Here is a 46,344-nt window from a genome sequence, read left to right as displayed (position 1 = left end):
CCTGGGTGCCTTCAATTACCGCTTCAACCGGCGCTTCAACTTGGCAACGATGACTGAGCGAGTGGTTCATGCCATCTGCAGCTGCGGCGCTCGGCCGGAACGCTTCTTGAGGAGTGCGGAGCCAGCTACCTAATCAAGAAAGATTTTGAGAGCAAAGCAAAAATCCCAGGGTCAGAATCCTCAAAATACGATTACATCCATACTCGATCGCGATTGGTTGCGCTCATTCTGCCTCGATCTTGGAGTTGATGATGTTGGTTGTGTGAGTATTGACCAACCGGCAATGGCTGAGCAACGCACTAAAGTGCTGCAAGCGTTCCCACAGACGACAAGTTTGATTAGTTTTGTCTGCCGCATGAATCGGGATAATGTGCGTAATCCTGCTCGCTCCGTCGCCAATGTGGAATTTCACCACACCGGGGAAGAGGTTAATACGATCGCCCGCAAAATTGTCCGGGAATTAGAAAATCGGGGGATCCGAGCCATAAATCCAGCGATGGGCTTTCCCATGGAGGCGCAGGACTATCTCGATGTCAGTAAAAATGTATGGGTTGTTTCTCACAAACCTATCGCCGTTGCTGCCGGATTGGGACACATGGGCATTCATCGCAATGTGATCCATCCCAAATTTGGTAACTTCATTCTGTTGGGCACGGTGCTAATGGATGCGGAAGTGTCAGAGTACGATCAGCCGATTGAGTACAACCCCTGTGTGGATTGTAAACTCTGTGTTGCTGCCTGTCCGGTGGGAGCGATCGCGGATGGCAGCTTCAATTTCTCGGCGTGCTATACCCACAACTATCGCGAATTTTTAGGCGGTTTTACCGATTGGGCTAAGACTGTTGCTGAAAGTAAGTCGGCTAAAGATTACGAGCGCAAAGTCGGTGAAGCTGACTCGGCAGCAATGTGGCAAAGTTTATCCTTTGGTGCCAACTACAAAGCGGCTTATTGCCTTGCTGCCTGTCCGGCAGGGGAGGATGTGATGCCTCCTTTTTTACATAATCGTAAAGAATTTTTTCAAGAGATAGTCAAACCTCTTCAAGATAAAGTTGAGACTGTGTATGTCATTCCTGGTTCAGATGCTGAGATCCATGCCGCTAAACGTTTTCCCCACAAGCAGATTAAACACGTCCGTAATAGCCTCACACCCATCTCCATTACCGGTTTTAAGTATGGATTGCCCCTCGTTCTTCAACCGAATCAAGCCAAAGGTTTCAACGCAACGTATCACTTCCTGTTAACCGGGCAAGAATTTTCCCAGTTTACGGTCACCATTGCTAATCAAGCTTGTGTAGTGCACGATGGACTGGTGGGTGACCCTGATTTGGTCGTTAAAGCTGGCAGTAAGACCTGGATCGCAGTTTTACGAAAAGAGCGTAACGTTGTCCTAGCAATTCTGACTCGCAGAATCCGTGTCAATGGCGATATTCGCCTACTCCTTAAATTTGCGAAATGCTTCCCAACCTAAGCTAACTCAAGTTCGTAAATCGTTCGCATTTCCAGCTCGTCACACGAGATCGGCATATGGGTAAGTAGATCGGAGTGGTTTAACTTTTGCTCAGTCACTTCAGCAGCCCAACACTGAGTTGGTGCGGACGAAATCAAAGTCTTCGGTTGGAATTTAATCTTGTCTGCCGCCGCGCAACTTCAACGTTCGGCAGAAAATACAAACCAAACCAGATCCAAAACCAATTATGAAAGTCGCACTCGTAACAGGAAGCTACAAAGGTCTTGGTCTTGCTATCGCGAGACGATTGGCCACGGAGAAAGAAATGACCGTCTTTATCTCTGGACGTGACTACTCCAAGGTAGAAACAACCAAAGACGAATTAGATAAGTCAGGAATTCATGTCGAGGCAGTCAGCCTCGATGTTGATTCTGACAGAGGCGTAGAATCAGCAATATCCGAAATAGGTCAGAAATACGGAAGGTTGGATGTCCTGATTAACAATGCAGGCGTCAATCCAACTTACGATCCGAGTGAGTCGAGCATCTCCACGGTCAAGGCATCTGTTTTCAGTGCAACATTCAGTACCAATGCCACGGCTGTTCTAAGAATGATACAAGCGGCGTTACCGCTTATGAAGAGCACCAACTATGGACGAATCGTCAACGTTTCCACAGAGATGGCTTCACTCCGAGGCATGGCATCGGATTACTACCCATTGGCGGTTTCCTACCGCATCTCCAAGTTGGCACTGAATGGAGTCATTACGCTTGCTGCCAAAGAATTAGCGGGGACAGATATCTTGGTGAATGCCTACTCACCAGGTTGGCTTAAAACAGATATGGGCGGCCCTGATGCCCCATTTACTGCCGATGAAGGTGCGGAGACCGCTCTTTATCTCGCTACACTACCCACAGGAGGGCCGAGTGGTAAATTTTTCGCAGAGATGCGAAAGTTTGGCGGACCTATTGAACTGCAATGGTAATAAACCGAACAAATCGATTCACCGATGCCCACCCGCGTCATGCCAGATGCGTGGTCGCTTCGCTCCCGGCAACTGTCACGCCACGGGCAGGCATCGGTGATCGCGGACGATGGGCAGATCAAGGAGCTGCGGCAACTCAACGCAACTGCGGGGTTGCTGGCCAGCTGGTTAACAACTTGCCAAGCAAAGTGAAGTGATTGGCCCAACTTTTGGGTCTGCCGCCCGGGGCGGACTGCAGACATTGCCCATCATAAGAAGGTGACCTACTCCTCTACCTCGATCGTTGCCCCGGGTGGCCGTCCCGCCAGCACCCGCCGCAGCCGCTCACGGAACCACTTCAGGGGATTACCTATATCAGCGTCTTCGAGCAGACCCCGCTTGCGCAGGCAATCTTCGTAGCTGCGCAGAACGTCGCTGCGCCGGGCCACCTCCCGGGCCACTGTGTCGGCGAATTCGGGTCTCGAGGCCAGCAGTGCGCGGAAGCTTCCGCTGGGAACCACGAACAGCGTCGTGTCCTGTGCCGCCACCATTGTTGTTGGGATAGGAACCTGGAGCAGCAGCGGCAGTTCGCCGAAGAACTCGCCAGCGCCGAAGGTGAGCAGTTTGCTGCTGACAAGCTCGGTTTCGTGGATGGCGTCCATGGCGCCGCTCAGCACAATGTGAAAGAACCGACACTCCTCCCCTTGACGGACCAAGACCGTGCCGGTGGGGAGGAAGCGGCGGGCGCCGCTTCCCACCAGCTCCCGCAGGTGACGCTCATCCATGCTCCGAACCCAGGGAAGGTCCGGCAGGGAGGTGCGGAGCGGGCGCCGTTCTTGCGCCTCTGCGTCCTTGGCAGCCCCGTGTCTGGAGCTCAGCAGCTGGACCTGCTGACGGGCTCCGGCCAGTTCGATCTTGCGCTCGCGGAGCCCCTGCTCGATCGCGTAGTTGAGGGAACTGCGGAGGCTGAGGCTGGCATGGATCGCCGAGGTCCAGGCCCAGAGCTCGAAGACCAGCCCCTGGCCCTGGAGTCCGTGGAGCAGAACCTTCGGCGGCGGATCGGCCAGCACCGAGGGCTCGGCAAGCGCCGCTTCCAGAAGCACTTCGGTCACGGCCAGAGCGTCGCTTCCGTGGGCCACGGTCACCTCCACATCCACCCGGCCGTCCGGGCTCAGGTAGCTGAGATTCTTCACCGGCGCATTGGTGATGGCCGAGTTGGGAACCACGATCTCGGCCCCCTGGAAGGTGCGGATCACAGTGGAGCGGATCGAGATCTCGCGGATGTAACCGGTGGTGTTGCCGAACTCGATCAGATCCCCCACTTTCAGCTTCCCCTCCATCAGCAGAGTGAGGCCGCTGCTGAGGTTGCGGGTGAGCTCCTGCAGCCCAAAGCCCACCCCCACACCCAGGGCTCCAAACAGCACAGCGAGCGCGCCGAAGTCGAGCCCCATACCCTGGGCTACCACCACATAGCCCAGGGCGGCAAGTCCCAGGGACACGAGGGTGCCGACCGCCTCTCGCCGCCCCTCAGGCAGGGAGAACCAGAGCAGAACACGACCTGCCAGCAGACGCTTCAACAGCCGCGCCGCCAGGCTCACAGCCACCAGAAGCAGCAGAACCTGAAAGACCCACAACAGTGAAAAACTCTGACGTCCCAGTGGAAACAATGGAGACGTGAAGAAGCTTTGGAGGCGCTCGAAATTCACCCTGGTGCTCCAAAGTCAACAGACGTTCTAGCCGGCGGGAAGCCTGAGCAGCTTCTCGATCAAACCACTGATTCAGCTCCTCAGCCCCAGTCGCGGGGCAGATGCGAAGCGGCCTTAGCGCTCCACATGCACCTGGCCCCAGGCACAGAGCATCTGGAGCACGGGAATCAGGCTGCGGCCGTAGGTACTGAAGCAGTAGCTCACCTGCGGCGGCCTGGTCGGAAACTCCTCCCGCTCCACAAGCCCATCGCGGACCAGGTCGCGCAGGTGCTGGGTCAACATCTTGTCGCTGATCTCAGGGATCCCACGGCGCAGGTCGCCATAACGCTGCGGACCCTGTCCCAGCAGCCAGAGGATCGGCAGCGTCCACTTGCCCGCCAGCACCTTGAGGGCAGCTCGAACGGAGAGGCTTGCCTTGATGGGATCGGCGCCCCTGGGTTGGATGGCGTTCATTCGAGCTGCCGAATTCGTGCCCTGGAACGCACCTGACGGTAAGTCCTTCCTTTCCAAGGCGGATCGCCATATGTTGCCCATCCATTCCCCCCGCCCCTGAGCGACCACCCCGTCCATGACGCGATTGCAAGGCAAGGTGGCCCTGGTCACGGGCGGATCCCGTGGCATCGGCCGGGCCATCGCTGAACGACTGGGACGTGATGGAGCCGATGTGGTGCTCACCTACGCCGGCAATCGTGAGAAGGCAGAGGCCGTGGCAGCTGCGATTCAAGCCTGCGGGGTGCGGGCCCTGGCACTCCAATCTGACCTCAGCCAAGTGAGCCAGACCCGGGCCCTTTTCGCCACCGTGCTTGAGCAATTCGGTCGTCTGGACATCGTCGTCAACAACGTCGGGGTGTCCGTTTTCAAACCCACGACGGAGATCGAGGAAGAGGACTACGACCGGGTGATGGGCACCAATGCCCGCGGCACCTTCTTTGCCCTCCAGGAGGCGGCCCGCCACGTGGCTGACGGTGGCCGGATCATCAATCTGGCCAGCGGTGCCACTCGCTAGGCCCTCCCCGCCGCAGGCGTCTATGCCGCCAGCAAGGCGGCGGTGGAGCAGTTCGGCATGGCCCTCTCCAAGGAGCTCGGCCCCCGCGGCATCACCGTCAATCAGATCGGCCCCGGAGTCACCGACACCGATGGCCTAGTGATGCCAGCCGATGCCCTGGCCCATCTGATTGCTGCCACTCCCTTGGGTCGCCTCGGCCAACCCGCCGATCTGGCGGATGTGGTGGCTTTCCTCGCCTCCGATGAAGCCCGCTGGGTGAACGGACAGACGCTTCAGGTGAATGGCGGCATCCTCTGAGCTTTCCCCTTGCGCACCACCCATGAATGAATCCCCCGCCAGCTCTGACAACGGCTTTCCCGTCAACGCGATCCGAGTCGGCGATGGGATTGTGCTGATCAACGTGTTTCATCTGGATCCGGATCAGGCCGAGGCCTTCGTGGCCACCCAGGTGGGCGAATACAAGCGCCTGCAAGGCGTCTTCCCGGGCAGCCTCAGCGCCAACCTGCACCTCAGCCTCGATCGCACCCGCGCCGTCAACTACGCCCACTTCAGCTCCGTCGAGGCCTATCTGGCCATGCGGTCCAGCCCTGCCTTTGCGCAGCATCTTGAGCGGCTCAAAGGACTGGTCTTGAAGGCCGAGCCCCAGCTCTACACCGTGGCGTACACCCAGAACTCAGATCAACCTGCGTCAAACGCACCCCTACCGCCCCTCGCAGATCCCTCCCTGGCGCCGCGTCTCGGCCCGGTGACGCCTCAATAAAACAGCCTCCGGGCCCCAAACTTCATAACTGATTGATCAGTCCAGCGGGTGGCAAAACTCCAGGCCTCCTTGATCGAATCGAAGTGCTTATTGGGAAGCAGGGGGCCATCGGTTCTGAGCTTTGACCGTTGGGGTTGGTTCTGTTGGGACTGTGGTGGCGATCACCATTGGGGGCTGCAGGGCGCCCAGCCCAGCCGGCGTTTCTCCTCCCAGAGCTTCAGGGCCTCAGCCCGACTGAGCTCCCGGCGTGATTTCAGCAACGGAATCTCCTGATCGGGGAGCAACTCGCCGGTGGTGATCTCCAGCCGTTGGTAGGTGCGCTCCCAGCGGGTCGGGCGAAAGCGCAGCACCTGGCGGCCGTCGCTCAGCCAGCCCTCCTTTGGTGTCAGGGGGACACGAGGTGATGGCCGGCTCATGCCTCTGTGAGTCGGGCCTCGATCAATCGGCAGCACTCCTGCACGTCGCTCGCGATCACCACCCCGGCGGCGAGCGAACAGAAGAAATCCATCCACAGCGGCGGCACCGCCAGCAGGATCAACGGCCTGCCCGCATTGAGCGCATGGGCGGCTTCTGATGCTGTGCCGGGGCCGCCGCCCCCGCAGATCACCACCACATCGGCGCTGAGCACATTGATCACGTTGCGGGCCTTGCCCATTCCCGTGAACAGGGCCAGATCTAGGTCCGCGGTGCTTTGCCTCTCTTTACCCTTCCCTTCATCGGGCAACACTCCCACCACCAGGTGCCCCTCCACCAGAGCCGCGCCGCGGCTGGCCGCCGCCATCACCCCCGCCGGGCGGCCACCGGTGAGCAGCACCCAGCCACTGGCGCTGATGCGCTGCCCCAGCTCCTCGGCCAGCGCCACAGCCTCAGCCGAGGCGCCCTCTCCGGCACCCATCACGCCCACCACCGTTCTCCGGCTGCTCATGTCACCTCCGGGCACCAGCCCCGCTGGCGCGTCATGCCTTCAGTCCAACCCTGACAGCGGCGGGTTAGGTGTTCCCGGCTGATCGGCGTCAGTCGGGCCAGTGGGTGGATACGCATGGCGTGTGAGGTCTTGGGACGGCGGTGACACTCCGACCCTGGCGACCTCACACCCCCTCGTGAGCTGAACAACTTGGTTGGACTACACAGCTAGGGTTTGGGCAACGCCTTGCAAATCTGGTCGCCATGGCAATCGAGGCCTTCCGCCAGGAGCTCATCGCCACCGCCAGCACCATCGCTTCCCCGGGCAAGGGATTGCTGGCGGCCGATGAATCCACCAGCACGATCGGCAAGCGCTTCGAGGCGATCGCCCTTGAGAACACCGAGAACCATCGCCGCGCCTACCGCTCTCTGCTGGGCACAACCAGCGGGCTGGGCGAGTACATCAGCGGCGTGATCCTCTACGAGGAAACCCTCTTCCAGGACGCCAGCGATGGCACGCCGATCCTGGAGCTTTTCCGCCGCCAGGGGATCATCCCCGGCATCAAGGTGGATCAGGGCGTGCAGCCTCTGGCGGGTGCCCTGAGCGGCGAAACCTGGTGCACGGGGCTGCAAGGCCTGCAGGAGCGCGCCGCCCGTTACTACGCCCGGGGGGCGCGCTTCGCCAAGTGGCGGGCTGTGCTGCGGATCACTTCGGCGGGGGCGCCATCGGATCTGGCGATTCAAGAGAACGCTTGGGGCCTTGCCCGCTATGCCCGCACCGTGCAGGAGGAGGGGTTGGTGCCGATTGTGGAGCCCGAGATCCTGATGGATGGCGACCACCCGATCGAGACCACTGCAGCCGTTCAGGAGCGGGTGCTGCGGCAGGTGTACGCAGCATTGGCCGAGAATGGGGTCCTGCTGGAGGGCAGCCTGTTGAAACCGTCAATGACCACCGCCGGCGCTTCCCATGGCGGTGAGCAGACGCCGCACCAGGTGGGCGAAGTCACCGTGCGCATCCTCAGCCGCACCGTGCCGGCCAGCATGCCGGGAATTCTCTTCCTCTCCGGTGGTCTTGGCGAAGAGGAGGCCAGCGTTTATCTCGATGCGATCAACCGGGCGGGCCGCCGTGCACCTTGGAACCTGGGCTTCTCCTACGGGCGTGCCCTGCAGCACTCCTGCTTGCAGAAATGGGCCGGTCGCGATGTGGTCGCCGGCCAGATGGCGCTGCTGGCGAGGGCCCGGGCCAATACGGAGGCGAGCCTGGGCGCCTACCGTCCAGGCTCGCAACCGTCCAACGACGAAAGCCTGTTCGTGGCGGGCTATGTGTATTGACTCTCCACCGCCTGGCGGACTCGGCGGCCCGTCGCCCCGCCGAAAGTTCCAGGGTCGGGTGAGGCCCCCCGGCACCCAGCACATGCCATAGCGGCTGCGGAAACCCCAGAACTCCGCCTCCAGGTACGCCCTGGCGTCGCACTTGCCCAGGTACTCCGGTCAACAAAGGCCAAGCCGTCTTCCACCAGCGCGAGATTGATGTTCACGCCACTGATCACCTCGGCCACGGTGCGGCCGTAACGATCCACTGTCTGGGGCCTGAGGGTCACGCTGGAGCCCAGCCGCAGCCGGCTCTGCAGGTACCTGCGGGCCTGGGCGCCATGGGGGGCCTGGGCCATCTCGGGGGCATCAATGCAGGCCAGCCGCACCGTGATCCGCTGCTGGCCCTGCTGCACGCGGATGGTGTCGCCGTCACCGATCGAGAGCACCGTGGCGCGAACCTCGGTACCGGCCAACGCAGACGACTGGGATAGTGCCGCCGGGGTGATCGCCACCGCCAGCAACAGAGCGGCAAGTGGGCGCAAGCTCAGGGGCATCACCCCAGTCTGAGGGCCGATGTCCTTTTCCCTTCTGGCCGCGCTCAGGGGCGCGGCTCCTGCCCCTCCAGCGCCGTGCGCAGCTCGCCGATGAACTCTTCATCCACCTCTGTGGTGGTGATTTCCTCTCCGACCAGGTCCTGGATCAGGGGGTAGAAACGCACCTCGAACCACTTCCTGAACACCGGGTAGGTGCGCTCCGCAGGCCAGGTGCCGGTGTCACGGTGCCAGAAATCCAGCTCCGCCTCAAAGATCGTCTCGTACACCTCCTCGAGGATCTCCTCGGCCTCCTCTTCCGTGTCGTAGTCGGGGATCAGATAGAGGCAGGGCTCCCGGGCTCCACCAGCGTCGATATCAAGCTCAAGCGCCAGGGCCCAGTCGAGCAACTTTTGGGCGGGGTAGATCCCCACCGCGCAGCGGTTCACCACGGCCATGGCCCACCCGGCGGCATGGCTCAAACGCTAGGTCTGGCGACCTGTGCCGGCATGACCCTGCCGAGGAAGCCAGACAACGCCTCGACGACAAGAAGGCGACCAGCATCGAAGCGCTGCTGAACATGCCCAATGAAAAGGGCGCCCCGTGTCGGGCGCCCTTGGGCCGGTTGCAGGGAACTGGTTTGAACCGCCCTGGTCGAGGCCTCTGATTCATTGATAGATCCGTTTGGCCGTGGTGTCAGTACGGCAAACCTCACTCCTGGGCCAGACCCCATCACCACTGGGGCTCGCAGAGGCTCCAGCCCTCCTGGCGCATGCATGCCCACAGCTTGAGGGCCTCATCCCGGCTGAGCTCACGGCGGTTCTTGAGCAGCGGCACCGGTTCGCCGGGGAGTAAATCTCCACTGATGATCTCAAGCCTCTGGTTCCAGCGGTCGTAGCTGGTCGGGCGGAAGCGCAGCACCTGCCGGCCATCCCTAAGCCAGCCCTCCTTTGGGGAGAGGGGTGGCTGCCTGCTGGCCCCAGCCCTCATACCCCCTCCGGGCACCAGCCCCGCTGGCGGGTCATGTCGTTGGTCCAACCTTGACAGCGATGCGTGAGGTGTTCGCCCTGGGCCAGCAGGCCATGGTGCAGCAGGCAGGTGAGCAGGGGGATGCAGTTCACCCCGGCGTGGTGGCGAAACCAGTGGCAGGTCATGCAGACCTGGCGGCTGCGGCTGGCCACCAGCACGTCCTGATCGAGATAGGGCCAGGTCTCGATGTCCTCCTGCTGGTTGCCCGAGGAGCGAGAAAGGGCTGGCAGGCGGCAGTCCATCGTTCAATGAGATCCGTACACATGTACTAGCAGAGATTGCTTCTGCTGCCTGCAATGCTCAGCACCCAGGGGCGGCGCCGGAATCCTGCAGCGATGGCTGGCGGAGCGTCTGAACCACTCGCACCGACCTGAGCCCTGGATACAACCCCGGGACCCTGCCAGGCCTCAAGGGCGCCATATAACCCAGGCTGTGCCTGGCGACACAGGATCCGCATCAGAGTCCAGAACGGATCCTGCTTGCTCTGGGCCCGCGTCAGAGCAAGCTGATTGCCAGCGGCCGACCAGCTCCAATCAGGCTTGGGACCTGGTGGTGGTTTTGGTTGCGTACTGATAACGCAATTTTAATGGTGAAAAGCTGCTCGGCGCACGGAAGTTGCTGTAGTTAAACCATAACGTGTTGGGATCAATGTGCCTCTTGTATCTGATGCATTTTATGCTGAATTGGTGTTGACTTAGTGCCTCTGAGCCCTGCGCACAGACCCTTCAGTTAATGAGTAGCAGGCCCTCAGGCCGTCACCTGCTCCCGCAGGGTGGCCAAGGCCTTCTTCTGTGCCCTGCTGACGGTCATGGCGCTGATGCCCAGCTGCAGGGCTGCCTGCCGCAGGGACAAGCCCTCCAGGATGGTGAGCCTGAGGCAGGCCGCCTGGGCTGCTGGCAGCTGCTCCACCAGGGCCAGCAGGGCCGGATCAAAACCTGGGAACTGGTCGTCTGGTTCCGGAGCGGCCAGCTGCTCCAGCGCTGTGCTGCCCGAGGGGGTCACGGCATCGAGGCTGGCATGGCTCCAGGGGGTCTCGCAGCGGGCTGACTTGGGCCTTCTCACCAGCAGCGCCTTGTCGCGGAGGTGATGGAGCAGGGCCCCGCTGATGCACTGGCGCAGGTAGGACACCGGCTGCTGCGGCGTTAGCCGCTCGCTGGCGGGTGCGGGTGCCTTGCTTGGTGATCATCACCACGGATCTGAGCGTGTCTTCTGTGACCACATCCACCTCCTGAAGGTGCCGTAGTGGAATGGCGTAATCCACCCGCCAGCCGTCGTCTCCGCCTGGTCGCTTGCGCCTGCTACGCCACCATTTCTCGGTTCTGGCAAAAGCCTCGCGACCGGTGATGGTTTCACCTGCGAGGAGAGCGCGATCTGATTCTGTCCAGCGATCGAACGGGAACGGCAGCCCAGTCTTGGCGGCGATCAGATCGTTGCCCAGCTGTTCGGCCAGCTCTCGGGCAGCTCTCGGGCAGCTTCTATGTCTTGCGGGTAAGCCAGACGGGTACTGATCCGTCGCTGACGCCAGGGCCCCTCTGCTGGAGGCACCGTGGCACGAAGCCGTAGCCGCTGACCGTTGGGGGTGAGCTCAATAGCCACCCGCAACCCAAGCTGATGGGGGGCCTTGTTGATCCGACTCAGGTAGGGGTCTGACGCCATGGGCTGATCGTGGCCCCAAAACCCCCGTCAAAAGTTGTGACTAGGTTTGTGCCTAAACCGTCCGCTAATGGGCCCTATTCAGGCTTTTTTGTGCCTAAAGCGGGAAACCCCAGAAGGACCCTGAAATCAGCAAACCGCTTCCAGTGGAAGGATTTAGAAGAGAGGCGGCACCCAGATTCGAACTGGGGATAAAGGATTTGCAATCCTCTGCCTTACCACTTGGCCATGCCGCCGCGCCGGGAGCAAACTCCCTGAACCGGATCGTATCAGCCATGGCATGCACTCCCGTCTGCTGGTCCTGAGCAACGGCCACGGGGAGGATCTGATCGCCCTGCGGGTGATCCGGGCCCTGCGCCAACGCCGACCGGACCTGGAGCTGGTGGTTCTGCCCCTGGTGGGCCAGGGGCTCGGCTTTGCCGCTGCGGAAGCCGCCGGTGAACTGGCCCTGGTCGGTCCCAGGCGCCCACTGCCCAGCGGAGGATTCAGCAACCAGAGCCTCAGGGGATTGCTCGCCGACCTCCGGGCAGGGCTGCCCCTGAACAGTTGGCGCCAGTTCCGGATCGTGCGCCGCTGGGGCCGCCGGGGCGATCCGATCCTGGCGATCGGCGATCTGCTGCCCCTGCTGCTGGCCTGGAGTGGCGGCTCTTCCTATGGCTTCATCGGCACTCCGAAAAGCGACTACACCTGGCGAAGCGGCCCAGGCAGGCACTGGCCGGATGATCGCTATCACCGCTGCAAGGGCAGCGAATGGGACCCATGGGAGTGGGCGTTGATGCGCACCGCCCGCTGCCGGCTGGTGGCCATGCGGGATGGCTTGACGGCACGGGGATTGCTCCGTCGAGGTGTGCAGGCCCTGGCACCTGGAAACCCGATGATGGATGGGTTCACGCCGCTGCCCGTGCCGTCGGCGCTGGCCCGCCAGCGCCGAGTGGTGCTGCTGGGCGGCAGTCGCCTGCCCGAAGCGCTTCGCAACGTTCAACACCTTCTCCAGGCCCTTGCCCTGCTTCGCCACCAGGGGCCCATCGTGGTGCTCTGCCCCACCGGGGCTCGACCAACAGCCGGGGAACTGGCAGCGGTCCTGCGGCTGGAGCGGTTCGTCCCCACCGCCCCGCCTGAAGGATGCGGGGCCAGCGCGGCCTGGCAACGGGGGGAGCAGATGCTGCTGATCGGGGAGGGATGCTTCCAGCGCTGGGCGCCCTGGGGGGAGGTTGGACTGGCCACGGCCGGCACCGCCACCGAACAACTGGTGGGCCTGGGCATTCCGGCCCTGTCCCTGCCGGGGCCGGGGCCCCAGTTCCAGAAGGCATTCGCCCGGCGCCAGAGCCGCCTGCTGGGTGGAGCCGTGCGGGTCTGCCCCACCTCGCAAGCCCTGGCCGAGCAGCTTGCCCGGTTGCTGGCATCCCCCTCCGAACGTCGCGCCCTCGGGCGGATCGGCCAGCGGCGCATGGGCAAGGCAGGGGGCAGCGAGCGGCTGGCCGGCCTGGTGGAGAGGAAACTGCTGGACCGGCAGCAGGGATGATGACCCTTCAGACCTGCCCGTGACCCGCCAATGCCCGCCCCCATCGATCGGGCCTACGCCACCGTTACCGGCAATCTGGCCAGCCTGCTTGGGATCAGCATCGCCTCGGCAAGGCGCCGGGTCGATCAGCAGGCCGCCCGTGAAGAGATCCGGGATGCCGGCGGGCGGGTGGCGATCGCCGAGCGGATGATCGAACAGGCGCGGGGCTCAACCCAGGCCCAGACCCGCTTACTGGATTCGCTGCTGATTGCCGAAACCGATGAGGCGAACTATCTCGACGAAGACTGAGGCGCAGCGGCGCCATGCCCTGGCGCACGCCCCTCAGTGCTCGAAGACCGAACCGAATCGGCGCCGATCCAGTTCCGAGAACACCGGGATGCAGGCGAAACAACGCCGGGCCAGCTCCAGGCGTTCCTCCCGCTCCAGAATTGCGGTCAGGCGCTCGTAGGCCGGCAGCAGAAAGCGCACATCATTGGCGGCATAGGCCAGCTGCGCTTCCCCCAGCTCCTCCACCCGGCCCCAGTCACTGCTCTGGGCCTGTTTGTCGAGTTCCACCCCCACCAACTCCTGCACCACCTCCTTGAGGCCATGCCGGGAGCTGTAGGTGCGGGCCAGGCGGCTGGCCACCTTGGTGCAGAACAACGGCGCCACGGCGATTCCGAGCCCTTCCCCCAGGGCCGCCACATCGAAGCGGGCGAAATGGAACACCTTCTCGACCGTGGTGCTCTCCATCAGTTGCTGGAGCCGCGGAGCCGCCTGCTGGCCGCGGGCGATGCGGATGCAGCAGACGTTGTCGCGAGCGTCGGCGATCTGGACCAGGCAGAGACGATCGCGGCCATGGACCAGCCCCATCGCCTCGGTATCGACCGCCAGGGCGGGAGCCGTTGAGAGCAGGGCCAGCCACTCGGAATCGAGATCGGTGTCGAAGACCGCAAAGCGGGCAGGGGCGGTTGGGGAAGCGGAGGCCATCGCACAAAACGGCAACGGCTGCCATCGTCGCCTCCGGCGCCGCCTGGGCCAGGATGAAACCATCTGCGGCCGACCGTCATGCCCGTTGCCCTGGGCTCCACCTTGCTGCTCACCCTGCTGATGACCGTGGGGCTGGTGTTTTTCCTGCGGGCAGCCAGCAAGGACCGAACGACCGTTGTGGAGGTGCATTCCCCCAGGCCCGCCCTCGACGTGCTGGAGGGTCTCAACCAATGGCTTCTGGAACGGGGCTGGCAGGCTGAAGCGGGTGATCCTGAACGGAGGCTGCTGCGGTTTCGGGGCCAGGTGGCCTCCAGCCTGCCGCTTGCCCTGCTGTTGTCACTGCTCGGTGGAGTGGGAGGTGCCTGCCTAGGCCTGGTGCTCAGGCAGCTGATCGGCGGCCAGACCTGGTGGCCCCTGTCCCTGACCCTGCTGGGCCCCGTGGCCGGATGGATCTACCGGCGACGGGCCGCTCGCCTGGAGCAGGTGGAGCTCCGCCTGATCAGCGAGGACGGGGCTCCAGACAGCAGGCTGCAGTTGCGGGCCCACCGGGATGAGTTGATCGCCCTGGAACTGGAGATGGCTCCCAGCCTCCAGCTCTCCAGTGATGGCTCCCTGCTCAGCTCACCGATCTGATCCCTGCCGTGCGCCCCTCTCCTGGCTTCCAACTGGCGTTGCTGGCCCTGCTCAGCCTCATCCTCGCCACGGCGGTGCGGGCTCCGGCGATTCCAGCGATCGACCCACTCACCGGACCGCGGGCAGCGCTCAACAAAGACTGGATCGGCCGCGCCGTCCTCCCCGAAAACACAGCGATCCTGGTGATGGCCGGCCACGCCGACTCCCAGGCGATGGCGGGTGCGGGCACCCCCGGCGAAGCCGTCGCCCGCTTCGGGGCGGCGCCGATGGATCCGCTGATCCGCGACGAACTCCACTGGAACCTGCTCACCGCCCAACGGGTGGTGAGCCTGGCTCAGCAACGAGGCCTGAACGTCAGCCTCTATGTGCCTCCGCAGCGCACCATCGCCGACGGCGACGATCCGCGCACGAACTGGAGTGTCGGCAAGGCCTTCGCCCAGGGTGGCGGCTACGCCCTTGAGATCCACTTCGACGCCTACGGCCCCGATGGCTTCGGCTCGGGCCTGATCCCCCCGCTGCATCGACCGTTCAGTCGCCTGGATGAAAGCCTTGCCGCTGCCTTCGGGGCCTATCCCGCCAACTTCAGGGAGGGGCTCGGGGCACCGCGGCGGGGGATCGCGATCCTGGAGATCGGCAAACTGGAGGGCAGCCTGGAGGCGGCCCTGCGCGATCCGACCAGCCGCGAAGTGACCCTCAACGCGATCGCCACGCGGGTTGTGGACGCCTTTGCGGCGGGCCTCAGTCCACGGCCTGATGGGGCTGGCAACGTTCCCTGAGCGCGTCATCACCCAGCCAGTTCTGGGGACGGGTGAACAGATCGGTGAGCAGGGCCTCGCGACTGCCCGGCTCCGGCTGGTAGCCGTACTCCCAGCGCACCAGGGGAGGCAGCGACATCAGAATCGACTCGGTGCGGCCATTGGTCTGCAACCCGAAGATCGTGCCACGGTCGAAAACCAGATTGAACTCCACATAGCGACCGCGGCGATAGAGCTGGAACTGGCGCTCAGGCTCGCCGTAGGGAGTGTCCTGGCGCTTCGCGACGATCGGCCCATAGCTCGGCAGAAAGCCGTGACCGCAGGCCTGGGCCAGGGAGAACAACTGCTCCCAGCTCTGCTGTTGCACACCAGCGGCGGCGGCCCGCTCCGCGGCGGGACCCTCAGGGTCCTGGCCCTTGTAGAGAGCACCGGCCGGATCCTGGTAGTCGTAGAAGATGCCGCCGATGCCACGGGTTTCACCGCGGTGCTTCAGGTAGAAGTACTCGTCGCACCAGGCCTTGTAAACCGGGTAAAAGGCCGGGTTGACGCTGTCGCAGGCAGCTTTCAAGGTGCGGTGGAAGTGAATCGCATCGCTGAGAAAGGGATAGAACGGCGTGAGGTCGGCACCGCCCCCGAACCACCAGACAGGCCCGGCCTCGAAGTAGCGGTAGTTGAGATGCACCGTCGGCACATAGGGGTTGCGCGGGTGCAGCACCATCGAGGTTCCGGTGGCGAACCAGGGGTGGCCTTCGGCGTCGGGCCGCTGACTGAGGATCGATGGGGGAAGACGCTCCCCCTTCACTTCAGAGAAATTGACGCCGCCCTGCTCGAAGACGCGCCCAGCCGTCATCACCCGGGAGCGTCCACCGCCCCCCTCCGGCCGCTCCCAGCTCTCCTCCTGGAAGCTGCCTTCTCCGTCGAGGGCCTCGAGGCCAGCACAGATGCTGTCCTGAAGCCCCATCAGCAGCTGCTTCGCCCGGGCCCTGGAATCGGGGGGAGGCGTCTCGAGCCCGGCCGGATCCGCTCCTGTCTGCTGGGCCACTGCGTTTCGCCTCACGGGTTGGTCAGCCACTCAGCATCACCCCCGGGGGGCGAGGAAATCCTGCTCACCTTTCCAGGTCACCCTGCCCCTCCACAACCTTTCGAGAGCCTCTGTCACGGGCATCACGCCTAGGATCGCCATTCGAATGAATGCCGAGGGGATGGCCACCGCTGATCAGGCGCTTGAGGCCTTGAACCATCTGCACGACGCCGGCAGTGGTCGAACCCTTCTCGATCTGGGCTGGATCGGCCAGGTGCGGGTCCACGCCAGCCGGGCTGTGTTCCGCCTGGCCCTGCCCGGCTATGCCACGAGTCAGCGGGAGCGCATCGCCGCCGATGCCCGTGCTGCCCTGCTGAAGCTCGAGGGCATCGATGACGTGCAGATCGAAATCTCCCAGCCTGAGGCCCCTGATTCCGGCCACGGGCATGGTCATGGCCCCGCCAGCGGGTCCTCTTTGCCTTCCAAGCAGGGCATCCCAGGGGTGAAACGGGTGATCGCCGTGAGCAGCGGCAAAGGTGGCGTGGGCAAGAGCACCGTGGCGGTGAACCTGGCCTGTGCGATGGCGCGCCTGGGGTTGCGGGTCGGTCTGCTCGACGCCGACATCTACGGGCCGAATGTCCCCACGATGCTGGGGGTGGCCGATCGCACTCCGGAGGTGCGCGGCAGTGGCGACCAGCAGATCCTCACGCCGATCGAAGTCTGTGGTGTGGCGATGGTGTCGATGGGGCTGCTGATCCAGGAGAACCAGCCGGTGGTCTGGCGCGGGCCGATGCTGAATGGCATCATCCGCCAGTTTCTGTACCAGGTGGAGTGGGGCGAGCGCGATGTGCTCGTGGTTGATCTGCCGCCCGGCACCGGCGATGCCCAGCTCACCCTCGCTCAGGCCGTTCCGATGGCCGGAGTGGTGATCGTCACCACTCCCCAGAAGGTGTCGCTTCAGGACGCAAGAAGGGGCCTGGCGATGTTTCTGCAAATGGGCGTCAGCGTGTTGGGTGTGATCGAAAACATGAGTGTGTTCATCCCTCCTGATCGCCCTGATTCCCGCTACGCCATCTTCGGCTCCGGTGGCGGCGCCGAACTCGCCAGTGAAGCCAACGTGCCCCTGCTGGCACAACTGCCCCTGGAGCTGCAGGTGGTCGAAGCCGGTGACCGGGGCCTGCCGGTGGTGGTGGCCCAGCCCCAATCCAGCACCGCCGAGGCATTTATGGCCCTCGCCGAAACGCTGCTGCTGCCAAGCCTGAGCCACGCCTGAGCGTGATGTCCTCACGGAGCGGGCGGCGCAGTGTGTTCAGCCAGGCGCGCCCGGCCCGGCGCGCCTGGCTGCACGGGGTGGATCTGGTGCTGTGGGGAATCCCTCTGGCCATGACCTTTCTGGCCGGGATTCTGATCGCCAGCACCCAGCGTCAGGCCGATTACGCCGACTGGTACCAGCACTGGATCACCGGGGCGGTGGGGCTGGCCCTGGCCCTGCTGCTGGCCCGCCTGCCGTTGAGCCGGCTCAACGGCCTGCTCCTGCCGCTCTATGGCCTCACTGTGCTCAGCCTGATCAGCGTGCGCTTCATCGGCACCTCAGCCCTCGGTGCCCAGCGCTGGATCAACATCGCCGGCTTTCATGTGCAGCCATCCGAGTTCGCCAAACTCGGTGCGATCCTGCTGCTGGCGGGGGTTCTCTCCCGTTTCCCGGTCGAGCGGCCCGTCGACCTGCTGAGGCCGACGGGGGTGTTCCTGATCCCCTGGCTGCTGGTGTTCATCGAACCCAACCTGGGCACATCCCTGGTCTTCGGAGCCATCCTGCTGGTGATGCTGTTCTGGGCCGGGATGCCGTTGGCCTGGGTGATCCTGCTGCTCTCACCGCTCGCCGCGGCGATTCTGGCTGGCACCTTCCCGCTGGCCCTGCTGGCCCTGATTCCCCTGATGGGAGTGCTCGCCTACCGCTCTCTGCCCTGGAAGCGCACCGGCCTGGCGATCGTTCTGGCGATTCAGGGGCTGGCCTCCCTGCTCACCCCCTACCTCTGGCAGCATGGGCTGAAGGGTTATCAGCGCGACAGGCTGGTGATGTTCCTCGACCCCTCCAAGGATCCGTTGGGTGGGGGCTATCACCTCCTGCAGAGCAAGATCGGCATCGGTTCCGGCGAACTGTGGGGAACGGGCCTGATGCATGGCCAGCTCACCAAGCTCCGTTTCATCCCGGAGCAGCACACCGATTTCATTTTCAGCGCCCTTGGGGAGGAAACCGGCTTCATCGGTTCGATGCTGGTGGTGATCGGTTTCGTCACGCTGATCTGGCGGCTGCTGCAGATCGCCGGCAAAGCCCGCTCCGATTTCGAATCCCTGATCGTGGTCGGGGTCGGGGCCATGGTGATGTTTCAGGTGGTGGTCAACATCTTCATGACGATCGGCCTGGGTCCGGTCACCGGCATCCCCCTGCCCTGGATGAGCTATGGCCGCTCTTCCATGCTCGTCAACTTCATCGCCCTCGGCCTCTGCGCCTCGGTGCACCGGCACAGCCGCACCAGCCAGGGGGGGTGGTGAGAGGCCCCAGCCTGCATCGGCTGAGGCAGCGGCTGGCGGAGGGGGTTCCGGCCGGGCGAGGCGATGAGGACGGCGTCCGGCGCCAGTGGTGGGCCGCCCTTGCCACCCTGCAGGAAGATTTCCTGCTGCCGCTCCAACCCCTGCGGGGTCTCTGGATCGCCTCGCCGTTGCCGGCCCTCTACGAACCCGAGCTGTTGCGACAACTGAGGGGATGGGTGTGGACTCCGCCGGAGGTCGGTTCCGTGCTGGAAGATCGGCCACCCCTGCTGCCTGGCAGCCTGACGGGCCAGGCCCGCCCTGCCGACGCCGCTCCCCCCGGCTTCGAGCGACTGATTCTCGATGAAGACGACGGCACAGACCCGTTTCTGCTGCTGTTCACACCCCAGTTCCAGGTGGCGATGGCCCTGGAGGGGGAGCTCCAGCGGCGTCGGCTGATCCTGCGCTTCGACCCCGCCACCCTGGCGGACGCCCTGCGGCTGGTGGACGAACGGCTGCACAGCCGCAGCCCAGAGGCAGCCCGCCAGTTGCGCAGTGCCCTCAAGGAGCTCGGGGCCCTGCGCTGTGAAGAGAACACGGCCCTGACCTTCTGGCCCCGGCTGGGGGAGCGGCTGGCGGCGATGGCCCCCAGCATCACCCTGCAGCCCGTCGTCCAGACCCAGGCGCCGCGGGAGGGCGGTCAGGCGGCCGACGCCAGAGGGGAACTGCGGCTGCTGGAAGCACTCACCCACGAAGTGCGCACCCCACTGACCACGATCCGCACCCTGATCCGCCTGCTCCTGCGCCGCCTGGACCTTCCCACCGGGGTGCGACAACGGCTGGAGCAGATTGACGGCGAATGCAGTGAGCAGATCGATCGATTCGGCCTGATCTTCCACGCCGCTGAACTGCAGCGACGCCCCCAGCCCCGCCAGACCCTCGCCCGCACTGATCTCACAGCGCTGTTGTACCAGCTCCAGCCGCTCTGGGAGCGGCAACTGGGGCGCAGGGAGCTGGGGCTCCGTTACGAGATCGAGCCCCACCTGCCACCCGTGCTGAGCGATCCCAGCCTGATGGAAACCATGTTCGGCGGGCTGATCGACCGCTTCACCCGCAGCCTGCCGGCCGGGAGCACCATGCTGGTTCGCCTGCAGCCGGCCGGATCGCGCCTGAAACTGCAGCTCAGCTGTGTCAACCCACCGGCGGAAGGAACAGCGGCACCCACTGCTGCAGCCCCGTCTGCCGTTGGCCCTGTCCTGAGCTGGGACCCCCTAACGGGAAGCCTTCAGCTCAGCCATCAGGCCACCCAGCAGATCTTCCACAGCCTGGGTGGTCGCCTGACTGAGCGGGCCGGCCAGGGGCTCACGGTGTTCTTCCCGCTGGCCGGTGCTCCCCCCCAGCCAGGCGCCTGAACCGGAACCCAGGTTTGTTGACGGGTGTGACGAGTGCGCAGCCGCAACGAAAAGGCCAGGAATCACGGTGCTAACTTCCAGCCGAAATGGTTCCGCGGCCCTTCGGGGAACGCCAACTCACCTCCCCCAACAGCCATGACAGCAACGGCGCTGAGCGGTCAACTCCCCAAGTACATCGGCAGCACCGGCGGTCTGCTCAATTCCGCTGAAACCGAGGAGAAGTACGCCATCACCTGGACAAGCAGCAAGGCTCAGGCCTTCGAACTTCCCACCGGTGGCGCTGCTGAAATGAATGAAGGCGAGAACATCATGTACTTCGCCCGCAAGGAGCAGTGCCTGGCACTCGGAACCCAGTTGCGGACCAAGTTCAAGCCCCGTATCGAGGACTACAAGATCTACCGGATCTTCCCCGGCGGCGACACCGAGTATCTGCACCCGAAGGACGGAGTCTTCCCGGAGAAAGTGAACGAAGGGCGGCAGATGGTCGGCCATAACCCCCGCCGGATCGGTGAAAATCCAAATCCTTCCACGATCAAATTCAGCGGTCGCAACAGCTTCGACACCTGAAGCGTCCTGCGCCCTGTGAGGGGCCAACCCTTCAACCCTTAGAAAGGCGGGGCCAGGTGCCCCGTTTTTTTTGCCTGGATGCAGCCGTGATGCCCTTTCCCGATCACGCCGGCTTCGCTGAGCTTGTGGCTGCCGGCAACACCTACATCCCGGTCTGGAAGCGCTGGCCCGCCGACCTGGAAACCCCTCTCACCACCTGGCTCAAGGTGGGGGCCAGCAGTCGCCATGGCGTGTTGCTCGAATCCGTCGAGGGGGGAGAGCGGCTGGGGCGCTGGAGTCTCGTGGTCGCTGAGCCGCTCTGGACCCTCACGGTTCGGGGCGAGCGGGCCCTGCAGTGCTGGCGGGATGGTCGGGAAACGGAGCACCGGGGCAACCCGTTCGAACTGCTGCCCCGCTGCCTGGAGGGCCTGCGTTCGGCACGGGTGCCGGGTCTGCCGCCGCTGGGGCAGCTGTTCGGTTTCTGGGGCTACGAACTGATCCGCTGGATCGAACCCACGGTGCCTGTCCATCCCAATGATCCCGAAGGGCCACCGGAAGGCTGCTGGATGCTGGCCGACAGCCTGCTGGTGTTCGACCAGGTGAAACGCCAGCTCACCGCCCTGGCCTATGCGGATCTCAGCAACGGCGCCAGCCCGGAGGAGGCCTACGCCGTGGCCGAAACCCGCATCGCCGCCCTGGAACAGCGCATGCGCGGTCCGCTCCCCAGCGGGGTGGCACCTCTGGAGTGGACCTCAGAACCGAGCCGGGATCTGATCACCACAGGCAACCGCACCCAGGCCGACTACGAAACGGCGGTGGTGGCGGCCAGGGAACACATCGCCGCCGGCGACGTGTTCCAGCTGGTGATCAGTCAAAGGCTCGAAACCAGGATGCGGCGGGATCCGTTCGAGATCTACCGCAGCCTGCGGATGGTGAACCCCTCCCCCTACATGGCCTTTTTCAACTTCGGTGGCTGGTCTCTGATCGGCTCGAGCCCGGAGGTGATGGTGAAAGCCGAGCCCGCCGATCAGGGGATCCGGGCCTCGCTGCGACCGATTGCCGGAACCCGGCACCGAGGCGGCACGGACGCGGAGGATCAACGCCTGGAGGAAGAGTTGCTCGCCGATCCCAAGGAGCGGGCGGAGCATGTGATGCTGGTGGACCTGGGCCGCAACGACCTGGGGCGGGTCTGCCGACCCGGCAGCGTCGCGGTCACCGAGCTGATGGTGATCGAGCGCTATTCCCACGTCATGCACATCGTCAGCCAGGTGGAAGGACTGCTCGCTCCCGGCCAGGACATCTGGGCCCTGTTGAAAGCCTCCTTCCCAGCAGGCACAGTCAGTGGCGCGCCGAAAATCAGGGCCATGCAACTGATCCATGCGCTTGAGCCCGATGCCCGGGGGCCTTACTCCGGGGTGTACGGAGCCGTCGACCTCTGCGGAGCGCTCAACACCGCCATCACGATCCGCACCATGGTGGTGCTGCCTCACCCTGAGGGCGGATGGAGGGTGCAGGTCCAGGCGGGCGCCGGACTGGTGGCCGATTCCATCCCGGCCACCGAGTATCAGGAGACCCTCAACAAGGCCCAGGGGTTGCTCAAGGCCCTCGCCTGCCTGGAGGATGAAACGCCATGAGTGGTCCCTTGCTTCTGAAGGGCTTCGAGGTTGAGCTGTTCACCGGCCGGGCCGATGGCAGCGTGGTCGGCGTCGCCGAGCAGGTGGCCGCAACCCTGCCCGGCTTCGTGACCGAACCGGACCACCGCAACCTGGAGTACATCACTCATCCGGATGCCCACTACAGCGATCAGCTGACCATGCTTCAGGAGCCGCGGCGTCAGTTGCGGCAATGGCTGCAGAAGCGGCAACTCACCCTGCTGCCGGGCAGCACCTTGAGCCTGGGGGACAGCAGCCGATTCGAGCGGTCCGATCCCGCCAACGCCTATCACGGCTTCATCGAGGCCTCCTACGGCACCCGGGTGGTCACCGCCAGCGTGCATATCAACCTGGGGATCACGGCGATGGAACCACTCTTCGCCGCCTGCAGGCTGATCCGCTGCGAAGCCGCACTGCTGCTTGCCCTCAGCGCCAGTTCCCCCTTCCTCGATGGCGAGGCCACCGGAGCCCATTCGCAGCGCTGGCTCCAGTTCCCGCTCACCCCGGCCAAAGTTCCCCTGTTTCTGAATCATCCCCACTACATCGGTTGGATGGAAGAGCAATTGCTGGCCGGCACGATGCAGAACGTGAGACATCTCTGGACCTCGGTGCGCCCCAACGGTGAATGCCGCCCCCACGACCTGAATCGGCTTGAGATCCGCATCTGCGACCTGATCAGCGATCCACTGGTGCTGCTGGCCATCACGGCCTTTGCGGAATTGCGCCTGCACCAGTTGGGCCAGGATCCTGCCGCCCACGATCCGCTGCAGGCCAGCAGGCTCAGCCCAGTCGAGCTGGCTGAACTGGCCGACAGCAATGATCTCGCAGCGGCCCGCGGCAGCCTGGATGCCAGCCTGCTCGACTGGCGCACGGGCGAACATCGCCAGGCCCGCGCCTGGATTCAGGCGGAGCTCTCGGCGATGCAGCCCCTGGCCCGGCAGCTGGGCCTCGACCGCTGGCTCGCTCCGCTGGACCCGGTGCTGGAACGGGGCAATGAGGCGATGCGCTGGTTGGCCCTGCACAGCCAGGGGGCCAGCATCGCCTCGATTCTCAGCGCTGAGATTCAGGGAATGACGGAAAGCGAACGCCAGGCGGCACCACGCAACACAGCGACCCTCAACCCTTTGGGATGATCATGAGCCCTTCCTTCGCTGAGCCGGCTCCCATGCGGCAGTCTCTGACCGCCCAATCAGCCGCCGTGGATGATCCCCAAGGCCTGGATCCCACCCTGCCCGCCCCGAGGGTGACCCGACTGCTCGGCGAACGACTGGAGCTGGTGGAGGATCTCTGGAAAACAGTTCTGCTCAGTGAGTGTCCGCCTGATCAAGCCAGGCGTTTGCTGAGGTTGAAGGAACTCAGCGAGCCCAACGGCAGCCCCGATGGGTTGGAGTGCATCACCCCGATCGTGCAGCTGATCCGGGACATGGACCTGGCCGAAGCGATCGCCGCGGCCCGGGCCTTCTCCCTCTACTTCCAGCTGGTGAACATCCTCGAGCAACACATCGAGGAAGACAGTTATCTGGCCAGCCTCAAGGACGGATTGCCACCTCCGAGCCCGGACCCCTTCGCCCCCCCCCTGGCCAGCCAGACCGATCCAGCCACCTTCAAGGAGCTGTTCACCCGTCTTCGCGGCCTGAACGTCCCCCCCGCCCAGCTCGAAACGCTGCTGCAGGAGCTGGACATCCGGCTCGTCTTCACGGCCCACCCCACCGAAATCGTCAGGCACACGGTCAGGCATAAGCAGCGACGGGTCGCCTCCCTGATCCAGAAGCTGCAGCAGGACAGTCCGGCCGAACTGCACGATGAACGCAACCTGCGGCTGCAGCTTGAGGAGGAGATTCGCCTCTGGTGGCGCACCGACGAGCTGCACCAGTTCAAGCCCTCCGTGCTCGACGAGGTGGATTACGCCCTGCACTACTTCCAGCAGGTGCTCTTTGACGCCCTGCCCCTGCTGCGCCTGCGCATCCACAGCGCCCTGGCCGGCAGCTACCCAGATGTCGAACCACCCCGTGATGCGTTCTGCACCTTCGGCTCCTGGGTGGGCGCCGACCGGGATGGCAACCCCTCCGTCACACCCGACATCACCTGGCGCACCGCCTGTTATCAGCGTCAGATGATGATCGAGCGCTACATCAGCGCCGTCGGAGATCTGCGCGACCAGCTCAGCATCTCCATGCAATGGAGCCAGGTGAGCGCTCCGCTGCTCGAATCGCTGGAAATCGATCGGCTGCGCTTCCCCGACATCTACGAGGAGCGGGCCGCCCGCTACCGGCTCGAACCCTATCGGCTCAAGCTCAGTTACACCCTGGAGCGGCTCCAGCTCACCCACCAGCGCAACCAGCAACTGGCTGAAGCTGGCTGGGAATCCCCCTGCGACGGTCCCAGCAATCCGATCGGGCTGTCATCCATCGGCACCGGGCTGGTCTCCTCCCCGGCCGAGGATCTTCACTACGACTCCGTCGATGCGTTCCGCACCGACCTCGAACTGCTCCGCGACAGCCTCGAGAACACCGGGCTGAGCTGTGAGCCACTGCGCAAGCTGCTCAGCCAGGTGCACATCTTCGGCTTCAGCCTCGCCACCCTCGACATCCGCCAGGAAAGCACCCGACACAGTGACGCCCTGGATGAACTGAGCCGCTACCTGCAACTGCCGATTCCCTACGGCGAGATGGATGAGGAACAGCGCATCGTCTGGCTGCTCGATGAGCTGCAGACCCGCCGCCCCCTGCTGCCGCCAGCCGCTGCCTGGACAGCCTCCACCGCCGAATCGTTTGGTGTGTTCCGCATGCTGGAGCGGCTGCAGCGGGAGTTCGGCACCCGGATCTGCAGCAGTTACGTGATCTCGATGTCCCATACGGTCTCGGATCTGCTGGAGGTGATGCTTCTGGCCAAGGAGGCCGGTCTGGTGGACCCTCAGGCCGTGAGCACCCAGCTGCTGGTGGTGCCCCTGTTCGAAACCGTCGAAGACCTGCAACGGGCTCCGGCCGTGATGGATCGGCTGTTCGCCGAACCCTTCTATCGCCGGTTGCTGGCCAGCAGCAGTGACACGGGCAAGCCGCTGCAGGAAGTGATGCTGGGCTACTCAGACAGCAACAAGGATTCCGGCTTCCTCTCCAGCAACTGGGAGATCCACAAGGCTCAGATCTCCCTGCAGCGTCTGGCCAGCCAGCACGATGTGGCCCTGCGCATCTTCCACGGTCGGGGTGGATCGGTGGGCCGCGGCGGCGGTCCCGCCTACCAGGCGATTCTGGCCCAACCCAGCGGCACCATGAACGGGCGGATCAAGATCACCGAGCAGGGTGAGGTGCTGGCCTCGAAATACTCCCTGCCGGAGCTGGCGCTCTACAACCTCGAAACAATGACCACTGCCGTGCTCCAGAACAGTCTGGTCAGCACCAGCCTCGATGACACGCCCAGCTGGAATGCCCTGATGGCCAGGCTGGGGGCCAGCTCGCGCCGGCATTACCGCAAGCTCGTCCACGAGAATCCTGATCTGGTCGCCTTCTTCCAGCAGGTCACGCCGATCGAGGAGATCAGCAAACTGCAGATCTCCAGCCGGCCGGCCCGGCGCAAGAGCGGCGCCAAGGATCTCTCCAGCCTGCGGGCGATTCCCTGGGTGTTCGGCTGGACCCAGAGCCGTTTTCTGCTGCCCAGCTGGTTTGGGGTCGGGGCCGCTTTGCAGGAGGAACTGGAGCAGGACCCAGGCCAGCTTGAGCTGCTGCGGCTGCTCTACCAGCGCTGGCCTTTCTTCCGAATGCTGATCTCAAAGGTGGAGATGACCCTCTCGAAGGTCGACCTCGATCTGGCCCATCATTATGTGCAGGCCCTCGGCCGTCCGGAAAACCGCGAGGCTTTCGAGCAGATCTTCGAGGTGATCGCCGCTGAGTTCATTCTCACCCGTGATTTCGTCCTGCAGATCTCCGGCCACAAACGGCTGCTCGATGGCGACCCGGCACTGCAGCTCTCGGTAGACCTGCGCAACCGCACGATCATTCCGCTGGGTTTCCTGCAGGTGGCCCTGCTGCGAAGGCTGCGGGATCAGAACCGTCAACCACCGATGAGCGAAGCGAGCGGCGAGCGGGGCGATGGACGCACCTACAGCCGCAGTGAACTGCTGCGCGGCGCGCTGCTGACGATCAACGGCATCGCTGCCGGCATGCGCAACACGGGCTGAACAGCGATTGATTCCTTTTCGCAGTCAACCCGCCTCTCCGCGGCTCCCCGAGGGATACACGCTCAGCAGTGAGGATCTGCCCAGTCCAGCGGAACTCAATCAACTGCTGATGTCCTGCGGGGAACAAGGCCGGAAACCGGAGCGCCTGCGCCTGGGGCTGGAACGCAGTGCCTGGCACTTCAGTGTGCGTGATCGATCCGGAACGCTGGTGGGTTTCGTGCGGGCCACCAGCGATCAGGCCCTCAATGCCAATCTCTGGGATCTGGCCGCCTCCCCGACCGATCAGGAGCAGGCCATCCTGTTCTCGGTGCTGGTGCACAAGGCCCTGGCTCGCCTGAGAAAAGAGCTGAGCGGCTGCAGTGTTTCCGTGGCGGCTCCACCTGCGGCCCTTCAGGCTCTGCAACATCACGGCTTTCTGGTGGATCCAGGGGGAATCCGCGCCATGGGGCTCTCCCTGGAAGCACCGGTTTTGAGCAAGGGTGAAACGAGCATGGAGGGATTCGAACCCCCGACCCTCAGAACCGGAATCTGATGCTCTATCCAGCTGAGCTACATGCCCGTGTTGCGGCAAGAAACCGCACAGGCCCAGGCGGCTGCCTGTCCTGATCGGGGTACCTTAGCGGCACGTCGCCCCGGTCCCATTCAGCTCAACCGACTGGAGCTGCATCACTTCCGCAACTACTCCCATCTGACGCTCGACCTGGAGGCCCCGAGGCTGCTGGTGATCGGCGCCAACGGCGAAGGCAAATCCAACCTTCTGGAGGCCGTCGAACTACTGGGCAGCCTCCGTTCGCACCGCGCCGCCAACGACCAGGATCTGATCGAACATGGCCAGCCCGCCGCCAGGATCCTGGCCCGCTGCGGCGATGACCAGCTGGAGCTGGAGCTCAGACGGCGCGGCGGCCGTCTGGCCAGGCGAAATGGCAAAGCGCTTGAGCGCCAGCACGACCTGATCGGTCCCCTGCGGGTGGTTGGGTTCAGCGCCCTCGACCTGGAGCTGGTACGGGGTGAACCGGCCCTCAGGCGCCATTGGCTGGATCGGGTGGTTCTTCAGCTCGAGCCGGTCTACAGCGAGTTGCTGCGCCGCTATGGACGGCTGCTGCGCCAGCGCGCCCACCTGTTCAAACGGGGCCTGGGAGCGGATCAGCACCCCGACCTGCTGGATGCCTTCGACCAGCAGATGGCCCTGGTGGGCACACGGCTGCATCGCCGCCGCCGCCGGGCCCTGGCTCGGTTGCAGCCCCTTGCCGCCGCCTGGCAACAGCACCTCAGCGGCGGCAAGGAGAGACTGGAGCTCGTGTATCAGGCCGGCAGCCGTCTCGACGGCCAGGAGGAGGAGGCACCCTGGCGGGAAGCGCTCAGCGAACAGCTGCGGGGGCAGAGGGCAGAGGAAATCCGCCTTGGTCACTGCCTTGTCGGTCCCCATCGCGATGAGATCGGCATGCTGCTGGCCGGACAACCGGCACGGCGCTACGGGTCGGCCGGCCAGCAACGCACCCTCGTGCTGGCCCTGAAGCTGGCCGAACTGGAGCTGGTGCGACAGCTCTGGGGGCAACCGCCCCTGCTGCTGCTCGATGACGTCCTGGCCGAACTCGACGCCCAACGCCAGCAACTCCTGCTGGAAGCTGTGGGTGATGGCCACCAGTGCCTGATCAGCGCTACCCATGTGGAGAGGTTCGGTGCCGGCTGGGCAGCGCGATCCCAGCTGGTGAACGTCTGTGGCGGGGCGGTGATGCCGATCCCATCGGGTGGTGCCTAGGATAGATAGCTGTTCGATCGACTTCGATGACCCAGACCCTGCCCTGCCTCCACCCCAACCCGGGATGGAGTGGAGCCCAAAGCAGCGACATCCCCCAGCCCCACGCTCCCAGTGCCCCCGAAATGGTGGGGAAACACTGCATCCTCGAGCTCTACGACTGTGACTCCGCCAAGCTCGATGACGAAGCATTTCTCAGGAGCGCCATCACCAACGCAGCAAAGCGTGCTGGCGCCACACTCCTGAACCTGATCACCCACCGGTTCGAACCACAGGGCGTGACGGGGTTGGCTCTTCTGGCTGAATCCCACATCTCGATCCACACCTGGCCCGAATCGGGCTATGCCGCCGTCGATGTGTTCACCTGCGGCGATCACACCATGCCGGAGCGGGCCTGTCAGGTGCTGAGCGAGGAACTCACGGCCGGCCACCACAAGCTCAAGAGCTTCCGGCGTGAAACGCCTCTGGCCATCACCGGCGAGATCCGATTACCGGTGGTGCTGGCGGCCTGAGCCAGCCATCGCCGGTTCGGAGGCTTCAGTCCCAGCCCCCCGAACCGGGCGGCCCGCCAATCTGGCCCTAGCTTGCCTGGCTGGGGCTCTTCCCGAGGCTCCGGCGGTTGAGCTTGCCACTCACCAGACCTTCAAGGTCCAGGCTCACCGCCGTGAAACCAAGGGCAAGGAACGCGCTGACAAGCTCCTGACGGGGCAGGGTCTGAAGCAACGAATCAACGGACGCGACCGGCACTTCGATCCTGGCGGTTTCTCCCTGGCAGCGGACCCGCATCTCGCGGACACCCTGCTGGCGCAACCAGTCTTCGGCAGCAGCCACCCTGTCCAGCCGCGTCGCGTTGATCGGCTCTCCATAGGGGAAGCGTGAGGCCAGACAGGGCTGGGCAGGCTTGTCCCACCAGGGGAATCCAAGGGCTCGAGACAGCTGGCGCACCGAAGCTTTGTCGATGCCAAGCTCCGCCAGTGGTGATGCCACACCACGCTCGCTCGCCGCCCGGATTCCGGGTCGGTGATCGCCGAGATCGTCAAGGTTCACACCATCGATCACCCGAGCAGCGCCCGCCTCGGCGGCCAAGAGAGCCAGCAGACTGTGCAGCTCTTTCTTGCAGGCATAACAGCGCTCGCTGGGATTGGCCGCATAGGCGGGATCGCTCAGCTCCGCCGTGGCGATCTCGCGATGACGGATCCCCATCCAGCTGGCCTGCCAACGGGCTTCCTGCAACAGATGGGGAGCCAGGGCCGGAGAGACACCGGTGATCGCCAGGGCCCTTTCACCGAGTTGCTCAGCTGCTATCGCCGCCACCAGGGCGCTGTCCACACCGCCGGAATAGGCGACGACGATGGGCTCCGGCGCTGCGAAGAACCGGCGCAGACGATCGAGCTGGTTCTGGAGACCCTCCGGCAGGGTTTCCACCAGAGGATGCTGAACCGATGACGACATGGCCCCGGGTTCGGCTCGTTAGAGTTCAACCGTAGAAGGCCGTCGATGACAGCGACTTCAAGCGGAACTGGCCGCGGCATCGGCATCCGCACCGCTGCCGGCAGCAACGAACGCAGCCATGGTCAGCTGCACGTCTATGACGGCGAAGGCAAAGGAAAGAGCCAGGCGGCCCTTGGCGTTGTATTGCGAACAATCGGACTGGGAATCTGTGAGCGCAGACGCACCCGGGTCCTGCTGCTGCGATTTCTGAAGGGGCCAGGGCGCTCCTACGATGAAGATGCGGCCATCGAAGCCCTGCAGCAGGGCTTCCCCCACCTGATCGATCAGGTGCGAACCGGCCGGGGTGACTTCTTCACTGCCGCAGAAGCCAGCCGCTTCGACCGCCAGGAGGCGCAGCGCGGCTGGGACATCGCCAAGGGGGCCATTGCCAGTGCCCTGTACTCCGTGGTGGTGCTCGATGAGCTCAATCCCGTGCTCGATCTCGGCCTGCTCGACACCAGCGACGTGGTGAAGACCCTCGCCGCCAAGGCGGAGGGGATGGAGGTGATCGTGACGGGCCGGGGAGCTCCGCTGCCTCTGGTGCAACTGGCCGATCTTCACTCGGAGATGCGGGCCCATCACCATCCCCAGGCCAGGGATGCCGGCCTGGCCGGCATCGAGATCTACACCGGTGATGGCAAGGGCAAATCCACCAGCGCCCTGGGCAAGGCACTGCAGGCGATCGGCCGGGGCATCAGCCAGGACAAGAGCCACCGGGTGCTGATCCTGCAATGGCTCAAAGGCGGCAGCGGCTACACCGAAGATGCGGCGATCGCCGCCCTGCGCGAAAGCTTTCCCCACCTGGTGGATCACCTGCGCTCCGGGCGCGATGCCATCGTCTGGCGCGGCCAGCAGCTTCCGATTGATTACGTGGAAGCCGAGCGAGCCTGGGAAATCGCCAGGGCGGCGATCGCCAGCGGCCTCTACAAAACGGTGATCCTCGATGAGCTCAATCCCACCGTGGACCTTGAGCTCCTCCCGGTGGAGCCGATCGTGCAGACGCTGTTGCGCAAGCCCGCCGAAACGGAGGTGATCATCACCGGCCGCTGCAAGAACCCCCCGGCCTACTTCGATCTGGCCAGCGTGCACTCTGAAATGGTCTGCCACAAGCACTACGCCGAGCGGGGAGTGGAACTCAAACGGGGCGTCGACTACTGATCCGGCCCAGCCTGGAGCTGGATCAACCGGGTCAGGATCACGGCTCAGGGTGATGGGTCATGGTCATGGGTCAGGGTGATGGGTCAAGGCGAGGGTCAATAGAGCGGAACAGAGGGATCCACTTCCCTGCTCCAGGCATTGATGCCCCCGTCCACGTTGACACCCTCGATGCCATGGCGCTGGAGGGCTAGCAGGGCCTTGGCGGAGCGTCCCCCGAGCTTGCAGTGAACGTGCAGCTGCTTGCCGGCGGCCAGCCGCCGAACTTCCTCCACGGCTTCGCCGCTCTCGATCCGATCGAGGGGGATCAGCACCGCGCCCGGGATCACGGCGATTTCCGCCTCGGGCGGGTTGCGCACATCCAGAAGCAGCAGCTCGGCCGGTTGGCGGTCCAGCAGTGCCTTGAGATCGGTCACCGAAATCCCCCGCATCGCACCCGCTTCCTCTATCCCCGGCGCCGAGCCGCCGACACCGCAGAACTCCTGATAATCAATCAGCCTGTCGATCACCGGCCGCTCCGGACTTGGCCGCAGCTTCAGCTCCCGGAAAGACATCTTCAGAGCATCGAAGAGCAACAACCGGCCGCTCAGGCTGGTGCCGATGCCGGTGATGATCTTCACCGCCTCGGTGGCCTGGATCATGCCGATGATCCCGGGCAGAACACCCACCACCCCCCCTTCCGCACAGGAAGGGACCATGCCAGGCGGGGGGGGCTCGGGGAACAGATCGCGGTAGTTGGGGCTGGCCGCATCGAGGTTGAACACGGTGGCCTGACCTTCGAAACGGAAGATCGAGCCGTAGACGTTCGGCTTGCCGAGCAGCACGCAGGCGTCGTTGACCAGGTACCGGGTGGGGAAGTTATCGGTGCCGTCGCAGACGAGGTCGTAGGGCTCGATGATCTCCAGCGCATTCTCACTGGTGAGAGCGGTCTCGTAGAGATCCACCTGGCAGTGGGGATTGATTTCGTGGATCCGGTGCTTCGCCGATTCGATCTTCGGCTTGCCCACCCAGCTGGTGCCGTGGATCACCTGGCGCTGCAGATTGCTGGTGTCGACCACATCGAAATCAACGATGCCGAGCCGGCCGACCCCTGCTGCAGCGAGGTAGAGCAACAGTGGTGAACCCAGTCCACCGGTGCCGACGCAAAGCACCGAGGCGGCTTTGAGGCGCTTCTGGCCCTCCATGCCCACCTCCGGAAGGATCAGGTGTCGGGAGAACCGCGCCACCTCATCTGGACTGAGCTGAATGCCGGTGGTATCAGGAGGAAGCATGGTCAGAAGGCCGCGGCCATGGGCAGCCGCCTGGCGCGGCCATCCCCCTAGTGTCCCAAATCCCCGATCCGGATGGTCAGGGGGCGGGCAGCCGCCATCTGCTCAGCGGGATCGTCATCCCCAGCCGTGAGCCACCAGGCCCGGATGGTCACGCCGGCTGGTTCGAGGGGCGAAGACTGGCCAGTGGCCCCGGCGATCAGCATCAAGGTGGGAGCCACCGCCAGGCTCCGGTCCAGCGGCGATGGAACCGGCTGACCGCCTGGATGGGAGTGGGCCGTGCCGATCAGCTGCCAGCCGCGCTGACGCCCCCACTTCTGGGCCATCAACTGCTCACGCGGATCAACCGCGAAGCGGCCGTGGCGCTCGGAAGGGGGATCCCACACGTTCAGGCAAGGCCAGACAGCTGCGATCCAGATCGGTTCCGGGCCGGCCATCGCCCCGATCGACGGGCGACATGTAGCTCCAAACCATGGCCCCAGCAGCAGAGCGCAACTTTCTCTGGGGGTTTCGGCCGTGAGAATCGCCTCCAGCAAGGTCAGCTGATCCCGATCGATGTGCAGCAGCTCTGGCCAGGTCTGTTCCACACCGATACCTTATGGGTTTGAATCCCAGATCCATCGCCTCTCCCTTGATGAGCGAAGCCAGCACCGAGCAGCAGGAGGAAACCGTGTCAGGAGAGCAAACTGTGTCGAGCGGATCTGCTGAAGGATCAGCAACCGACTCCGGCGTGAACTTCACGGAGCGCTACAGCGAAATCCTCGGCAAAATCAACCAGAGCCTCGACCGGGTCGACTGGAGTCAGGCCGGCCGCATCGGCAAGGCAGGAGGAATTCTTCTGGCCGTGATCGTCGCCCAGATCCTGATCAAGGGTGTGCTCGACACGATCAATCTGTTGCCGGTGATCCCCGGCCTCCTGGAGCTGCTGGGATTGGTGATCGTCGGTCAGTGGAGCTGGCACAACCTCACCACCAGCGAGAAGCGCTCCGCCGTGGTCAGCCGCCTGCAGACCCTTCGCCAGGAGTATCTGGGCTGAGCCCCAGCCATGGGCGGCGGTCCACCAATCTCACCGGAGACCAGCCCGTTGCAGCGATCCGATCAGGCTTGGCTGGGAGGGACGCGCATCAGCAGCTGCTCAACCGAGCTTTCCACCTGGTTCCAGTAGCCACCTCCGAACAGGTTGGCATGGTTGAGGAGGTGGTACAGGTTGTAGGCAGAACAGCGCTGCTCATGGCCTTCGGGCAGCGGCCACTCAGCGCCATAGCCCTGGAAGAAGGGCTCAGGGAAGCCACCGAACAAGCGGGCCATCGCCAGATCCACCTCCCGGTCACCGCGATACACCGCAGGATCGAACAGGGCGCCGCAGGCACGGCCTGAAGCCAGCAGGGCGACGTTGCCGCTCCACAGATCACCATGCACCAGACACGAAACTGGCTGGTGGCCGTTCAGCCAGGCTGGAAGCCGCCGGAGGAGGGTCTGCAGTGGCCCGGCCAACCGGGATCCCGCCGGGTTGTGGGCCGCCAGGGCCCTCTCGAGCTGGGGCCTGATCCGGCGTTCTGCAAAGAAGTGCCCCCAATCGGAGCACCAGCCGTTGGGCTGGGGGCCGGAACCGATGAAATTGTCCTGGTTCCATCCGAAAGCCACCGACTCCTGGCCACTGCTGCGGCGATGCAACCTGGCCAGCGCCGCCCCCAGCTGCCGCCACCCCTCGCCTGAACCAGCTGGGGCCAGCTGGAGCCACTCCATCACCAGCAGGGCCCGCCCGCCCTCCAGGCCGCAGAACAGCGGCGCGGGAACCAGCAGCTCAGCATCCGCCAACGGTGCCAGGGCCCTGAGGCCAGCGGCTTCAGCAGCCAGCACCGGCAGGGCTGCGGCGCTGTTGGTCTTGGCGAACAGGCGCCGGCCATCGGCCAGCTCCAGGCACCAGGCCCGGTGGATGCAGCCGCCGGCCACCGCACTGCTGCTGAGCAGGGTGGTGGCGAGCTGCCGCTCGGTCCAGCCGCTCAGTTGCTGTGCCATCGGCCCACCTCGCCAGGCTGCCAGCATGCCTTCTTCCTGTTAACCAGGCCGCATGGCCCCAAGCCGAATCGCTGCCGAGGCCCACGCCGATGTGGTGGTGGTGGGGGCAGGGATCGCTGGCCTCACGGCCGCTTCCCTGCTGGCCAGAGAGGGGTTGCAGGTGGAGCTGCTGGAGGCCCACCACCAGAGCGGCGGCTGCGCCGGCACCTTCCGCCGCGGTGCCTACACCTTCGATGTGGGCGCCACCCAGGTGGCCGGGCTGGAGCCCGGCGGCATCCACGACCGCCTCTTCCGCCAGCTGGGCGTGGAGCCACCGGCAGCCACACCGCTCGATCCCGGCTGCCTGGTGGATCTCGCCGACGGCAGCACCCCGGTCGCCCTCTGGCGCGACCCCGAGCGCTGGGCTTCCGAGCGGCAACGGCAGTTCCCGGGCTCAGAGCGGTTCTGGAGCCTCTGCCAGGCCATCCACCAGGCCAACTGGGGCTTTGCCGGTCGTGAGCCGGTGCTGCCGCCCCGCAACCTCTGGGACCTGGGCCAGCTGCTGGGGGCGCTGCGGCCGGCCAACCTGGCCAGTGGCCTGCTGACAGGGGCGAGCGTGGCCGATCTGCTCTGGCTCAGCGGCTGCGCTGCCGATCCACGGCTGCGGCGCTTCCTTGATCTGCAGCTGCGGCTCTATTCCCAGGAACCGGCCGAGCGCACCGCCGCCCTGTATGGAGCCAGCGTGCTGGCGATGGCCCAGGAGCCCCTCGGGCTGTGGCATCTGGAAGGTTCGATGCAGGGGTTGAGCAGCGCCCTGGAGCAGGCCCTCTCAGCAGCGGGCGGCAGGCTGTGGCTGCGGCACCGGGTGACGGGACTGGGGCCCGCGCCAGGGGGAGGTTGGCAGCTGGAGGGGGAAGGCCCCGGGGGGCAACCGTTCCAGCTGCACGGCAGGGAGCTGATCTGCACGGCGCCACCCCAGGCCCTGACGGCGTTGCTGGGGGAGGCCCTGCCACCTGGGTACAGGCGTCGCCTGGAGGGCTTCGGGGATCCCAGCGGCGCCCTGGTGCTCTACGCGGCGGTCGAGCGCAGCGCCCTGCCAGGCGACTGTCCCGCCCATCTGCAGCTCGACTGGGCCGACCCCGGCTCCCTGTTCGTGTCGGTGAGCCGCGAGGGCGATGGCCGGGCGCCAGCGGGAGAAGCCACTGTGATCGCCAGTGTGTTCACTGCGGCGCGGCCCTGGTTCGAGGGCGACGCATCCAGTTATCTCGCCCGCAAACAGAAGGCGCTGGCGGGCCTTCAGGCCGGGCTCAGCCAATTGCTGGGGCTCACCACGGCGCATTACCGCCACGCTGAGCTGTCCACTCCGCGCAGCTTCGAGCGCTGGACAAGTCGGCCCTTCGGCTTCGTGGGCGGGCTGGGCCAGCAGCCTTCCCGCTTCGGCCCCTTCGGGCTGGCCAGCCGCACCCCCCTGCCGGGCTTCTGGCTCTGCGGCGATGCGATCTATCCCGGCGAAGGCACCGCGGGCGTCAGCCTCTCGGCGCAGATGGTCTGCCGGCAGCTGCTGGCGGGGCGGGGGAGGGAGCCATCGCCGCCCTGAAGCAGATGGATGCTTTGGATGGCTCTGGAAAAACAGCTGCGCGTCACAGAAAGGGAGGTCGCAACTGACGGCACTGCTCGAGCTCAGCCGCCAGTTGCGGCCAGTGCTGCTGCTGAACAAGGCACTCCAGCTCCTCCAGCGCCTTGCGGTAATGCGCCAGACCCTGCAGCACCGCTTCCCGATTACACCGGGCCATCAGGGTGCCCAGCTCCGGGTTGCCGGCCCCCACCCGCGTGGTGTCGGCGAAACCGCTGGAGGCGAGCGAACGCGCCAGAGCTGGAACGGCACCGGCAGCGGCGGCGCCCCCCCGATCCGCGGCCAGGAGCAAGGCGGCACTCACCAGCACCGGCAGATGCGAAATCAGCGCCACCGCCCGGTCGTGGTCGGAGGCGGCGCATTCCAGCCACTGCGCGCCAACCGCTTCGGCCAACTCCCTCACCATCGCCAGGGCGGCAGGGTCGGTCGCCGGGGCAGGGGTGGCGACCCAGGGGCGGCCGCAGAAGAGATCGGGCTGGCCGGCCTCCACACCGGCTGCCGCCGTGCCCGCCATCGGATGGCTGGCCACGAAACGGGGGACCAGATCGTGCCAGGCCGCCAGCACCGGCCCCTTCACCGAGCCCACATCGGTGATCACAGCACCGGGCGGCAGCGCGGCGACCAGCTCCGGCGGCGGATCGAGCAGCCGATCGAGCGGCAGGGCCAGCACCACCAGGCCACAGCCCGCCAGCACACTGGGTTCGGTGCTGATCCTTGAGGCCAGGCCCCGTTGCCGGGCCCGCTCGGCCGTGGCCTGCCGGTGCACCAGAGCCCGCACCTCCAGACCCCGGGCCAGCAGATCAAGGCCGAGGGATCCGCCGATCAGCCCCAGCCCGACCAGGCCCACCGGATGCTCTCGCCACTGGGTTGTCATCATCGGCACGGCTCTCTGGGCTCAGCTTCCTACGATTCGCCGATGTTGGAAGCCCGGGCCCACCACCAGCTCAAGCATCTGCTTCGGCAGGAAGGCGGTGGCGACTGGCCCCATCACCTCACGCTCTGCCGGCTGGTGGGGCGCAGCCTGCGACGGGCCGACCACACCTTGATCCGGCTGGCCGCCGGCAGTGATCCCAACTGGCTCGTTGGCCTGATGGTGCCCCTGGCGATGGGGGAAGTTTCTGTTGCCCTTGTGGCAACGGAGGCCATGCGCCGCAGGCTGCTGCAGGTGGAGCTGCCGCGGCTCCGCGCCGCCGGCCTGGCTCTGTCCTGCTGGGAAGGTGAAAAGGCGCCGGAGCAGGCCCGCCTCTGGCTGCTGAGTCACGAGGGTCTGCTCCGGGCCTGGCAAAGCGGTGAACTGGGAGCCCGGCAACTGGTGTTTCCGGAGGCGGAACTGGTTCAATCACGCCTGCGGGAAGCGCTCGAAATCAATCTGGAGAGCAGCCACTGGGAGCAGCTCCGCCGCTGCCTCCCGGCCGCAGACTCCAGCCTGCTCGCCCTGCATGAACGGCTGAGTCGACGCATCCTGAGCCAGCCAGCCGCTCCAAGCAACCAGGTGGCCGTGGCACCGGAGGACGAGGCCCCGCTTCGCCAGCTGCTCAGGTTGCTCGGTCCCCTGCCGGATCCCTGGCCGGCCTGGATGGCTGCGGACGATCGCCACTGGACCAGCTGGGCGACTGTGGATCGTCGCCAACTGCAGTGGCGACTGCATCGCCAGCCGCTCGAACCCCTCGAGGTCGCCGCTGGGCTGCTCGATGGACGGGGAACCGTGGTGGTCGGGCTGCTGGGGAAGGAAACGGGCTTGCCCGGAATCACACCCAAGGTGGTGGTGGACCTGGCCGAACCACCCCTGGCGGACCCGCTTCCCCTTTATGTGCCCTGGCGTCAGCCGTTACCGAACAGTCCCCACTACAGCGACCACCTGCTCGACCACAGCCGCCGCCTGGTGCTGGCCCAGACAGGCCTGAGCATCGTGCTGGTGGAAGATGCGTCGCTGCGGCTCACCCTGGCCAGTGGTCTCGCCGCCGAATTTGGCAGCCGTGTGGTGCACCAGAACACGGCACCGGCGAGCAACGGTGTGATCTGCTGCAGCTGGGGATGGTGGCTCGACCACCAGAACCGCCTGCCGCTGCCCTGTCAGGTGATCGTTGGGCCGTTACCGATCAGCAGCCTCGAAGACCCACTGACCGCCGCCAGGGTGGCCAATCTGCGCCAGCAGGGACGGGACTGGTTTCGGGAATTGTTGCTGCCCGAAGCCGTCCTCCAGCTGCAACGGGCCTCGGCGAGCCTGCGCAGGGCCACGGGCCGCCTGGCCCTGCTCGACGGCCGGGTGCGCAGCCGCAGCTGGGGACAGCAGGTTCTGACCAGTCTGGAACCGTGGGTCGAGTTGAGCAGGCTGCTACCCACCTAACCTTTGCCATTCCACCCGCCTGAACTGTGATGGGAGAAGCAAAGCGGCGCTCCGCCCAGGGCCTGCCTCCCCGCCAGACCAAAAGCGCCGAGTCCGCCAAAGACAATTCACCCCGGCTGGTGTCCTGGATTCCCCTCAGCCGCAACCAGGCAGATCGGTTCGTTCAACTCACCACCCGCGGCGCCTGGATCGGCATTGCAGCCCTGGTGCTGTTCTGGATCGCGGTTCGCTTCATCGGGCCGACGGCCGGCTGGTGGGAGCTCGCCGACGGCCGCTGATCGGTCGGGTGCGGATCTGAGTATTTTTACCTCCGCAAATCAAAAGAAAACATTAGAATCGGCTCATTCGGAACCGGTTTCAGATGTTCCAACGACTTGCAGAGCAATATCGGTGCCTGGTCCAGGATCTGGTCATGAGCCTCCAGGCTCTCTCCAGCTGCCTCCAAGCCAAGGGCATGGCAGCCACCTGCTACGTCTGCGGCGATGGCAAGGAAAGCCATGGTGCCTCCTTCGTAGCCGACCTCGGCGATGGACACATGGTCCGTTTCCTCGTCTCTGACTTCGGGATCAGCTGGGTGGAATCCCGCAATGGCCGGGAGCTGGTGAAGCTGGAGGGTGCCGAGGCAATTCAGGAACTGCAGAGGGTCACCCTCTTTCTTCAGGACGGTCTTCTCCCGACGCCCGCCGTTCTGGCTGTGGCGTCCGGCTGATCGCTCAGCTGGCTTCAGCCACGGCAATCACCGCTTCCGAATCAACGCCCACTGAGCCGGCAGCCAGTTTTGCGGCAGCAGCGGCCAGGGGCTTCATCGAGTTGGCCGTGACGTCGGCTCCCTCCGTGAGCTGGCGGCGAACTTCCTTTTCGATGGCCTCTTTCTGCTCGGGGTTTTGCTCCAGCCAGGTGATCGTGTTGTCACGACCCTGACCGATGTTGTCACCCTCGTAGCTGTACCAGGCACCTTTGCGTACCACCACGCCGGTTTCTTCCGCCAGATCCAGAACACAGCCAAGGGTGCTGATGCCCCGGCCGAAGAGGATGTCGAATTCGGCAATGCGGAACGGCGGTGCCACCTTGTTCTTCGCCACCTTGACCTTGGCCCGGATGCCGTATTCCTCCGTACCCCGCTTGAGGGTCTGGATGCGGCGGATGTCAAGCCGCACCGAGGCATAGAACTTCAGGGCATTCCCACCGGTGGTGGTTTCCGGATTGCCGTAGGTGACACCGATCTTCTGGCGCAGCTGATTCAGAAAGATCACCGTGCAGCCAGATTTGCCGATGTTGCCGGTGATCTTGCGCATCGCCTGGCTCATCAGGCGTGCCTGACTGCCGACCGCCAGATCGCCCATTTCCCCCTCGATTTCAGCCCGGGGAGTGAGGGCCGCCACCGAGTCGACCACGACGATGTCAACGGCGGCGGAGCGCACCAGCTGATCGACGATCTCCAGCGCCATCTCGCCGGTATCGGGCTGTGACACCAGCAGATTCTCAATATCAACGCCCAGGGCAGCCGCATAGACAGGATCAAGGGCATGTTCGGCGTCGACGAAAGCCGCCACACCGCCTCGCCGTTGCGCTTCGGCGATGGCATGCAGGGTGAGCGTGGTTTTGCCGGAACTCTCCGGGCCATACACCTCCACCACCCGACCCTTGGGGTAGCCGCCACCGAGGGCCAGATCCAGGGTGAGCGCCCCGGTTGACACGGTTTCCACCCGCATCCTGGAAGCGTCGCCGAGGCGCATGATCGAACCCTTGCCGAAGTTGCGCTCGATCTGGCCCAACACCAGATTCAAGGCCTTGTCGCGTTCCGAGCTGGCGGCGGCACTGGGACCAGCGGCGGCGGAACGGGGATGGGCAAGCCTCAGGTCAGTGGTCTTGGGGTCGGCGGGCATGGCGGAAGAGGAAAAGGAACAGGCAGCGGAGCGGCGATTCCGGCAGGGGAAGGGCCGCGAGCTCAGGGAACCAGTGCCACCAAGGGCGGGCGCTGTATCACTTGTGGGCAGGGAACCAGTCAGAAAACCGAATCGGCTGTGATGACCGGATCAGTTGCAAAAACTGGACCAGTTGCAAAAACTGGATCAGTTGCGAGCACCGGGCCGGGAGAAGCGATTGCGGCAAGCGGGAATTAGTACAGACGTACGCTAGCGGGTCAGGGCCAGATCGCCAAGGGGGCCCGGAAGGCGCTCGGCTCCAGCAGGGTGATCCCATCGGGCAGGTCGGCACCATCGCCGGGCTTGAGGTATCCCCACCCGGCCAGGAAGCAGCGCACCTGCTCCAGTCCAGGGGTGGCCCGCACGGTCTCCAGGGTGGGGCGGCGGTCTTCGATGAACCAAAGCGGACGCTGCCGTTCCCGCAACTGGAGCAGCACAGCCGGTTTGCTGCCCTGCTCATGGCCGTACAACTGCAGCGGCGCCAACTGCTCAGCGGCGAGCAGCTCGGCCGCAAAGGCTGCTCCCTTGGTGGTGAGCACAACCCAGTCGGCCCCTTCGCCGGCAAGGCCCTGCAGGCGCTCCTTCACCCCTGGGTAGAGACGGTGCAGGGCCAGCCACTGCGGCCGAACGGTGGCGATCGCCTGGCGACGCACCTCCTCCAGGGCCGCCTGCAGGGGCTGCGGTTGCCAACCCGTCTGGAGCAGCGCTCGGCGGAGGGCACCGGGATAATCAGCCTCGAAGGCCGCCGGGTCGAAGCCGGAGCGGCCCAGCTCCGCCGCCACCAGCACCATCTCCCAACCCTGGTGAATCAGGGGTCGCAGCCTGACGAACGCCTCAGGCAGCTGATCCGGGAGGACCAGGCCAGGCTTCAGGAGACAGGCGGCCTGACGGGAACTCCACCAGTACTCCGCCATGCCGTCAACCAGAACGCCATCGAAATCGAAGACAAGCAGGGGCCCGGAAGGCACGGAATCAGAAAGAAGACTGAAAAACTGGGCCGCTAGGATTCGAACCTAGGAATGGCGGGACCAAAACCCGCTGCCTTACCACTTGGCGACGGCCCAATGCACCGGTGGAGGCGAACGTCTCGGTACCGGGTGTCCTGCTAGTTACCCACAGCGGGCCGTCCTTCGTCAATCTCCGGTGCGCAGGCCGACGAGGTCGAGAGTCCCCCCGCGCCGGCCAGGGAAGAACCATCTCCGGGCGCCGCTGCTTGTCCCTGCCGCACTCCGATCCGGGCCGGGGGCAAACCTCCATCAACCTGAACCCGCTCAGCCCCCTGCCAACGCGACGGGACCGGAGCCGGCAAGGGTTCCCGGCTGCGACGCAACAGCCGCTCCACACCCCTGAGAATCTGAGGCAGGGTGTCGGTCTTGATCACCAGAATCGGCAGCCGAAGCTGCTGAGCCAGCCGCCGCACCTCCGGATCACGGCCCAGCTGCCTACGCAGGGCAAGCACTCCGTCGGCCTGCTCCAGAACGGCGACCCGCTCGACAGGCCAGCGGCGGCTGCGCACCACCTGATCGAGCAGCTGATCACTCACCCCGCAGCAATACAGGCTCAGGCGCTCCTCGCTGGGCCTGGGTTCCAGCCGGCGATGGGGCGGCGGCTGGAGGGGATCCGGCAGCGGCACCGGGGCGAAGGGGGTGCGAACGGAGGAGCGAGAGGAGAGGAGAGGTCGTCTGCGCGGGGGCAGCTCCAGTCCGGGAGACAGCGGCTGCTCCACCCGCAGCAGCCCAGCCGCATCGAGTTCACGAACCTGGGGCGTGGCGGGCTGCCCTCGCAACTGGCCATCGACGGTGCGGGCCACATCGGTATGAACCAGCCAGCGGCTGCGGCTGCGGATCTCCACTGCCAGTGGAAAGGTGGGTTCGGCGCGGCGTTCCAGCACGGTTTTCTGGCTGCCGCGCCGCCGTGCCTCCTCATCCCCGAGGGTCACCGACTGAATCCCACCGACCAGGTCGGAAAGGGTGGGATTGCGGATCAGGTTGGCGAGCTCATTGCCATGGGCCGTGGCCACCAGCATCACGCCCCGCTCGGCAATCGTGCGGGCGGCTCTGGCTTCCAGCTCGGTGCCGATCTCATCGATCACGATCACCTCCGGCATGTGGTTCTCCACCGCCTCGATCATCACCTGGTGCTGCAGCTCCGGCCGCGCCACCTGCATGCGCCGGGCCCGGCCGATGGCCGGGTGCGGAATGTCACCGTCGCCGGCGATTTCGTTGCTGGTGTCGATCACCACCACGCGCCGCTCCAGCTCATCGGCCAGCACCCTGGCGATCTCGCGCAGAGCGGTGGTCTTGCCGACACCCGGTCGCCCCATCAGCAACAGCGAATCACCGGAATCGAGCAGGTCGCGCACCATCGCCACCGTGCCGAACACGGCGCGGCCGACCCGGCAGGTGAGTCCCACCACCTCACCGGAGCGATTGCGGATGGCACTGATCCGGTGCAGGGTGCGCTCGATTCCGGCCCGGTTGTCGCCGCCGAAGGCACCAAGCCGTTCCACAACCGCCGCCAGATCGGCTCGCTCGACTGGCCGGGTTCCGAGCATCAGGGCACGGCCGGGGTAACGGGCCTCGGGACTCCGCCCCAGATCAAGCACCACCTCCAGCAATCCCTCCTGCCGGGCTGGGCTGGCCAGGGCCTGGCGCACCCCGGCCGGCAGAACCTCAAGCAAGGCTGCCAGGTCATCGGTGATCCGCCAGGGGCTGAACGGCTGGGTGGCGGCCATAACCGGTCCGGGAGGGGGAGCTGCAGGACCGATCGGGATCACGGGGCTGACGCTCCCCGCCGGATCGGCCCCCTGATCGCCAGTTCTAGCGATCAGGGGGCCAACCAGGGGCCAACCAGCCGACGGGCCCGCTCCAGGGCCAGAGGCCAGAGGGCGGCATCCTCGAGCAGGCGGCGGCCACCCCGCTCCGCCTCAAGCATCAATGGCTGGAGCAGGGAACGGGCCATTCCACCGAAGGCCACTCCACCGGCTTGAGCCCGGGCGGCGAGGGCGGAGCCCGCCTGGCGCCGGAGCAACGGCAAGGTCAGCCCGTTGGTGCCACCCGCCAGCTGCAGCGGTCCAGGCGGCGCCAAGGGCCGCATGGCCGTGAGCAGTCGCAACGCCGCATGGGCGGTGCCGTCCCCGATGTCCCCACTCATCGGCCGGCCGTCCAGCTGCCAGATCGGACACAGCTGGTGGTGGCGCAGCAAGGCGAAACGCTGCCAGAGCTCCCTGCTGGTGGAGCTGGCAGGATCAGGGCCCTCTCCCCAGCCACAGCTCACCGCCAGATGCCTGAGCGGCAGACCTGAGGCGATCACCTGATCGAGGCGAAGGGCGAAAGACTCGCCCCGCCCGGGCTGGGTATGGAGCTCGACCAGATCGGGCTTCAACCGGGCCAGAAGCGGAGCAACCTGGGCGGCTGAGAGGACCTGGCCTCGCTCCTCGATCAAGCCCTGGGGACAGACAGGAAGACAGCGACCACATCCGTAGCAGCTCTCGGCCCGGACACCCCCCTCAGCAGCGATCGCCAGGGCCGGACAGACCCGCTGACACGGACGTGGACAACGGGGCGGGCAGCGGAGCGGATCGAACCAGGCCTTGCGAAAATGGGGATCCTCACCATCGCTGAGGCTGACCATCAGCCAGGGACGGCTCGGAGTGGCCGAATCAGACTGATCGAGCCCCCAGCCGATGCCCCGTCGGGCTGCAGCCACCACCGCAGGATCGGCCGCCACATCAATGCAATGGACACCGGCCAGGGTATAGATCCCACACAGGTCTTCGATGCCGGCGGGATCCTGGTTGCTGGCACCGCAGATCAGCTTGACCCAGTGGCCATGGGCCAGGGCCTGCTCAGGCCGCACACAGCTCCAGTGGCTCCCAGCGCAGGCTGCGCGAACCCCCCATCTCCGCAACGATCTTCAGGCGCGGTTCCCGCCGGGTCAGGGAGCAGAGCGAAGCGCGCTCTGCGGCTGAAAGGACCTGGGCCTCCAGCAACCAGAGCAGAATGGGGCTGTCGCCCTCAAGCAGGGATCCGAGCTGAGGCATCACCCGCTGGACCGTGCCGACGGCAGCACCACGGCCGACACTGTGATGACCAAGGTGGGGAGGTCGGATCCCGTGCGACTCGAACAGAAAAGCTTCGGGGTCACCAAGACCCCGCGCCGAGGTCATCTGGGCGCGGTAGCCACTTGCCCGCAGGCGGCGCAGCAGACGGGTTTCGGCGCCACCTTCCAGCGGGGCGTAGAGCGCGAGCGCTCCGGCCTGCTCCAGGTCGGCACGGAAGCGACGGCCACTGAGCAGCAAGGGCATGGGAAGGTCCGCACCAATGGGTCCGATTCTGACAGGAGAACCCCTTGAAAATGGTTGGGTTGATCGTGAGGTATGTTGAATGACTGTGCAATTGATCTGCGCCCGTCCGCTAGCCGGGCCTCCGGATCTCTGCGCGGAGTCATCGCTGGCGATGACTCCTTTCGAGGCAAACCCATTTCCTGATCCACTCCCTCGTCTGAGTTGAATTTCAACCCACCGGTTGAACCAGCCCAGCCACAGGAATCCAGGATTTGGCGGGAAACTGTCGCTCGGTTTCGATCGAGCGGGAAAGTCCCGGCCTGCTGTTTCGCTCCACCGCTAGCTCAATCGGTCTTGCCCTGAACTGTTCACTGAACTGCTCAGGTCAAAACCGCGTCAGACCCAGTCAGGCCGCGTCAGACCCTGTCAGACCCAGCCATCCAAGTCGGACCAAAGCGAGTTCCACGAAGCAGCCCCAGGTCTTTCCGGTTCATCATTGAACGGGGAAGCATTGTCCTTGCTGGCGTCCATCCCATCCCATGTCCATCGGCATTCTCGGGAAGAAACTGGGTATGTCCCAGTTCTTCACGGCAGAAGGCAAGTCCATCCCGGTCACCTTGATCGAGGCGGGTCCCTGCCGCATCACCCAGGTCAAAACCCCAGCCTCCGACGGTTACACAGCCGTTCAGCTCGGCTTCGGCGAGATTCGCGAGAAACTCGTCAACAAGCCGGCCACCGGCCACCTGGCCAAATCCGGCCCCAATCCGCTGCGCCATCTCACCGAATACCGGCTCAACTCGGTTGACGGCCTGGAGCTCGGAGAAGAAATCACGGTTGAGCGTTTCGAAGCCGGCCAGAAGGTCGACGTCAGCGGCGACACCATGGGGCGTGGCTTCAGTGGTTATCAGAAGCGGCACGGCTTCAGCCGTGGTCCGATGAGCCACGGTTCGAAGAATCACCGGCAGCCCGGTTCGACCGGAGCGGGCACCACCCCCGGCCGGGTCTATCCCGGCAAGCGGATGGCCGGCCGCTACGGCGGCAAGCAGACCACCACCCGGGGCCTCACGATCCTCAAGGTCGATTTTGAGCGCAACCTTCTGGTGGTCAAGGGTTCGGTGCCGGGCAAGCCCGGGGCCCTGCTCAACATCCGCCCCGCCAAGCGGGTCGGTGACAAGGAGGCGAGCTGAGAATGTCAACCATGATTCAATGCGTCATTCGTGATTGGCAGGGGAAGGAGGCTGGTGAAGCCTCTCTCAACCTGAAGGTCGCCAAGGATTCGTCAGCGGCCGGCCTGGTGCACCGCGCCGTGGTGCGGCAATTGGCCAATGCGCGCCAGGGCACTGCCAGCAGCCTCACCCGCGCCGAAGTGCGCGGTGGCGGTCGCAAGCCCTACAAGCAGAAAGGCACCGGTCGGGCCCGTCAGGGCTCGATCCGCACCCCGCTCCGCCCAGGCGGCGGCGTGGTGTTCGGTCCCAAGCCACGCTCCTACGCCGTTTCGATGAACCGGAAGGAGCGGCGGCTTGCCCTGCGCACGGCGCTGATCAGTCGGGCCGCCGACATCACGGTGGTGAAGGGATTCGCCACAGCCCTCGAAGCACCCAAAACACGGGAGATCGTGGCAGCCCTGCTGCGCTGGGACATCCCGGCCACCGACAAGGTGCTGCTGGTGCTCGATGCCCCATCCGAGGTGGTGCGCCTGTCGGTGCGCAATCTCGAAAAGGTGAAACTGATCGCTGCCGATCAGCTGAACATGTTCGATCTGCTCAATGCCAAGCGATTGGTGCTGAGCGAGGAGGCACTGGCCAAGATTCAGGAGGTCTACGGCGATGACTGAACGTTTTGAAGGTCGGCTGGCGGACGTGATCCGCAAGCCGCTGATCACCGAAAAGGCCACCCGTGCTCTGGAACTCAACCAGTACACCTTTGAGGTGGATCATCGGGCCGCGAAGCCCGACATCAAA

The 46,344-nt window shown here is 65.0% G+C and carries 47 protein-coding genes, 3 tRNA genes and 2 pseudogenes (1 of these 52 only partly in view); 28 read left to right on the top strand and 24 right to left on the bottom strand.

What is annotated here, in order from left to right; genetic code table 11:
- The 3 genes and pseudogenes from KQ307_RS10155 to KQ307_RS10145 all read left to right on the top strand — a co-directional run.
- A pseudogene (locus KQ307_RS10155) lies at positions 1-133 on the top strand (IS1595 family transposase); the annotation flags it as partial.
- 84 nt (positions 134-217) lie between these two features.
- Positions 218-1,468 (top strand): SCP2 sterol-binding domain-containing protein, encoded by a 1,251-nt coding sequence (locus KQ307_RS10150; RefSeq protein WP_259727887.1) that lies wholly within the window; start codon positions 218-220, stop codon positions 1,466-1,468.
- A gap of 226 nt (positions 1,469-1,694) precedes the next feature.
- Entirely contained in the window at positions 1,695-2,432 is a 738-nt protein-coding gene (locus KQ307_RS10145) for an SDR family NAD(P)-dependent oxidoreductase (protein ID WP_259727886.1), read from the top strand.
- Between the two features lie 263 nt (positions 2,433-2,695).
- Here the strand turns inward: KQ307_RS10145 and KQ307_RS10140 are convergent, their stop codons facing one another.
- Positions 2,696-4,045, bottom strand: a complete 1,350-nt coding sequence (locus KQ307_RS10140; RefSeq protein ID WP_259727885.1) for a mechanosensitive ion channel domain-containing protein — start codon at positions 4,043-4,045, stop codon at positions 2,696-2,698.
- 186 nt (positions 4,046-4,231) lie between these two features.
- Positions 4,232-4,570: a helix-turn-helix domain-containing protein gene (locus KQ307_RS10135; protein WP_259727884.1), complete on the bottom strand. Its 339-nt coding sequence runs from the start codon at positions 4,568-4,570 to the stop codon at positions 4,232-4,234.
- A gap of 115 nt (positions 4,571-4,685) precedes the next feature.
- Between KQ307_RS10135 and KQ307_RS10130 the strand changes: the two are divergent.
- Positions 4,686-5,420: pseudogene (locus KQ307_RS10130) on the top strand (glucose 1-dehydrogenase).
- A gap of 22 nt (positions 5,421-5,442) precedes the next feature.
- A complete protein-coding gene (locus KQ307_RS10125; protein WP_259727883.1) occupies positions 5,443-5,883 on the top strand; it encodes an antibiotic biosynthesis monooxygenase in 441 nt (146 codons plus the stop codon).
- Between the two features lie 161 nt (positions 5,884-6,044).
- On the opposite strand, the gene KQ307_RS10120 is transcribed toward KQ307_RS10125, so the two are convergent.
- Both KQ307_RS10120 and KQ307_RS10115 read right to left on the bottom strand, forming a co-directional pair.
- Positions 6,045-6,299: a DUF1651 domain-containing protein gene (locus KQ307_RS10120; RefSeq protein ID WP_259727882.1), complete on the bottom strand. Its 255-nt coding sequence runs from the start codon at positions 6,297-6,299 to the stop codon at positions 6,045-6,047.
- Positions 6,296-6,808, bottom strand: coding sequence for a hypothetical protein (locus KQ307_RS10115; RefSeq protein WP_259727881.1), 513 nt, complete (start codon positions 6,806-6,808; stop codon positions 6,296-6,298). The genes KQ307_RS10120 and KQ307_RS10115 overlap by 4 nt, the downstream gene beginning before the upstream one ends.
- 242 nt (positions 6,809-7,050) lie before the next feature.
- On the opposite strand from KQ307_RS10115, the gene KQ307_RS10110 reads away from it, so the two are divergent.
- On the top strand, positions 7,051-8,118 hold the full coding sequence (locus tag KQ307_RS10110; RefSeq protein WP_259727880.1) for a class I fructose-bisphosphate aldolase: 1,068 nt from the start codon (positions 7,051-7,053) through the stop codon (positions 8,116-8,118).
- Here KQ307_RS10110 and KQ307_RS10105 read toward each other — a convergent pair.
- From KQ307_RS10105 to KQ307_RS10080, 6 genes are all read right to left on the bottom strand, one after another.
- Positions 8,106-8,654, bottom strand: a complete 549-nt coding sequence (locus KQ307_RS10105) for a thermonuclease family protein (protein ID WP_259727879.1) — start codon at positions 8,652-8,654, stop codon at positions 8,106-8,108. The genes KQ307_RS10110 and KQ307_RS10105 overlap by 13 nt on opposite strands.
- Positions 8,655-8,698: 44 nt before the next feature.
- On the bottom strand, positions 8,699-9,088 hold the full coding sequence (locus KQ307_RS10100; protein WP_259727878.1) for a hypothetical protein: 390 nt from the start codon (positions 9,086-9,088) through the stop codon (positions 8,699-8,701).
- Positions 9,089-9,362: 274 nt separating this feature from the next.
- On the bottom strand, positions 9,363-9,620 hold the full coding sequence (locus KQ307_RS10095) for a DUF1651 domain-containing protein (RefSeq protein ID WP_259727877.1): 258 nt from the start codon (positions 9,618-9,620) through the stop codon (positions 9,363-9,365).
- A complete protein-coding gene (locus KQ307_RS10090) occupies positions 9,617-9,901 on the bottom strand; it encodes a galactose oxidase (RefSeq protein ID WP_259727876.1) in 285 nt (94 codons plus the stop codon). Before KQ307_RS10090 ends, KQ307_RS10095 begins: the two co-directional genes overlap by 4 nt.
- A gap of 505 nt (positions 9,902-10,406) precedes the next feature.
- Positions 10,407-10,787, bottom strand: a complete 381-nt coding sequence (locus KQ307_RS10085; protein ID WP_259727875.1) for a sigma-70 family RNA polymerase sigma factor — start codon at positions 10,785-10,787, stop codon at positions 10,407-10,409.
- Positions 10,788-11,477: 690 nt separating this feature from the next.
- Positions 11,478-11,548 (bottom strand) — tRNA-Cys (locus KQ307_RS10080).
- A 44-nt stretch (positions 11,549-11,592) separates the two neighbouring features.
- On the opposite strand from KQ307_RS10080, the gene KQ307_RS10075 reads away from it, so the two are divergent.
- Entirely contained in the window at positions 11,593-12,834 is a 1,242-nt protein-coding gene (locus KQ307_RS10075) for a lipid-A-disaccharide synthase-related protein (RefSeq protein ID WP_259727874.1), read from the top strand.
- 30 nt (positions 12,835-12,864) lie between these two features.
- Positions 12,865-13,122, top strand: a complete 258-nt coding sequence (locus KQ307_RS10070; RefSeq protein ID WP_259700817.1) for a hypothetical protein — start codon at positions 12,865-12,867, stop codon at positions 13,120-13,122.
- Between the two features lie 33 nt (positions 13,123-13,155).
- Here KQ307_RS10070 and KQ307_RS10065 read toward each other — a convergent pair whose 3' ends face one another.
- Entirely contained in the window at positions 13,156-13,803 is a 648-nt protein-coding gene (locus KQ307_RS10065; protein ID WP_259727873.1) for a ribonuclease D, read from the bottom strand.
- Positions 13,804-13,881: 78 nt separating this feature from the next.
- Between KQ307_RS10065 and KQ307_RS10060 the strand changes: the two genes are divergently transcribed.
- Together KQ307_RS10060 and KQ307_RS10055 are read left to right on the top strand one after the other, a co-directional pair.
- Positions 13,882-14,436, top strand: a complete 555-nt coding sequence (locus KQ307_RS10060) for a cofactor assembly of complex C subunit B (protein WP_259727872.1) — start codon at positions 13,882-13,884, stop codon at positions 14,434-14,436.
- Between the two features lie 8 nt (positions 14,437-14,444).
- On the top strand, positions 14,445-15,212 hold the full coding sequence (locus tag KQ307_RS10055) for a dehydrogenase (protein WP_259727871.1): 768 nt from the start codon (positions 14,445-14,447) through the stop codon (positions 15,210-15,212).
- Here KQ307_RS10055 and hemF read toward each other — a convergent pair.
- Positions 15,175-16,248 (bottom strand): oxygen-dependent coproporphyrinogen oxidase, encoded by a 1,074-nt coding sequence (gene hemF, locus KQ307_RS10050; protein ID WP_259700813.1) that lies wholly within the window; start codon positions 16,246-16,248, stop codon positions 15,175-15,177. The two genes, KQ307_RS10055 and hemF, sit on opposite strands and share 38 nt — an antisense overlap.
- A 145-nt stretch (positions 16,249-16,393) precedes the next feature.
- On the opposite strand from hemF, the gene KQ307_RS10045 reads away from it, so the two are divergent.
- From KQ307_RS10045 to ppc, 7 genes are all read left to right on the top strand, one after another.
- Entirely contained in the window at positions 16,394-17,485 is a 1,092-nt protein-coding gene (locus tag KQ307_RS10045) for an Mrp/NBP35 family ATP-binding protein (RefSeq protein ID WP_259727870.1), read from the top strand.
- Between the two features lie 5 nt (positions 17,486-17,490).
- A complete protein-coding gene (gene rodA / locus KQ307_RS10040; RefSeq protein ID WP_259727869.1) occupies positions 17,491-18,765 on the top strand; it encodes a rod shape-determining protein RodA in 1,275 nt (424 codons plus the stop codon).
- Positions 18,762-20,153, top strand: coding sequence for a histidine kinase dimerization/phospho-acceptor domain-containing protein (locus KQ307_RS10035; RefSeq protein WP_259727868.1), 1,392 nt, complete (start codon positions 18,762-18,764; stop codon positions 20,151-20,153). Before rodA ends, KQ307_RS10035 begins: the two co-directional genes overlap by 4 nt.
- A gap of 135 nt (positions 20,154-20,288) precedes the next feature.
- Complete coding sequence (locus KQ307_RS10030) at positions 20,289-20,720, top strand: photosystem I reaction center subunit II PsaD (protein WP_259727891.1); 432 nt, start codon at positions 20,289-20,291, stop codon at positions 20,718-20,720.
- 89 nt (positions 20,721-20,809) lie between these two features.
- A complete protein-coding gene (locus KQ307_RS10025) occupies positions 20,810-22,333 on the top strand; it encodes an anthranilate synthase component I family protein (RefSeq protein WP_259700811.1) in 1,524 nt (507 codons plus the stop codon).
- A complete protein-coding gene (gene gshA / locus KQ307_RS10020; RefSeq protein WP_259727867.1) occupies positions 22,330-23,484 on the top strand; it encodes a glutamate--cysteine ligase in 1,155 nt (384 codons plus the stop codon). Before KQ307_RS10025 ends, gshA begins: the two co-directional genes overlap by 4 nt.
- The gene (gene ppc, locus KQ307_RS10015) at positions 23,481-26,525 is read left to right on the top strand and encodes a phosphoenolpyruvate carboxylase (protein WP_399234759.1); all 3,045 of its coding nucleotides are present in this window, start codon (positions 23,481-23,483) and stop codon (positions 26,523-26,525) included. Before gshA ends, ppc begins: the two co-directional genes overlap by 4 nt.
- A 485-nt stretch (positions 26,526-27,010) precedes the next feature.
- On the opposite strand, the gene KQ307_RS10005 is transcribed toward ppc, so the two are convergent.
- Positions 27,011-27,084, bottom strand: a tRNA-Arg gene (locus KQ307_RS10005).
- 96 nt (positions 27,085-27,180) lie between these two features.
- On the opposite strand from KQ307_RS10005, the gene recF reads away from it, so the two are divergent.
- Both recF and speD read left to right on the top strand, forming a co-directional pair.
- A complete protein-coding gene (gene recF / locus KQ307_RS10000) occupies positions 27,181-28,284 on the top strand; it encodes a DNA replication/repair protein RecF (protein ID WP_259727889.1) in 1,104 nt (367 codons plus the stop codon).
- Positions 28,285-28,310: 26 nt separating this feature from the next.
- Complete coding sequence (gene speD, locus KQ307_RS09995) at positions 28,311-28,793, top strand: adenosylmethionine decarboxylase (RefSeq protein ID WP_259700808.1); 483 nt, start codon at positions 28,311-28,313, stop codon at positions 28,791-28,793.
- 67 nt (positions 28,794-28,860) lie between these two features.
- On the opposite strand, the gene larE is transcribed toward speD, so the two are convergent.
- The gene (gene larE, locus KQ307_RS09990) at positions 28,861-29,733 is read right to left on the bottom strand and encodes an ATP-dependent sacrificial sulfur transferase LarE (RefSeq protein WP_259700807.1); all 873 of its coding nucleotides are present in this window, start codon (positions 29,731-29,733) and stop codon (positions 28,861-28,863) included.
- Between the two features lie 45 nt (positions 29,734-29,778).
- On the opposite strand from larE, the gene KQ307_RS09985 reads away from it, so the two are divergent.
- Entirely contained in the window at positions 29,779-30,930 is a 1,152-nt protein-coding gene (locus KQ307_RS09985; RefSeq protein WP_259700806.1) for a cob(I)yrinic acid a,c-diamide adenosyltransferase, read from the top strand.
- Positions 30,931-31,025: 95 nt separating this feature from the next.
- Here the strand turns inward: KQ307_RS09985 and moeB are convergent, their stop codons facing one another.
- Together moeB and KQ307_RS09975 are read right to left on the bottom strand one after the other, a co-directional pair.
- Entirely contained in the window at positions 31,026-32,198 is a 1,173-nt protein-coding gene (gene moeB / locus KQ307_RS09980) for a molybdopterin-synthase adenylyltransferase MoeB (RefSeq protein WP_259727866.1), read from the bottom strand.
- Between the two features lie 47 nt (positions 32,199-32,245).
- A complete protein-coding gene (locus KQ307_RS09975; RefSeq protein WP_259700804.1) occupies positions 32,246-32,782 on the bottom strand; it encodes a M67 family metallopeptidase in 537 nt (178 codons plus the stop codon).
- 47 nt (positions 32,783-32,829) lie between these two features.
- On the opposite strand from KQ307_RS09975, the gene KQ307_RS09970 reads away from it, so the two are divergent.
- Positions 32,830-33,231: a CAAD domain-containing protein gene (locus KQ307_RS09970; RefSeq protein ID WP_259700803.1), complete on the top strand. Its 402-nt coding sequence runs from the start codon at positions 32,830-32,832 to the stop codon at positions 33,229-33,231.
- Positions 33,232-33,293: 62 nt separating this feature from the next.
- On the opposite strand, the gene KQ307_RS09965 is transcribed toward KQ307_RS09970, so the two are convergent.
- Positions 33,294-34,214, bottom strand: coding sequence for a fructosamine kinase family protein (locus tag KQ307_RS09965; protein WP_259700802.1), 921 nt, complete (start codon positions 34,212-34,214; stop codon positions 33,294-33,296).
- A gap of 52 nt (positions 34,215-34,266) precedes the next feature.
- Between KQ307_RS09965 and crtD the strand changes: the two genes are divergently transcribed.
- Positions 34,267-35,790 carry a C-3',4' desaturase CrtD gene (gene crtD, locus KQ307_RS09960; protein ID WP_259727865.1) on the top strand — a complete coding sequence of 508 codons (1,524 nt, stop codon included), beginning with the start codon at positions 34,267-34,269 and terminating at the stop codon, positions 35,788-35,790.
- 43 nt (positions 35,791-35,833) lie between these two features.
- On the opposite strand, the gene KQ307_RS09955 is transcribed toward crtD, so the two are convergent.
- Positions 35,834-36,700, bottom strand: a complete 867-nt coding sequence (locus KQ307_RS09955) for a prephenate/arogenate dehydrogenase (RefSeq protein WP_259700830.1) — start codon at positions 36,698-36,700, stop codon at positions 35,834-35,836.
- A 42-nt stretch (positions 36,701-36,742) separates the two neighbouring features.
- Between KQ307_RS09955 and KQ307_RS09950 the strand changes: the two genes are divergently transcribed.
- From KQ307_RS09950 to KQ307_RS09940, 3 genes are all read left to right on the top strand, one after another.
- On the top strand, positions 36,743-38,173 hold the full coding sequence (locus KQ307_RS09950; protein WP_259700800.1) for a helicase: 1,431 nt from the start codon (positions 36,743-36,745) through the stop codon (positions 38,171-38,173).
- A 29-nt stretch (positions 38,174-38,202) separates the two neighbouring features.
- Entirely contained in the window at positions 38,203-38,451 is a 249-nt protein-coding gene (locus tag KQ307_RS09945; protein ID WP_259700799.1) for a DUF2839 domain-containing protein, read from the top strand.
- Positions 38,452-38,534: 83 nt separating this feature from the next.
- Positions 38,535-38,882 (top strand): DUF1815 family protein, encoded by a 348-nt coding sequence (locus KQ307_RS09940; protein WP_259700798.1) that lies wholly within the window; start codon positions 38,535-38,537, stop codon positions 38,880-38,882.
- A gap of 4 nt (positions 38,883-38,886) precedes the next feature.
- On the opposite strand, the gene recA is transcribed toward KQ307_RS09940, so the two are convergent.
- The 6 genes from recA to KQ307_RS09910 form a co-directional block, all read right to left on the bottom strand.
- Positions 38,887-40,059 (bottom strand): recombinase RecA, encoded by a 1,173-nt coding sequence (gene recA, locus KQ307_RS09935; RefSeq protein ID WP_259700797.1) that lies wholly within the window; start codon positions 40,057-40,059, stop codon positions 38,887-38,889.
- A 257-nt stretch (positions 40,060-40,316) separates the two neighbouring features.
- Entirely contained in the window at positions 40,317-41,066 is a 750-nt protein-coding gene (locus tag KQ307_RS09930) for an HAD family hydrolase (RefSeq protein WP_259700796.1), read from the bottom strand.
- Between the two features lie 24 nt (positions 41,067-41,090).
- Positions 41,091-41,162 (bottom strand) — tRNA-Gln (locus KQ307_RS09925).
- 41 nt (positions 41,163-41,203) lie between these two features.
- Entirely contained in the window at positions 41,204-42,832 is a 1,629-nt protein-coding gene (locus KQ307_RS09920; protein WP_259700795.1) for an AAA family ATPase, read from the bottom strand.
- A 92-nt stretch (positions 42,833-42,924) separates the two neighbouring features.
- Entirely contained in the window at positions 42,925-43,956 is a 1,032-nt protein-coding gene (locus KQ307_RS09915; RefSeq protein ID WP_259700794.1) for an LdpA C-terminal domain-containing domain, read from the bottom strand.
- On the bottom strand, positions 43,946-44,404 hold the full coding sequence (locus KQ307_RS09910; RefSeq protein ID WP_259700793.1) for an NAD(P)H-quinone oxidoreductase subunit N: 459 nt from the start codon (positions 44,402-44,404) through the stop codon (positions 43,946-43,948). Before KQ307_RS09910 ends, KQ307_RS09915 begins: the two co-directional genes overlap by 11 nt.
- A gap of 518 nt (positions 44,405-44,922) precedes the next feature.
- Between KQ307_RS09910 and rplC the strand changes: the two genes are divergently transcribed.
- The 3 genes in view from rplC to KQ307_RS09895 are tightly spaced (at most 11 nt apart) and all read left to right on the top strand, a layout consistent with a single transcriptional unit that may run on beyond the window.
- Entirely contained in the window at positions 44,923-45,570 is a 648-nt protein-coding gene (gene rplC / locus KQ307_RS09905; RefSeq protein ID WP_259700792.1) for a 50S ribosomal protein L3, read from the top strand.
- Positions 45,571-45,581: 11 nt separating this feature from the next.
- Entirely contained in the window at positions 45,582-46,217 is a 636-nt protein-coding gene (gene rplD, locus KQ307_RS09900) for a 50S ribosomal protein L4 (RefSeq protein ID WP_259727864.1), read from the top strand.
- Positions 46,210-46,344, top strand: the 5' end (the start) of a protein-coding gene (locus tag KQ307_RS09895) for a 50S ribosomal protein L23 (protein WP_259700790.1). 168 nt of this gene lie beyond the right edge of the window; 135 of the gene's 303 nt are visible here — the first part of the coding sequence; the start codon lies at positions 46,210-46,212; its stop codon lies off the right edge, out of view. Before rplD ends, KQ307_RS09895 begins: the two co-directional genes overlap by 8 nt.

The organism is Synechococcus sp. CS-1326, assembly GCF_025128115.1.
Lineage (GTDB): Bacteria > Cyanobacteriota > Cyanobacteriia > PCC-6307 > Cyanobiaceae > Regnicoccus.
This window is presented reverse-complemented; position numbering and strand designations above follow the sequence as displayed.

Coding starts and splice junctions, on each gene's coding strand:
- rplC (WP_259700792.1), top strand. CDS start 44,923: ATGTCCATCGGCATTCTCGGGAAGAAACTGGGTATGTCCCAGTTCTTC.
- KQ307_RS10070 (WP_259700817.1), top strand. CDS start 12,865: ATGCCCGCCCCCATCGATCGGGCCTACGCCACCGTTACCGGCAATCTG.
- KQ307_RS10110 (WP_259727880.1), top strand. CDS start 7,051: ATGGCAATCGAGGCCTTCCGCCAGGAGCTCATCGCCACCGCCAGCACC.
- KQ307_RS10115 (WP_259727881.1), bottom strand. CDS start 6,808: ATGAGCAGCCGGAGAACGGTGGTGGGCGTGATGGGTGCCGGAGAGGGC.
- KQ307_RS10100 (WP_259727878.1), bottom strand. CDS start 9,088: ATGGCCGTGGTGAACCGCTGCGCGGTGGGGATCTACCCCGCCCAAAAG.
- KQ307_RS09910 (WP_259700793.1), bottom strand. CDS start 44,404: ATGCCCTTGCTGCTCAGTGGCCGTCGCTTCCGTGCCGACCTGGAGCAG.
- KQ307_RS10145 (WP_259727886.1), top strand. CDS start 1,695: ATGAAAGTCGCACTCGTAACAGGAAGCTACAAAGGTCTTGGTCTTGCT.
- KQ307_RS10075 (WP_259727874.1), top strand. CDS start 11,593: ATGCACTCCCGTCTGCTGGTCCTGAGCAACGGCCACGGGGAGGATCTG.
- gshA (WP_259727867.1), top strand. CDS start 22,330: ATGAGTGGTCCCTTGCTTCTGAAGGGCTTCGAGGTTGAGCTGTTCACC.
- speD (WP_259700808.1), top strand. CDS start 28,311: ATGACCCAGACCCTGCCCTGCCTCCACCCCAACCCGGGATGGAGTGGA.
- KQ307_RS09985 (WP_259700806.1), top strand. CDS start 29,779: ATGACAGCGACTTCAAGCGGAACTGGCCGCGGCATCGGCATCCGCACC.
- KQ307_RS09955 (WP_259700830.1), bottom strand. CDS start 36,700: ATGACAACCCAGTGGCGAGAGCATCCGGTGGGCCTGGTCGGGCTGGGG.
- KQ307_RS10060 (WP_259727872.1), top strand. CDS start 13,882: ATGCCCGTTGCCCTGGGCTCCACCTTGCTGCTCACCCTGCTGATGACC.
- KQ307_RS10105 (WP_259727879.1), bottom strand. CDS start 8,654: ATGCCCCTGAGCTTGCGCCCACTTGCCGCTCTGTTGCTGGCGGTGGCG.
- crtD (WP_259727865.1), top strand. CDS start 34,267: ATGGCCCCAAGCCGAATCGCTGCCGAGGCCCACGCCGATGTGGTGGTG.
- KQ307_RS09965 (WP_259700802.1), bottom strand. CDS start 34,214: ATGGCACAGCAACTGAGCGGCTGGACCGAGCGGCAGCTCGCCACCACC.
- ppc (WP_399234759.1), top strand. CDS start 23,481: ATGATCATGAGCCCTTCCTTCGCTGAGCCGGCTCCCATGCGGCAGTCT.
- KQ307_RS10065 (WP_259727873.1), bottom strand. CDS start 13,803: ATGGCCTCCGCTTCCCCAACCGCCCCTGCCCGCTTTGCGGTCTTCGAC.
- recA (WP_259700797.1), bottom strand. CDS start 40,059: ATGCCCGCCGACCCCAAGACCACTGACCTGAGGCTTGCCCATCCCCGT.
- KQ307_RS10090 (WP_259727876.1), bottom strand. CDS start 9,901: ATGGACTGCCGCCTGCCAGCCCTTTCTCGCTCCTCGGGCAACCAGCAG.
- moeB (WP_259727866.1), bottom strand. CDS start 32,198: ATGCTTCCTCCTGATACCACCGGCATTCAGCTCAGTCCAGATGAGGTG.
- larE (WP_259700807.1), bottom strand. CDS start 29,733: ATGTCGTCATCGGTTCAGCATCCTCTGGTGGAAACCCTGCCGGAGGGT.
- KQ307_RS09950 (WP_259700800.1), top strand. CDS start 36,743: ATGTTGGAAGCCCGGGCCCACCACCAGCTCAAGCATCTGCTTCGGCAG.
- KQ307_RS09945 (WP_259700799.1), top strand. CDS start 38,203: ATGGGAGAAGCAAAGCGGCGCTCCGCCCAGGGCCTGCCTCCCCGCCAG.
- KQ307_RS10125 (WP_259727883.1), top strand. CDS start 5,443: ATGAATGAATCCCCCGCCAGCTCTGACAACGGCTTTCCCGTCAACGCG.
- KQ307_RS09940 (WP_259700798.1), top strand. CDS start 38,535: ATGTTCCAACGACTTGCAGAGCAATATCGGTGCCTGGTCCAGGATCTG.
- KQ307_RS10030 (WP_259727891.1), top strand. CDS start 20,289: ATGACAGCAACGGCGCTGAGCGGTCAACTCCCCAAGTACATCGGCAGC.
- rodA (WP_259727869.1), top strand. CDS start 17,491: ATGTCCTCACGGAGCGGGCGGCGCAGTGTGTTCAGCCAGGCGCGCCCG.
- KQ307_RS10025 (WP_259700811.1), top strand. CDS start 20,810: ATGCCCTTTCCCGATCACGCCGGCTTCGCTGAGCTTGTGGCTGCCGGC.
- KQ307_RS10095 (WP_259727877.1), bottom strand. CDS start 9,620: ATGAGGGCTGGGGCCAGCAGGCAGCCACCCCTCTCCCCAAAGGAGGGC.
- KQ307_RS10120 (WP_259727882.1), bottom strand. CDS start 6,299: ATGAGCCGGCCATCACCTCGTGTCCCCCTGACACCAAAGGAGGGCTGG.
- KQ307_RS10045 (WP_259727870.1), top strand. CDS start 16,394: ATGGCCACCGCTGATCAGGCGCTTGAGGCCTTGAACCATCTGCACGAC.
- KQ307_RS09970 (WP_259700803.1), top strand. CDS start 32,830: ATGAGCGAAGCCAGCACCGAGCAGCAGGAGGAAACCGTGTCAGGAGAG.
- KQ307_RS09920 (WP_259700795.1), bottom strand. CDS start 42,832: ATGGCCGCCACCCAGCCGTTCAGCCCCTGGCGGATCACCGATGACCTG.
- rplD (WP_259727864.1), top strand. CDS start 45,582: ATGATTCAATGCGTCATTCGTGATTGGCAGGGGAAGGAGGCTGGTGAA.
- KQ307_RS10135 (WP_259727884.1), bottom strand. CDS start 4,570: ATGAACGCCATCCAACCCAGGGGCGCCGATCCCATCAAGGCAAGCCTC.